Here is a 57,671-nt window from a genome sequence, read left to right on the forward strand (position 1 = left end):
TCTCATACTGAGCCACCATAAACAAGTAAATGAATATCAAAGCCAGCGCAAACGCATAAATGGCTTGGTTGCCCGCAAGCACTTCCTGATAAGCCATACCTGTCCATTCATACGTGTACCCTTGCGGAAGAACTTCAGCAGCAACGCGTTCCATTGCTGCAATCGCATCACCACTAGAGTAACCCGGAGCTGGTTGGCCTTGAATGATAGCACTGCGGTACATGTTGTAACGCCACGCCACATCAGGCTCAAACACTTGCTCGTAGCTCACTAGCGTACTTAACGGGACCATATCACCGTTCGAAGAACGAACATGGAAACGCTCTAGATCTTCCATGCTGCTACGGTGCTGGCTATCAGCTTGCATGGTTACGCGGAAGTTCTTACCAAACATGGTGAAGTCATTCACATAAAGCGAACCTAAGTTGCCTTGCAAGGTTTGGAAAATAGACGACAGCGAAATACCTAATTGCTGCGCTTTCTCACGATCGATATCAACGTAGTAGTGCGGAACATTCGCGCGGAACGTGCTAAACGTGTAGGCAATTTCAGGCGCTTGGTTAGCCGCTTGGATCATTTCTCCCATGACCATCGACAAGTCGGTACGACTTCGCCCTAGCGTGTCTTCAAGCACAAACTCAAAACCAGACGCAGCGCCCATACCTGGAACCGCCGGTGGTCCCATCGCAAAAACAACCGCTTGAGGTAACTCTGTCGCCGCTCGCCCGTTAATACGTGCCGCGATAGCATTAGCAGAGTGCTCTCCTTGCAGCGAGTTACGAGTATCCCAGTCATGCAATTTGATAAATACAGAAGCACCGTTTGATGCTGCTGCGCCTGTCATAAACGAGTAACCGTTCGCAACCGTCACACCATCCACACCAGGCTCTTCACCGATCATTTTCATTAAATCATTGGTGACTTCTTCAGTACGTGATAAAGAGGCTGAATCTGGTAGCTGTACGTTAACCAGCAAAATGCCTTTATCTTCTTGAGGAACAAACGCTGTAGAGGTGGTTTTCGCAAAGAAAGTGACCGCTGCGATAGCAACTATAAAGAACGTCACGAGCAGTAAAGACTTCTTCACCAAGAAACCAGCGATCTGGCCATAACGCGTAGTGATGCGCTCTAAGCCTCTGTTGAAAGCCTGGAACCAGTTAGCGGTATTGCCCCCACCCTGCTTCAATACCAGAGAACAAAGTGCTGGAGACAGCGTCAATGCATTGATGGATGAAATCACAACCGAAATACAGATGGTCAAAGCGAACTGGCGATACATGATACCGGTGATACCTGGCAGCATGGCGACGGGTATGAATACCGCAAGTAGAACCAAGGTCGACGTGATGATTGGTCCCGTTACTTCTTTCATCGCTAGCAACGTCGCTTTACGCGGTGAAATGCTTGGGTCTTTCGCCATGGTAGTATCGACGTTTTCGATAACCAGAATCGCATCGTCCACCACGATACCAATCGCAAGGATCAAGCCAAACAAAGTAACCGTATTAATGGTGAAGCCCGTTGCCTGCATGATGGCAAACGTACCAATCAGAGAAACGGGGATCGCGACAACAGGAATCAACGTTGCACGCGCACTACCCAAGAACAAGTAAGTTACAGCAATCACCAATAGAATCGCTTCAATCAGTGTTTTTACTACCCCTTTGATCGATTCAGATACGAACACGGTTGTATCGTAGCTGGTCTCGTATTCCATTCCCTCTGGGAAGTTTTTGCTCAAGCCTTCAAGGAGCTCCATGACGGCCTGACCACTTTCTAACGCATTCGCATCCGATTGAAGAGACAACGCAACGATTGACGCGTCCTGGCCACGGAACTTACCGTTACCATCGTAGAACTTTTTGCCTAGTTCAACGCGAGCAACATCTTTCAGATAAACCGTAGAGCCATTGGGATTAGCTCGAAGGACTACGTTCTCAAACTCACTCACGCTTTCCAAGCGACCTTTGGTCACAAGGTTAAACTGAACTTCTTGCGGATTGTTGTATGGTGCTGCACCTACACGCCCTGCCGCAACTTGAACGTTCTGTTCAGCCAAAGCGGCGTATACGTCTGACGTGGTTAGCTTAAGGTTGGCCATTTTTTCAGGATCTAACCAAACACGCATTGCGTATTCGCCACCACCAATCACGTTAACTTCACTGATACCTTTCGCACGAGCCAACTGATCTTTTACATTCAAGTTAATGTAGTTAATCAAGAACTGATCATCGTATTTGCCATCAGGTGAATAGAAGTTAAGTACCATCAGCAAGTCAGGTGAACGCTTTTTCACCGTCACACCAACCATGCGAACTTCTTGAGGCAGTTTTGACTCAATCTGTGACACGCGGTTTTGCACGTTAACTTGCGCCATATCTGGATCGGTGCCAACATCGAACGTGACGTTTAGGCTGTAAGAGCCATCGTTCGCGCTCTTTGAAGACATGTATATCATATCCTCAACGCCGTTGACTGAGGTCTCTATGGGGTCCGCAATGGCCTGCTCGACAACTTCCGCACTCGCGCCAGTGTAGTAAGCCGAAACGCTTACTGATGGCGGGCTTATCTGTGGATACTCAGCCACTGGCAAAATCGCCAGTGAGATCGCGCCGGCTAGCGTTAATATGATCGAAATAACCAGCGCGAATTTAGGTCTCTGAATAAAGAAACGACTTAACATAGTGCCCCCTACTGCTTATCTTCAGCAGGTGCTTGAAGGCGCACTTCTACACCATTACGCACACGTTGTAGGCCTTGTGTAATAACCGTATCTTCCTGATCGAGCCCTTCTCGAATGATAATGCCTTGTTCAACCTGAGGGCCAAGCTCGACGTTACGACGCTCTGCCACACTTCCCTCAGCCATCACCATCACAAAGTCACCTTCTAAGTCAGTCTGTACGGCACGTCGTGGGATAACAATAACGTCTTTCGTGTTCTTATCTCTCAAGTTCACTTTGATGTGTTGACCCGGAAGTAACTTCTGCTCTGGGTTTGGCACTAGCGCGCGCATAGCAATCGTACCCGTTTTGGTGTCAATACGATTACCTAAGAAATCAAGCTTACCAAGATGCTCAAAAAACTGTCCATTTTCCAGTTCAAGCTGAACTTCAACGCGGTTTGATTCAGCCGAGCCATCACCTTTTACTTGATCCATACCCATAGCTAAACGCTCACGCTCACTCACACTAAATGAGGTATGAACTGGATCTAAACTCACCAGAGTTGTCAGCACGCCAGATGACGGAGAAACCAGATCACCCGTACTCACTTTGGTATCACTAATACGTCCGCTAAAAGGTGCTCGGATTTGAGTATAGGAAAGGTTAACTTCAGCAAGTTTAAGTTGAGCATTTTCCGCTTCTAGCTCTGCTCTCGCACCAAGAAGTGCCGCAGTTAAAGCATCAAACTCAGATTGAGAGATACTACCGCGAGGCAACAAGTTTTTACCTCGAGTATGATCTAATTCGGCTTTTTTTAGCGCCGCTTTAGCTTGTGCAAGTGCGGCTTTAGCACTCGCGACTTGGGCTTCAAAAGAAGATGGCTCGATAGAGTAAAGGAGCTGCCCTTTTTCTACCATTTGCCCCTCTTCAAAGTGACGAGCTTTTAAGTAGCCAGAAATCTGCGCGGTAATATTGGTATCTTCTACTGCTTCAATGCGACCGATATAAGACTTGCTCGGTTGGTAGTCGATAACCGTGACATCCTGAGTCACTACGAGAGGCGCTTGACCTTTCGTTTGGGCATTATTAGCTTCCCCGCATCCAGCGAGGATTGCTGTAGCCGCCATTAGTGCGACAAGTGGTTTCTTTTGCATGTATTTACCGTCTTTATAGAACAGGATATTGTTGAATTCCTATCAACCTTACTCCTTGCTGCCACTGAAAACTTCACTGAAAAGCGTCCAAGGTGTTTCTAAATGTAAACATGAGAAACAAAAGGAAAATAAAGTAATTTAGTTAACAGTGGTATTCAATGAGCAATATACATACAACTCAATCATAACTATTTAATATACGCCTTAGGAGATCGCGAATTTTAGCGTGTGCTTGGAAACACTAACGGGAGTATTGTATTCGGGCGTAAAGTGAGATTCAGTGCTCAAGATAAGAACGTTTTGTGGCTAAAAAGGTAAAAAGTGACGCCTTCATACTCAAGACCCCGATTTTGACTATTTTTTTAATATAAATGGGTTATCATTCAATTAATTCAACGCCTTCGACAGAGAGGATGACTATGATTTCTAAATGGGCGAAACGCTTTTACCAGATGGCAGAACTAGTGGCGTCTTGGAGTAAGGACCCATCAACACAAGTCGGTGCCGTTATTACTAAACAGAATCGCATTGTATCTGTTGGATTTAATGGCTATCCGCATGGTGTTTCTGACAGTGTCGACACCGATGAGCGCGAGTTGAAATACCTTAAAACACTGCACGCGGAAGAGAACGCAATTTTGTTCTCAAAACGTGACTTAGACGGATGTGATATTTGGGTAACGCATTTTCCTTGCCCTAACTGCGCGGCAAAGATCATTCAAACAGGGATCTCACACGTACACTGCCCTGAGCAGTCTGAAGACTTTTTATCTCGCTGGGGAGATAAAATCCAAGTCAGTCAAGATATGTTCGATCAAGCGGGTGTGAAAGTCGACTGGTTACCGCTAGAAGACATTGAAATTGAAGACAAAGACGTGCGCTAGTATCCCATCTTAATAGTTAAATAGCCCAGAGAGATCTGGGCTATTTTGTTATTAAATCTGCAAGAGGTCTCGACGTAGTCTTTTAACTGTGTTTTTTCGCTGTGAGCTCAGCAATTTTGACAATAACGAGTACTGATTTTTCCATCATTTCAACAGAAATAAACTCATGAATTCCGTGGAAGTTAAAACCACCGGTGAAGATATTCGGGCACGGCAAACCCATAAAAGATAAACGAGCACCATCTGTACCACCACGAATAGGTTTTATAATCGGTTCCACATCACACGCTTCCATCGCTTGCTTTGCCAGCTCAATGATATGAGGGTAAGGCTCAACCATTTCTCTCATATTGTAATAGCTGTCTTTTATTTTTAGCTCTACAGAACCATGGCGTAAACCCGTGTTCATTTCATCGACGAGTTTCTGCATAAAGGCTTTTCGATCCTCAAGTCTTTGACGGTCAAAGTCTCTAATAATGTAACCTAGCTCGCTTCGTGCAACGCCCATTTCTGCCGATTTTAGATGGAAGAACCCTTCGTAACCTTCGGTTGTTTCCGGAGTTTGATCTTGGGGCATTTGAACTTGAAATTTCGCAGCCAAGTTCATCGCATTGACCATTTTGCCTTTTGCAGTACCTGGATGAACGCTAACACCATGAAAAATTACATCAGCGTTTGCTGCATTAAAGTTTTCGTATTCCAACTCACCTTGCGGGCCACCATCTATAGTGTATGCCCATTTCGCGCCAAATTTTTTAACATTAAACAAATCTGCACCACGACCGATTTCTTCATCCGGAGTAAAGCCGATACAAATGTCGCCGTGTGGAATGTCTGGGTTTTCCAGTAGCAGAGCTACCGCGGAAAGAATCTCTGCGATACCAGCTTTGTTATCCGCGCCAAGTAATGTAGTGCCATCGGTAGTAATAAGATTGTGGCCATGTAGGTGATGTAAATCTGGGTATTGCACGGGAGATAACACTTCGTCCCCCAACCCTAATGCAATATCGCCGCCCTGGTAATCTTCGATGAATTGCGGCTTTACGTTTTTGCCAGATGCATCCGGCGCGGTATCCATATGGGCAATGAAGCCGATAGGAGGAACCTCATAATCAACATTGGCTGGCAGTTTAGCCATCAAGTAGCCATTTTTATCCAAAGTCACGTCACTTAAACCAAGCTCGATCATCTCTTTTTTAAGTAACTCAGCAAACACAAGCTGACCAGGTGAACTTGGGCAAAGCGTCACATGTGGATTGGATTGGGTATCAAACGTGGCGTATCGAAGAAATCTTTCAACTAAATGTTTCATATTTATTCTCATTGTTTTGTACGATGAGGCCTTATCACGCATTAATAAGCTGACGTTGCCTCATCAAACCTCACGCTATGTTACGCTCTTAGCTCAATAAGAATTTGCTTTGAATCATTTTTTGATAAGAAAGGCTTTTGCGCTTTGCTTTCGCTCATTGAAGCATGAATTTAATCTAAAAGTTCCTCAGCCAGTACTCGCCACTCTTTAACCTTTTCACGAAAATGACGCCATTGCTTATCGGTCATCGAACGAGAAACATCTAATGTCAGTTGATCAACCAATGCAAAGTTAGAGTCAATATTCAGAGAAAGCTGTTCACTATAATAACTCTCTGGCTCGAACAAGAGTCGCATAAATATATCTTGATAAGTCACAACATTAGATTTGTTGTCGAACAAGTATTCGAGCTCTTGATATACCGTGGCTCGATAATCTCTCCATAAAGGGCTGTTTAAAATAACTTGCTGAGAAAATCTTTGAGCTAATTGACGCTGATTTCCTGATAGATTCCCTAGCCATTCTTCCATCCACTCTTCAGTGTTATCCAGAATAATTTCACGCACTTCGTCTTCTGTCTTATCGGCATATTTTGCGTTTCGCTCTTGATAATGTTCTTGTACATTACTCAAAAACTCGCGTTCTTGCTCTTTCGTTAACTGCAAACTTAACGCAAAAAGATCTGGTGCTGCTTTGCTTACCACTCTATCGTAATGCGCTCGCGTTCTATCTCGATTTTGTTGTAAGTAATTTAAGGTGATATCGCTCGCTTTTAATCTCTCAAGGTCTTTTAAATGTTCGATATATAATGGTAACTCCTCTTTCTTGTGCCAGTCTGCCAACAATAATAAACGCTCTTCCACTAGGACTTTTTGTTCCCCTTGCAACGAGACATAGTCCTCTAAGTAATCGAGCACGAACCAATCGATATTGCTGTATAAAAACTTTTTCGCACAACCGGCAAGCAGAAATACGAAACAAAATAGAAGGCCATAACGAAGCGCCTTATTAGATACACCCTTTAATTTAGTCACTTATTCGTATTCCCTTTTATGTTGATTAAGTTCTATACTCAACCTGTATCACTTAGTATTGCGGCAAACTTACACCAGTGTGACAAATATTGATTGCCACCTTAATAATATATAGAGTTTGAAATTAACTTTTTGATCACAGCTATCCGCAAAAAAGTGAGTTAGAGCGCAATTATCGGCTAAAAAACGTACCGAACGACGCTCCCTATAACGGCATATAATTTGCATGGATGTTTTTTGGATGGTTTATGGAGGCGAAGTATGGCAGCCGCTGAGCAACTTGATACCAGTGTAGAATATGAGATTCGATATTTTGAACAGGGGAAAATGCACTGCATGAGAGTCATTGCTGAAAGCAAAAAAGTGGCTTATCAGTACTATTTGGAGTGTGGTAAGCACAACAGTGACTTGTACTCTATTCGCCCAGACAAGTAAAAAAACCGCCTAAAAGGCGGTTTTTTTATTCGTCAGAATCCATATAACTATTTGATTTTATTTATTATTATAGATTAAAATCCAACAATGTTATTTGATGTCGCCAAAGCGCTCAAGATAAAGGACGGTTGCTGCAGTACGAGAAGGAACTTGAAGCTTTTTAAGTAAACTCTTCATATGTACTTTAACCGTAGACTCAGAGATAAAAAGACGATCGGCAATTTGCTTGTTGCGGAAACCTCTTGCCACCTCTCTTAAGATCTGCGATTCACGATCGGTCAGTGTATCAAACACGTCCTCTTGCTCTGAACGTTCACTCAAATACTTAGAAACTTCTTGGCTGTATGCCTTGTCCCCTTGGTGCGCTTGTTTTAGCAACTCAACCAACTCATCAGGCTCAGTGTCTTTCAATAAATAGCCATCGGCACCACTTCGAACTATTGCTTCTATATCTGCTGGGCTATCTGAAACGGTTAGAATGACAATTCTGGCTTCACAGCCATCTGCACGCAGTGCTTGCAAAGTATCAAGGCCAGACATGCCTTTCATATTAAGATCAAGAAGTACAAGATCCAGTTCTAGCTCATGCGCTTTCGCTACTGCATCCGCGCCATTACTTGCTTCTGCAATGACCTCAAACTCAGGCTCAAAGCTTAAAAGCTGGTGGATACCTCTTCGCATGAGTGGATGATCATCCACCAGCATTACTTTACACACTGTCACTGTTTACTTCCTTACTATGTTGGAATTCTAATTTTACGGTACAACCTTTGTTTATCGATGCTTCGATGTGCAGATCGGCATGCAGTCTAGCGGCCCGCTCTTGCATGATACTCATACCGTAATGATTTAATTTTTCGTCTTGATGTTCAAAGCCTATTCCATCGTCGCTAACGGTTACTGTGACTTTTCCATCATTATCGAGACATTGAATGTGAATATTATCTGCTTGCGCATGTTTGATTGCATTAATTGCCGCTTCTCTTATCAACTGTAGTAAATGAACCTGCTGATGTGCATCCAGTTCAGTTGATGAAAGTCTATTTTTTAGCGTAATGTCCGCAGCAGTTTGTTCACTGAGCGTTTCAACCATGTCTTGCAATGCTTGGCCAAAACTGCCCTCTTTAATCGTAAGACGAAACGTCGTCAGTAACTCGCGTAACTGCGTATACGCGGCAGATAAGCCCGTATCTAGCTCAGCAATAACTTGATTAGCCTGCGCGATCGCCTTTTCGTCAGGCAAGTTCTTTACGCTTCTCTTTAACAAAGCGACCTGAATTTTTAAGTAAGAGAGTGCTTGAGCCAATGAATCATGCAACTCCCGAGCAATAGTGGCTCGCTCTTCCATCAGCAGAATTTGTTCTGCTTGGCGCTGCGCCCGATTGTAATACACGGCGCGTGATAAAATCTGCACGAAGTTGTCAATAAGAGCCTCGTTCGGACAAGGTAACCCTGCTTTCCAATATAAATAGCCCAAGTGCTCATCATCTAGCATCAGGGCTTTACCGTGGCAATCTTCATCACAATCTTGGCAGCATTCTTCTCCTTCCATCAATATCCAGCTCGGTTCTCCTAGCTGCTCGATTTCAAGTTTGACCGCTTTAATGCCCTCAAGACTGACGATATGCTGCAAAATCGCCTGGAAATTGTCTTGATTAATACGCGACGCCGTGAGTTCTTTTGACGAGTCGTACAGCACTTCTAAAGACTGGTTGGCATGCTGCAATTTACGTGTTTTCTCATCAACCGCTTGTTCTAATCCTCGGTACAACTTACCAAGGTCTGTCGCCATCCGGTTAAAGGTTCGAGTCAGTATTCCCATTTCATTATCGCTGGATACATTGAGCGATATATTGAATGAGCGATTTTTAATTTGCTCGCTAGCAAAAACTAAGGCACGCAGAGGCCGAACAACTTCGAGGCGCACAAAATGAACGACAAACATACTGACACAAAGAATGCCACCCAACCCTAACCCGCCGATCCAGGCTAAGTTAATCAGTTTTTGCTCCGAAAAGCTTTGTAGCTTAAATACAAACTCATCGATTTGTTCAACAAAACCGGCCACTAGGAGTTGATATTCTGCCGGGTTGTCTCCTCTAAGCACCGCCTTGAGTTCATGCCATCTGATAATAAGACGGTAGTAATCGTGAGTGATGTCTTCTGGCACAGACCAATGCTGAAGCGCTTTCATTGAAGGTGAATATATCGAATGTTCAAATGCGTCAATATGTGAAGAATAGTCAACAGATTTAACCTGAATATCATTCGCCAGACGGTAGCTTTGCATTCGCATCGAGCCAGCAACATTGACGGCTTCAGCATCGTTCAAACTGGACGCTAACGTAAAAATCGCAAAACCAGTCGTAGCGACTGAGAGCAGCAAAATAAGAAGCATCGCGGACGCAATCGTGCGCGTCACCGACTTTTTCACATTTTTAAACAATCTGAGTTCCTCGCCCATTAACAATCCTATTTTTACGTGCAATGAACCCATTACCTTTCAACTTTATCAATATGTGATCACCTGCGACGGAATTTATTGATCCAAAACAATATTGCATACCATTTACCCCCTAAGAGGTATTTATACAAATATGTCAAAAACTACAATTTCGTTAGTTTAAATGACAGTTTATTAATGAAAATTGTGGACTATGCTTAGTTTGGGTTCCAAGTTTCGAGGTGACTAAGTGGTAGACCTTTCCAGAAGAAGACTCTTTGCAAGAAAAGCGCACCCCGACAACGCCGTACGTTTGCCTTGGTTAACTAAACCGCAACAGTTTACGGACGATTGCACTCGCTGCGGTAAATGCATTGAGGCCTGTGAAACAAAGATTATAACCAAAAGTGATGGCGGATTCCCCTCGGTCGATTTTTCCATCGATGAATGCACATTTTGCTATCAATGTGCAAACGCCTGTCCTGAGCCCCTTTTCTTGCCAGAAACAGAACAACCTTGGCAAGCAAAAGCAAGTATCAACGATAACTGCTTAGCAAAACAAAATGTCGAATGCCGAAGTTGTGGGGATATGTGCGACCCGATGGCAATTCAGTTCAAATTAGAACTGGGGAAAGTAGCACAACCCAATTTAGACCTTGATGAGTGTAACGGCTGCGGCGCCTGTGTTTCAGTGTGCCCGACTTCATCCATCAATGTGAGCAATACAACAGCCTAAGCCGAATGTCGTCGGCCAAAGGCAATAAAAATAAATGAGAGAGCTATATGTCACTAAATGAAGTGCATATTTCAAGTTTGGTAGTACATGTGCTGCCGGAACATTTGGACGAAATCAAACAAAAGATAGAAGCACACGAAAATGCGGAAATCTATGGTGACAGTCCTGAAGGCAAGATTATCGTCGTACTTGAAACTGAGAACCAAGGTTTCATCACAGACACTATCGATGCCATTAACAATTTACCGAACGTCTTAAGCACGGTATTGGTTTATCACCAAATCGAAACTGGGCTTGAAGAAACGGATGAAGAAGACACTGGAACACAACATTCCCAAATCGAGGGTGAAGTATGAAAATGACAAGACGTGCGTTTGTGAAAGCAAACGCGGCTGCATCAGCTGCTGCTGTCGCAGGTGTGACACTACCAGCATCTGCAGCCAACCTGATTGCAAGCTCTGATCAAACCAAAATCACATGGGACAAAGCACCTTGTCGTTTCTGTGGTACAGGCTGTTCTGTTCTTGTTGGCACTCAAAACGGCAAAGTGGTAGCAACACAGGGTGACCCAGAAGCACCAGTAAACAAAGGTCTGAACTGCATCAAAGGTTACTTCCTTTCTAAGATCATGTACGGTCAAGACCGTCTAACTCAACCGATGCTACGAATGAAAGATGGCAAATTCCACAAAGATGGTGAATTTACACCTATCTCTTGGGATGACGCTTTCGACATCATGGCTGAGAAATGGAAAGCTTCCCTCGAGAAAAAAGGCCCAACAAGCGTAGGTATGTTTGGCTCAGGCCAATGGACAGTAATGGAAGGCTACGCTGCATCAAAGTTAATGAAAGCAGGCTTCCGATCAAACAACATTGATCCAAACGCTCGCCACTGTATGGCTTCTGCCGTTGTAGGTTTCATGCGCGCATTCGGTATCGATGAGCCAATGGGTTGTTACGATGACTTTGAGAACGCAGACGCTTTCGTTCTTTGGGGCTCAAACATGGCAGAGATGCACCCGGTTCTATGGACTCGCATTACTGACCGCCGCCTAAGCCACCCTCACGTTAAAGTGAACGTGCTTTCTACTTACTACCATCGTTCATTTGAGTTGGCAGACCACGGCTACATTTTCAATCCTCAGTCTGACCTTGCAATTGCTAACTTCATCGCAAACTACATCATCGAAAACGATGCAGTAAACTGGGACTTCGTGAACAAACACACGAACTTCACTCAAGCAGACACTGACATCGGCTACGGTCTACGTGACGATGATCCGCTACAAAAAGCAGCGAAGAACCCGAACTCTGGCAAACTCACTTCTATCTCATTCGAAGAGTACAAGAAATCAGTAGCGCCATACACAGTAGAGAAAGCATCTGAAATCTCTGGTGTTGAGAAAGAGAAGCTTATCGAGCTTGCGAAGCAATACGCGGATCCAAACACGAAAGTGATGTCTCTATGGACGATGGGTATGAACCAGCATACTCGTGGTGTATGGATGAATAACTTGGTTTACAACATCCACCTACTAACCGGTAAGATCTCGACTCCGGGGAACAGCCCATTCTCACTAACGGGCCAACCATCAGCATGTGGTACCGCTCGTGAGGTTGGTACGTTTGCTCACCGCCTACCAGCGGATATGGTGGTTGCTAACCCTAAACACCGTAAGATTGCAGAAGACATCTGGAAACTGCCAGAAGGTACGATTCCACCAAAACCTGGCTTCCACGCCGTATTGCAAGACCGTATGCTGAATGACGGCGTTCTGAACTGTTACTGGGTTCAATGTAACAACAACATGCAAGCCGGTCCAAACATCAACACAGAACGTCTTCCAGGTTACCGCAACCCAGAAAACTTCATCGTTGTGTCTGACCCATACCCGACAGCAACAGCACAAGCAGCAGACCTTATTCTTCCTACCGCAATGTGGATTGAAAAAGAAGGTGCTTACGGTAACGCAGAGCGTCGTACTCAAGCTTGGTACCAACAAGTGGGCACGGTCGGTCAAGCAAAATCCGACCTTTGGCAGCTAATGGAGTTCTCGAAACGCTTCAAAATGGAAGAAGTGTGGCCTGAAGAGCTTCTAGCGAAAGCGCCTCAATACCGTGGTAAAACAATGTACGACGTACTTTACCGTAATGGTAACGTCGACAAATTCCCTATCGAAGAAGCTCGTGAACTGAATGACGATGCTCACCACTTCGGTTTCTATGTTCAAAAAGGTCTGTTTGAGGAATACGCAACATTTGGCCGTGGTCACGGTCATGATTTGGCTCCATACGACCGCTACCACCAAGTGCGTGGTCTACGTTGGCCTGTTGTTGATGGTAAGGAAACACAGTGGCGCTTTAAAGAAGGTTCAGACCCATACGCGAAAGAAGGTTCTGGTTGGGACTTCTACGGCAATGCTGACGGCAAAGCGAAGATCATTTCCGCGCCATACGAAGCGCCACCAGAAGTACCGAACGATGAATTTGATATGTGGTTATGTACTGGTCGTGTTCTTGAGCATTGGCACACAGGCACCATGACTCGTCGTGTACCTGAATTATACAAAGCAGTACCAGACGCAGTGTGTTACATGCACCCAGAAGACGCAAAAGCACGCAATGTTCGTCGTGGTGAAGAAGTACTCATGGCAAACAAACGCGGTGAAGTACGCGTTCGTGTTGAAACTCGCGGTCGTAACCGTCCGCCAAAAGGCTTGGTATTCGTACCGTTCTTTGATGCACGTATTTTGATTAACAAGCTTATCCTAGATGCGACTGATCCACTGTCTAAACAGACAGACTTTAAGAAGTGCCCAGTCAAAATCACTAAGATTGCTTAACCTTCAGATACTGAATGCTACGGCCGTCATTATGGCGGCCTAATAAAGAATTTAAGCCATAAAGGCGGAGATGAAATGATGAAAAAATTACTTGTCGCAGTTTTATCTGTAGGTGCGTTAGTGACAGGCATTGCGCAAGCTGAGTTGGATAATCCAGGTGGTATTGGTGGTCTAGAATCTTTACGTGGAATGTCTCAATTGGAAGATACGCGTCCAGCAGACGAGTTCAAAGACTTCCCTAAAGATCAAATCGTTGAAGACAGCTATGTTTATCAACCACCGTTGATCCCACACAGCATTCGTCACTACGAAATTTCGTTAAATGCTAACAAGTGTCTTGCATGTCATAGCTGGAAAAATGCAAAAGAGTCAGGTGCGACTAAAATTAGCGTAACGCACTATGTAAACAGAGAAGATGCGGTACTGGCAGATATGTCTCCTCGTCGTTACTTCTGTTTGCAATGTCACGTTCCACAAACGGATGCAAAACCACTAGTGGAAAACGAGTTTAAGGCAGTCGATTCGCTTCAGTAATTGAAACGCGAGTACTAAGAGGTTACTTATGAAAATACTTAAAGCGTTTTGGAAGAGACTGTCGAGCCCGAGTAAAGCTGCCGCTGGTGTGGTTTTATTTCTAGGCTTCGCTGGTGGCCTTCTATTTTGGGGCGCATTCAACACAGGTATGGAAGCAACCAACACAGAAGAATTCTGTTCTGGCTGTCACGCGCCGATCGTTGCTGAAATTCAAGAAACAATTCACTACTCCAACCGATCTGGTGTTCGTGCGATTTGTTCAGACTGTCACGTTCCTCATGAATGGACGGATAAGATCGTTCGTAAAGTACAGGCATCTAAAGAGCTATTTGCACACTTCGTAACGAAGACGATCGATACGCCAGAGAAGTTCCAAGAGCGTCGTGGACACCTCGCAGAGCGAGAGTGGGCACGTATGAAAAAGAATGACTCTCTTGAATGTCGTAACTGTCATGAGTTTGATTTCATGGATTACTCTCAGCAAGGATCACGTGCGGCAGAACAACACTCCACCGCTCTCGCTTCAGGCGAGAAAACATGTGTAGACTGTCACAAAGGTATTGCGCACAAACTACCAGACATGAGCGGCGTTGAAGGCTGGCACTAAGGAGACTTACCATGAGTACATTAGAATCTGTAATTTGGCATATCCTTGGCTACAGTGCTATGCCAGTGATTATTCTTTCCGGCTTTGTGGCGGTAGCAGCAATCTCTCTCTGGCTGCTGTCATTTGGTAAGGATAAAGAGGTGTAACGTAACGCATCTCTACTCGTCAACTAGCCTATTTGTTGACACTGAGCGCCGAGCAAATGCTCGGCGCTTTTTATTTATTAATCAATGGTACTTGCCAACAATAAACAAGCAGTCATACATAAAAAAAGCGACCATAAAGGCCGCTAAGATTTACTGCTATAGGGAGTCGTTTAAGATTCTTTTACTGGCAGAACCTGTTTGACGTATTGTCCTGGCGCCTCATCAATAACCGGATGGTTTTCTGAGCCAATAGGGAAAGGCTCAACTTGCTCTTTAGGGTTGAATTGGAGTAACCACTCGTTCCAGTGTGTCCACCACGATCCCTCTTTGTGTTCCGCGTTATTCAACCACTCATCAGCAGAGTCATCCAAATTATCGTTCAACCAATAACCATACTTATTTTTAGCTGGAGGGTTCACGATGCCCGCAATATGACCAGATTCACCGAGGACAAACGTTTTGTTACCACCCGTGTTCAGCGCACCACGGTAAGTTCCCTGCCATAACGCAATGTGGTCTTCTTTCGTTGACACAAAATAGCTAGGAATTTTGATCTTATTTAGATCAATCCATACTCCACCAATTTTGACGCCTTTATCTTGCACCAGCTTGTTCTCTAAATAGAGCTCGCGAAGCAAGAAATTGTGAGATGCAGCGCTGACGTTGGTGCTATCGCTATTCCAGTACAACAAGTCGAAATCAACCGGACTGTTACCCTTCAAGTAATTGTCGACGTAGTAGTTCCAGTACAAGCTGTTTTCACGCAGTAAACTAAACGTCACGCTTAAGGAACGGCCGTCCATATACCCTTTTGCGTTATTTTGCGCTTCAATTGCACTAACAATGGTGTCATTGATATACGCGCCGACTTCACCTGGTTGAGAGAAGTCGAGCAACGTGGTGAAGAAAGTGGCAGACTTAATGCGCTTCTTCATACGTTTTGCAGCGTAGTAGGCAACCGTGCTTGCTAAAACAGTACCACCGATACAATAACCAGCAGCATTGATTTGCTCTTGTCCTGTTATATCTTCAATTGCAGCGACGGCTTTCACTACGCCTTCTGTCACGTAGTCACCAAACTCTATGTGCGCTTGTGCCTTGCCTGGATTGCGCCAAGACATCATAAATACACTATGCCCCTGCTCTAACAACCATCGAACCATTGAGTTCTTTGCTGTTAAATCAAGGATGTAGTATTTATTGATGAAAGGTGGGACGATGAGCAGCGGCGTCGCATTCACTTTCTCTGTTAGAGGTCGATATTGAATCAACTCAAACAATTCGTTTTGAAAAACCACATTGCCCTGTGTCGTCGCAACGTCATCTCCCACGCGGAATGCATTGTTATTCGTCATACGAATTTTTAAAATGTCTGCGCTCGACTCAACGTCTTCTTTCAACTGCTCTAAGCCTGCCAGTAAGTTTTGACCGTTTTGCTCAAGTGTCAGCTTCAAAAGCTCTGGGTTAGTGGCGATGAAGTTGGAAGGAGAAAGGGCGTTAATGGCTTGGCGAGAGAAAAAAATAATACGTTCTTTCGTCTTTTCATCTAAGCCTTCCAAAGACTCGATGGTGTCCAGATAGGTCTTACTAAATAAAAGGTAGGATTGTTTGATGAAGCTATACATGGCTTCATTTTGCCACGCTTCGTTTGAGAAACGCTTATCCCCTTTTTCAGCTTCGACGATTTGTGCTTGGTTCCCTGCCAATGCAACATTCTGCCAAATTTGCAGCTGCTGTTCCCACCACTGTGCTTGCAGCTTTAAAATCGCAGCAGGCTGATTCGCAGCTTGTTCGAACAGTTTGGCAGTATCCTCAAAGTTCACTTCTTGCATGGCCTTGTTTAAAGGAGAGTTCACGACTGCCTTGTTCACTTCGAAATCATGCCACCACTGATGATTGGTTTCCTGAAGCTTCACAAGATAGTCCGAAAAGAAGTGTTGAAACATAGTCTTACTCCTATATTCGGAAAAAACAACGCCGCCCAAATCTAGGGGCGGCGAGAATCGGACAAATTACGCTGGAGTAACAGTCTTTAGATTTTCCGAAGTCATTTTCTCAACGTCTTCTTTGAACTCTTTTGCAATCGCTTGAAGCTTGTTGCTGTCATCCATCATTTGTTGAGAAAGTTTAGTAAGTACGCTTAGTTGCTGACTGTTGAAAGCAGTCAATGACGTTACGTCTTTGATTTCTGTCGCTGCTTTCATCTGGTTTAGACCCACTTCACTGTATGTGCGAATGGCGTTCAATTGAAGCTCGGTCAACACTTCTACGTTTTTTGTCACTAGCTTGTTGAACTTCAAGTAAGGTTCTAGATTTTTTTCAGTTTGATCGCTAAATGTTTTGAAGAAATCTGTGTACATGGTTTGTCTCCTAGAGAAAGAATTAAAAATGTCCGTTTAAATAATTACTTAACTGTCTTTACAACCACAGCCGTGCCCATGCCGCCGCCCACACAAAGTGAAGCAACGCCATATTGACCATTTTGCTTATGAAGCTCGTGAACCAGCGTGACTAAGATTCGGTTTCCAGATGCACCAAGCGGGTGTCCTAGCGCGATAGCACCGCCGTTAAAGTTCGCTTTATCTTGAATCGCGTTAACTGGAACTTGGTTTGTTTCCGCCAACTGATGAATCACGCCAAGTGCTTGCGCTGCAAATGCTTCGTTTAACTCGTAAACGTCGATGTCATTTACTGTGAGTTCCGCTTTTTCGAGTGCTTTATTGACCGACTCAACAGGACCTAGGCCCATGATCTTCGGATCAAGACCCGATTGCGCATAGCTTACGATCTCAGCAAGCGGCGTTAATCCATGCGCTTTAACTGCGCTTTCAGACGCCACGATAATCGCACTCGCGCCATCGTTAATGCCTGATGCATTACCCGCAGTCACAGTGCCTTCGCGGTCAAAAGCAGGACGTAGCTTGCTTAAGGCTTCCATTGTCGCGTTCGCTTTTGGGTATTCATCCGTATCAAACATCACGGTTTCACGGCGTTGCTTTACTTCCACTGGCACAATTTCGTCTTGAAATTTGCCAGCTTCGATAGCGGCTACCGCTTTCTGTTGGCTAGACAGCGCGTATTCGTCTTGCTGCTGGCGAGTTAAGCCGATTTGTTTTGCTACGTTTTCTGCCGTCACACCCATGTGATATTGGTTGTAAACATCGGTTAAACCGTCCGCTACGAGCAGATCTTTCAGTTCCAGATTGCCCATTTTGTTGCCATCACGAATGCTGCTTGGTGCAGCAAATGGAATCTGAGACATGACTTCAACACCCGCTGCAACAACGATCTCAGCATCGCCACTACGGATATGGGACACGGCATCCATGACCGTTTTCATGCCACTACCGCAAACCATGTTTACGCCATATGCAGGAACAGATTCAGGAATCCCCGCAAACAGTGCCGCTTGGCGGCCAACACCCATTCCTTGACCTGCACCAACAACGTTGCCGACAATCACTTCGTCAACCTTGTCGCCAGGCAACTTTGCCGCTTCCAACGCGCCTTTAATCGCTACTGCTGCCAGATCGCCAGCAGAAGTATTTTTCAGGCTGCCACCAAAAGCACCAATTGGAGTACGCTTCGCCGCTACGATAAATACTTTTTCCATCATCTTCTCTCCTTAGTGCATGTATAGGCCGCCGTTCACCGACAAAGTCTCTCCGGTGATGTAGGCGCCCGCATCGCTGACCAAGAAGCTCACTGATGCTGCAATTTCTTCTGGTGTCGCAAGACGTTTCATTGGAATTTGGTTCGTGATGGATTCCAGCACTTCTGGCTTCATTTGCTCAACCATTGGCGTACCCGTGTAACCCGGAGCGATAACATTAACTGTCACACCCGAGCGAGCACCTTCGTATGCTAAGGCTTTAGAGAAACCGATCATCCCAGCTTTCGCCGCCGAGTAGTTTGCTTGACCAAACTGCCCTTTAAGACCATTGACTGAAGAGATATTGATGACACGACCACCGCCTTTTTCGCACATTGCAGCAAAGAGGGGTTGCGTAACGTTGAATAAACTATTGAGGTTGGTATTGATGACATCATTCCAAGCTTGCGCAGTCATCTTTTTAAACACGCCATCACGTGTGATTCCTGCGTTGTTGACAACAACATCAATGGTTCCTTCCTCCCCAAGCAATTGCGCCAATTTCTCTGCACACTCTGTCGTGTTTGTTACATCCAACTCAAAAAGGCGAACCTGATCTTTGGTAAACCCTTTGCTGTTGAACCACTCCAGCGCACATTCGTAGTTACCTGTGAAATAAGTAGCGATTACACGGTAACCGTCATTGACTAATTGAGAGGAAATAGCAGAACCAATTCCGCCTTTTGATCCAGTGATCAAAGCGACTTTCTTCATTGAAGACTCCATTCTTAACGGCATTTAAAAAGCAAACTTAATACACTGATGAAATAGTTCACCAACTGACGTGTTTATTTATTCTTTTGACAACCAATCCCGTGCTGCCTTTATTTTAAGTTAACCTAGAAATATTACATTTCAAATAAAAAACTCACCCAATTGCATAAGATTGATTTAGATCTCATTACCCGTGAAATGTTATAAAATGGTTAATTTTACATAAGTCATTGTTTTAAATCACACTTCCACAAAAGCCACACCAACAGAAATAGAAACATAATTATTAAATATCATGTACTTACATACAGAATGGTAGACGTTACATTATGTCATGATTTAAGATCTGAATTTTAAGCCTATATGATTACAACAAACTTGAGATTAGAATAATAATTCAATTATCAGTAAAAATAATTATCAAACATATCATTTAATTACTGTATTTAATGATAATTTAGTTATCAATTCGATTATTTTAATACAGTGATGATTAATACCGATAAAATATAATAAATTAAATATATTTAATCTAAAAATGATATAAGAGCTTGTCTCATACTGGTGCAATACGCACTATTATGACGCATAGATTAAAATATAATTTCATTTTAAATTTATATATTCGAAGAACATCAACTAGCTACTAGTGAAAGTAATCGTTCGCTTTGTAGTAGCATCCTTTTCCACTTTGCACTATCTTTGTGGCTTCTCTTTAATCACTAAATCATCAACAGATATGAATCTTGCATTGCTCAGTATGTTCATCCCTACTTTCTTTTTTGTCTCAATCACACCTGGTATGTGCATGACTCTCGCCCTAACGTTAGGTATGACTATCGGTTATCGTCGCACGTTATGGATGATGATAGGGGAACTTCTCGGTGTCGCGCTGGTGTCAGTCTCTGCGGTGTTAGGTATCGCTGCGATTATGCTCAATTATCCTTGGATGTTTATCGCGTTAAAGTTCATTGGTGGCGGTTATTTACTCTATCTTGGTGTTGAAATGTGGCGATCGCGAGGGAAACTTGCGATTAATGTCGACAACTTAGAAACACCAAAGAGTGACAATATCGCACTTATCATGCAAGGCTTCGTTACCGCAATCGCAAACCCAAAAGGCTGGGCATTTATGATTTCTCTTTTACCGCCTTTTATAGACCAAAACGCAGCGCTTGCACCGCAACTGATCATACTTGTCTCCATTATTTTACTGTTTGAGTTCATTTGCATGTCTCTGTACGCTACTGGTGGTAAAGGGTTGAAACACGTATTAGGTCAGTCTAAGAATGTACGTCTAATGAACCGTATCGCAGGCACTTTAATGATGGGAGTTGGTGTCTGGTTGCTACTAAGCTAAGGCAAACTGGAAACAATGAAAAATATTCTGAATAAAATCGCTCAAGTCATGGGTGAAGTATTGGACTTTCAAGCCCGAGTTTGGGTTGTGAACGTCTATACCGGTGAGCATAAAGGCGAGTCTTATGTCGTTAATGAAGATGCTTTCTCTGTACCTCTTCAGTGGATGAAGAAGAAAGGCTACCAAGAGTCAATGTTGAATAAAGTCGAAGCAATGAAGCGCTCACAAGTCTTAGAGTTCGATTTGGGACTTGTGAAACATCGCTTGATGCGCGTGAAATAAGCACAAAAAAGCGCCACTCAAGATGAGTGGCGCAAGCACTTTTACCTTAAAAATAATGCTACGGCGCAGCGTCGATCTCAACTGGAAGATAATGTTTCGGCTCCAGTTTCAACCACTCCGGCAGAACAGTACCAATCGAAATCGAAGACCATGTACCCGACAGAACGCCAATAAACATGGCGGTTGAGAAACCAGCCAAAGGCGCTCCTCCCATAATCCATAATGCACCAACAGTGATCAATGTCGTACCAGATGTCACCATGGTGCGTGAAAACGTCGCGATAACAGCTTGATCATTGATGTCTTCTGTTTTCCAACTCTGTTTCGCAATCAACAGCTCACGGATTCGGTCTGCAATGATGATCGAGTCATTCAATGAGTAACCTAAAATTGCTAACACCGCTGCAAAAACGGTTAAGTTGAACTCCATTTGAGTAATTGCAAAGAAACCAAGCACTAAGATCACATCATGGGCCAAAGCAAACAGTGAACCACTGGCCAAACGCCACTCAAAACGGAAACACAAGTAACCGAGAATACTCAACACACAAATCAACAATGCTAAGCCACCTTGTTCAAACAAGTCTTGGCCAACTTGAGCGCCAACTATACTGTTGCTGACAACATCAACTTGGTGAGAGATTGGCTTCAACACCTCTTCTACACTTGGCAACGTTTGTCCATCTTCCGGCGCAGAGTAACGAATCACCCAACGGCCATCTTCACCAGAGCGCGTCACTGACGCAGATTCACCAAGCTTTGGTTGCAGAACGTCAAGCAGATCATGGTTAGTTAGCTGCTTATCTACCTTTACTTCTGTCACCATACCGCCAGTGAAGTCCAAACCTAGGTTCAACCCTTTAAAGCCTAGAGCGACGATCGCGATCACCGTTAAAATGATGGAAACTAGCGTAGTAAAATAGCGAATTTTACGAATATTTTGTTTTAGCATTTCGACCATGATTAAACCCTCACATCACGACGGGCATCGCGGCCCCAAATTAAATTGATCATTGCTCGAGAGGCAAATACGCCTGTAAACATACTGGTTAACAAACCTAATCCGAGTGTTAAGGCAAAGCCTTGGATTGGGCCATTACCGATGGCGTACAAAATCACGGCGGTGATCATGGTAGTAATGTTGGCATCAAGGATGGTCGAGAATGCGCTGTCAAAGCCAAGATCAATCGCTTGAGCGAAGCTGCGGCCTTCACGCATTTTGTCCTTAATACGTTCAAAGATAATAACGTTGGTGTCTACTGCCATACCGACGGTTAACACTAAACCGGCAATACCCGGAAGCGTTAGAACCGCTCCTGGTAACAAGGCGATTAAGCCAAGCAAACAAAGCATGTTGGCGCAAAGCGCCACGTTCGCTACCCAACCTAAGCGGCGGTACCAAAGTGCCATAAAGGTCAGTGTTAGTCCCATACCTAAAGCCAGTGCTGCAAAACCGTTTTCAATGTTTTCTGCCCCCAGAGAAGCACCGATTGTTCGCTCTTCCACAATAGTAACCGGCGCGGTCAGTGACCCCGCGCGAAGCAATAGCGCCAACTGCTGCGCATCGTCCATGCTACCTGCCCCAGTAATACGGAACTGGCTACCAAGCTGAGATTGAATAGTCGCGACGCTGATAACGCGCTCACTACGCTCAGTTACACCGCGATCGTTTGTTTTGTATTCACGGTAAACGGTCGCCATTGGCTTGCCGATGTGAGTTGCTGAGAAGTCACTCATTTTCTTACCACCAGCGTGGTCAAGAGAAATATTGACTTCTGACATGCCCATTTTGTCGACACCAGCACGAGCGTTCACGATGTGCTCGCCCGTTAGAACTGGTCGTTTTGACAAAATCACAGTACGACCATCATTATCTTGAAGAACAAGATCTTGGCTGCTGTGTGCTTGGCTCGCATCTTTCACTTCATAAAACGCCAAGCTTGCTGTTGCACCAATAACGTTTTTCGCTTGAGCAGGATCTTGTACACCAGGGAGTTCAATTCGAATGCTCTCTTTACCTTGGCGTTGCACTAGTGCTTCTGTGATACCAAGTTCTTCAATACGACCACGCATGATCTTCAGGTTTTGTTGAAGAGTCGACGATTGAAATTCTTGGATATTTTGTTCACTCGGTTCAAGCACAAAGCCACGAGATGAACTTTTTGAAATCCAGCCCGGGTAGTTTTGACGCAAGAACTTGTTCACTTCCGACAATGCTTGCTCGCTGTCACTGTTTACCGTAATTCGGTTGCCGCTCTCTGCTCGAACTTGCACACCACGAACACGTTGATCACGTAGGTTCGCTTTGATTTCATCAATCAACGCATCACGTTGTTCTTCAAACGCTTTATTCACATCAACATTCAACAAGAACTGAACGCCACCACGAAGGTCAAGACCGAGCTTAATTGGGCTAAAGCCCATCTCATTCAACCATTCTGGCGCAACCGATACGTATGAGAAAGTGATGCTGTCGTCTTTATTTAGCTCTTTGTTTAACAACGCACGAGCTTTACTTTGCGCATCTTCACCATCGAATACAATGGTTGTTTTGCCGTCTTTTTCGATGATTTTGTCGGCTGAAATATGGTTGGTTTTTAGCAGTTGATTCAGATGAACAACCGACATTTCACTGTTGTTTTGCTCCGAAAACGTCAACTGGATAGAAGGCTGTTCGCCAAACCAAGTTGGTATAGCACTTAGGGTTAAAATAATGACCGTCGTGATTAATACTACATATTTCCAAGCTGAGTAGTGATTCATCAGCTTTCTGTTCTTTTGCTGCTTTGGTGTTTTTTTCATGTAAACATCATCCCTTCACGATGAAGTGAAGCTTTTAATAACAAGGCTTAACACACGACAGATGCTCCCAGAATAAATTCAGGGTATGAAATGCTCAGAACGCTCACGTCCTGTCGAATACAATCGTCGTGTTAAGAGTGCACAATGGTGCAAATAAATGGTGTTTAGGCAGAAAACTGACTATTGAGTGCGACGTACATGGCATTGGTCTCTTTCCAACCAGAAATGCGATGATCGCTTGTGAAATGATAAAATGTGGACTGGTTGTGACGCCAGTTAATGTCCATCAAGCTGTATGCGTAACCCGCATCAGCGTAAAACGGAGTCGTGAGATCGCCGACAAAATCTACGTGCTCGTCATCAAGCCCTTCCCGTAAGTAAGACGTCCAGCGCTGAGAGTTAAACAAAGCAACGGAATCGAGACTTGCATGGCCTTCAGATACTGGAGATTGAGAGCTTTCTTCTGAGACTTCAGAAAAATCGACGGAAGAGTTTGGCGATACACTTGCGGCTACAAAAGGTTGTAGCTTAGAAAAGTGCGGTACGTGAGCCTTGTGGTCGATTTGCGCAGCAGATACATGCACTGGTAGCAATACCATTGCAAATAGCAGCAAAATCAACTTTCTAAGGTAAATCCAAGACATAGGAACTCACTAAAAACACAAAGAGCCAAGTTAGGTCACTTGACTCGTTGATAGTATTCCTATTGATTATGGTTCACAACTAAAAAGTTATAAATCTCTGATTTCAGGTTTGCATCGTTATTGCATTTATCAAAACGTCTTTAGAGAACTAGTGTAATTGGTCGTGAGTTATCGATAAAAAATATCGCCCTTATCAACATCTAAGTAGATCTTGTTCTCTTGCTCCAAACCGCCACAATAGATGAAGTAAACGTTGCGCTTTTTGAACGTCACAGAACGAACCCAGCCTCCGAGCTCCTCAAAATCACTCGGATCACAGGTTTCATCGTCTAACAATTGCTGTGTTTTCTTACGGAAAATATCCAAGTGAACTTTTAAATCATCCGACTTCTGTAGGTATTCATCCAATATCTCTAAGCGCTCTTGCTCTTTAATAACTGGCTCTGCATCCGATAACCCTTCAGCATTCAACCATTCGGCTTTTTCTTCACCACCCTCTTCATAGACAAGATAGCCGGAGATTCGGTACCACCCATCTACTTTTTCTAACACCGATACTTTTTCTCCCTTATAGAGCGTATCGACAACTAAAGCATTAAGGTCAGGCTTGTTGTAAACATTGACACGACGCTCAATGACGTAGTACTCGGTAACTTCCGGGGGAGCGGCTTCTAAATCCAGAATCGGTTTGGATGTTTCTTTTTGCAGTGAAGATTGCTCGACTTGCGTAGCCTTTGGTGCTTCAGGTTCATCTTTCTGCATAACGAAGAAATAGTATCCAGCCCCCGCTCCGCCGAGCAACAGCATGACAATCAATGCGACGAGAATTTTCTTCATGCCCTTTTCCTTTTCATTCTTTATTCTTATCCCACCAGCAGCACGTATGTCGTAGAAATTTGGGTATATACTCAAAAGAGCAGGTCAACTAACGCGAGCAATAATGATCAACAGACTCAATTGGATACTACTATTTCTTCTGTTCCCGATAACGGGGCACGCCAATATTCAATGTAACCCATCGTCGTGGAATGACAATCTTACCCAATTCAATCGTTTAGAGTCCAATTACAATCAGCATGTTGAGGTATTCAATACACTTTTAACGGAACATAAACAGCGTCAGTTATTGTCCGACACCTTTTCACTGCATGAGCTCGTGCTACTTTGGCGTGCCAAGTCGAACCAAAATGTGTTCAAAGCGCAATTAAAAGCATCGATTCAATACAAAGAAGAGCTCACAACTAAAGCGAATCAACTGCTTAAATTGAGCACACAATCCCAATGGTCAGCTAATGGGTGGGAGATCCTGGCCCAAAAGTGCCGCGAGTCAAACAAAACCGTCAATCAAATAACTGCGGAATGGTATAACACCAACGCTTTGGAACTTGCTGAAGATTACAAGCGCCTCTCTTCACAATATCAAACTCTGTCACAAGTCTATGATAAAGAAGCTCGAGCGCTTCAATACGCTCAAGATGTTTCGAAGTAAAAACAGAGCCAGTTTTGAATAGACGATGTTGGTTTTTCACTCCAATATTGGACGTTATTCGTGCTTTTTTCTTTCCTTAGTCGTGAATGATATCAAATGTAAATAATGGGATTGTTCTCTTTGACAAACTTGACTAAACCATGACCAAGACAATCAATTTATAGAGACATACGTCACATTAATGCTTTACTTATGGACATTTTTTGGTTAGTTTAGCCATTAATAAAATTTAATAAAAAGTCACATTTGGCTGGAGATGATGCTACAAACATGGTTATCAATCGATTAAGTAACAGGGAATGTCCTAATGCTACCAAAGCCAAGTTTTTGTCAGTAGTTAGGCACGTAAAAGAGTTCGGTTCAATCAGTGATTTGGATCTGTGTAAAATCTTCGGAGAAACAATATGGAGTGATGGGAGGGAATACCATTCAGCCGCGTTCTCATTCAAGGTTGATAGATACACAGGTAACTGTGAAATCTCACAATACAAAAACCAATAAGGCTTAAGAATTTATTAAGCGGAGTCAGGAAACGGACTCCGCTTTTTTGATCATGGCAATCGTAAAGTCGTGCTCGGAGTATCCCTCAATCAATCGTGTATTCGGACACAGCAACCGACAATAGCGAAAGACACCTTCTTTATTGTGCGACGCTAACATTTTCATGCTGGGTAGTTTGGATTCATCCAACAAGTTAAACACACAACCTTTCTCTGTCGCTCGGTACATTTTATCAATCATTTCAATGGTATGATTTGGGTTGGTGGATTGATAGTTCAATGATCCGGAAGCAAAAACAAAGTCGCAACGAGGCAATACCAACGTTGAAAAGTCGCCACATATAAACTTACTTTGCGTACGAAAATCTCGTTTTCTGGCTTCAGAGATAAACTGTTTTTGCTGATCAATGCCAATATAGCTTTGAGGAAGCCCCCCCGTAAGTTCGATAAACGCTAACAAGTCTCCGTAGCCGCACCCAATATCTAAAATACTTGAACCGTCTAACGTTAACCCTCGGCACAACGCCTCAAAACGGCTGATCTGACTATACTTATCTGCCCATCCCAGAGTTCGGGCTCTGTCTTTACCAAACTGTCTATATCGCTTTCGATGATAGTGGGCAATCTTAAGTCTATCGAAAAATTTCATCTTTCTTATGCATAAATCGGCAAACTGCCATTTCCTTTCACTTGTCTAATCGCCAGGTGGGTATGAATATCTTTCACATTTTCTAATCGCTGTAACTTTCTAGTAAATGTTTCATAACCAGCGAGATCTTTACTGACCACCTCTAACAGGTAATCATAGGCCCCTGATACGACATGGCATGAGATCACTTCATCCATCTCAACAACGGCATGTTCAAACTCATCAATCGAAGAAGCTTGGTGGTTATTTAAACTCACTTCAACAAATACAGTCATCGCGATGCCTACAGTGTCTCTGGACACAATAGCTCGATAACCACTTATTACACCTTCCTGCTCCAAACGCTTAATGCGTCTTGCACAAGGTGATGCCGATAGCCCTACTTGGTCAGCAAGTTCTGCCGTTGTCAGAGTGGCATCCTTCTGCATTAGGTTGATAAGTTGCCTGTCAATTTTATCCATTTATTCTTCCGTGCCTTTAATCACCAACAATTAACACTTATACGCAATTTATCACCAACATCAAGCCTAATTACGTCAAACTTTGCCTCCCTTTGGCAAGAGTTTTATTCAACAATTAACACATCATTTACAAATGGACATGTCGATAATGATCTTGGGATACGCAGCTATATTAACGACCTTACTGCTTTGGTCTGGTTTCTTTATTTCTTTAAAAGGGGGCGCAATTTCTGCCTTGCAGCCAGCCGATATCGCGTTAGTTCGCTTTCTAATCCCAAGTATAATTTTATTACCATTTGTGATTAAGCATAAACAGTCGCTGCGCGTAGTGCCTAAACGCTACCTGGTTGGTGTTGTGGTTGGAAGCGGCCTTCCCTATCTTCTGGTCGTCGGAACGGCTATGCATTTCGCTCCCGTGGCGCACGGCAGTGCATTAGTACCTGGCACTTTGCCATTGTTTGTTTCTGCTATCGCGGTACTTTGTTATCAACAGTCGCTGAGTGCTCACCGCTTAATCGGGCTTTCTACGGTGTTGTTAGGGATTTTCGTATTCCTTCTTTCTAATAGCGGCGCAGAGTACAACTGGTCTCAATTACAAGGGCATATCCTGTTTCTAACTGGCAGCATCATGTGGGCTGCTTTCACCATCAGCGCTCGTGTCGCCAATCTTAATGCACACGTCTGTGCAGGATTCGTTGCAATCGCGTCTTTGGCTCTGCTCATCATCGCCGTTGGTTTCGGGTGGGTAGACAGTTATTTGGTGGTAACACCGTTCAGCCAGTGGCCATGGGAGGAGTTATTTGGCCACGCGATGCTACAAGGTGTTGGCGCAGGTTTAATCGCTTCTTTCACTTTCATTTATGCAATTAGGATCATCGGTGCCGAAGCCAGCGCTGCTTTTGGTTCATTAACTCCAGTCGTCGCGACACTTCTTGCCGTTCCAATTTTTGGTGAACAACCAGATTCTCTCACTTGGTTAGCGCTGATGTTGGTCACATGCGGCAGTATTGTGGCAAGCCAAATCTTTATGAAAGATGGAATGAACCAAACTTATCGCCCATCACTTCACAGATAGCGATGATTTTACAAAAACTTATGCCTTACTATCTTGAATAACAAAATGGCGTTTTGATAGCCTCAGCTTAACTAAAAAATTAAAACGCCAATGTGATGCCAGCCACTCATACTAAAGATGAACTGCATAGGTTTCTCAAACCGGGAATGAAGCTTTCTACTAATTTCGAATTTGGGCCTAAGGATCAATATACGTATTCCACCACCTATCTGGGGATGAAAGAAAATGCTTATTTGATTCTTGATATACCAATGCGTTTGCTTGAAGAGCAAGTGATGAGAAAACTCCCCAACGCCGATGTCATCGTGCGTGGTGTATCAGATACGGAGTTAGGCCATGTCATTGCGTTTAAGTCTAGCGTGCTGACGACGACCGTTCGACCATCCCCCCTTTTGTTTATCCGCATTCCAGGAACATTTGCAACCAAACCAGTTCGGGAACATGAGCGTTACAAGTTGCAAATGGACTGTAACGTTATTCATGCAGGGAATGTCTACGACGGTAGCCTTATCGATTTCTCTCTAGCAGGTGTTGGTATATCAACCTTGATGGAGCCCGAATTCAACGTGGGTGAGAGTGTTACCATCGAATGCCCGTTAAGCCACTATATCGGAGAAGAAAATCGATGTGTCATTGCCAACATTAAGAAATTGGTGAAGGGATGGGTAGTTGGAATTAAGTTTGCCAGTCCCATTGCGATGACTCACGAACTAAAAACAGAGTTACTGGAGCAATCCTTTCTAACCAGTAACGTCTGAACTTACTGCTCGCTAAAGCGCGTCGCCTCAAAGCTGTTGAGTATTCTGTGAACCGTATAGGTCACAAGCAGCGTCGCAACAATAGCAAACAAAATACTGCTCACGCGATACAGCGCACTGAACATTAAGTCACCATCCGGAGTAAGATATTGGCCGAACAAAATGCCTAATGTGGTTAAACCGCCAAATCCGGCTCCCGAACCGCTAGACTCTTTCACGTGCATATAACTGAACATCATCGCACCAATCCAAAGCAATGGGACGATAAACAATAAGGTATCCGACCAATCGTATAATACAAGTTGTCCGACAACACCAAAGGTCACCCCCATCAAGGTCCCCATTGCTCTTTTTCGCGCATACCCTAAAGCACCGTTCCAATGCATAGGAAACAATAAAAGTAAGGTTGTCGCCTGAGCAGACATAGAGTCACTCAGGTCAAATAGCTGGAATACAAGGAAAGACATTGTAGCGATACTCGCCCCCATAAGGGCTTCATGACGCATTCGATGACTCTGTTTAGGCTGCGACGGTTTCGCTGGTGGCTGACGAGGTTCCGCATCGGGAATCAAAAATGTCACCACATAAGCAACGATCACTGAAATAACATTCGCTTGCAGGTTGCTAAATATTAGGTCATTTAAGTCCGTGGTTGGATAACTAGCAAAATGCAGCATGATGCTTAAGCTAAGTACGCTGTTCGCTCCAAATAAGAACAAGCTCCCTTTTGACATACAGGCGAATTTATATAGGAACAACCCGAATGCAATGATTGTCATCATGCCTGGGTGCCCACCAAATAACCCACCAAGCACACCAACTTCTAATCCACACACAACCGCTGAAAAAATCAGTTGTCGTGCGGCATGTAGACTCATGACTGGCACCATTCCAAGTAACAACATCGGGGTTACAGTAAAGAATACGCCATAGTTCCAACCAAATACTTTACATAAAGTGAAACCAATAGTCGCACCAGTTGCAATGCGCAAACACTGACGGAAGTCGTTTTCCGACATGGGGTGGTCCCATAACTTCATATCGCCTCCTCGTTAATAAATATAATGAAGAAGACTCAAGAATTGGATCTGGCATCTCGCTAACCAGCCAGATAATGCGTTTTCTGGCAGCAACTGCACGGTTGCTCGAGCCCCTGCTGGAAATGCACGCTGCTGAGGCTCATCGATAGCTAAATGTAAACGTAAGCGCTGCGCGTCTCTCACCCAACGGTTTGAGTCAGTTGGTGTTGCTAAGCGACCATCCGCATCGAATTGACCCGAGCTGACCCCGGCATCCACACTCGTAATACGAGCTTCAAATACATCACCAGGCAAGCTATCAAAAGCCACTAACGCACGGCTGTTCTGATTAAAGTGTCGTAAACTCTTTTCACGAAAGTCGGCAATGATATCCACGTCATCGGAGACTAAAGCGACAAGAGGTGTACCAGCTGCCGCATAGGCCCCCGTCTCCAGCTGCAAGTTAGCGACAACGCCATCATGTTCCGCCGAGACTTGAGTGTAAGACAGATTAAGTTCCGCTTGTTTTAGCTGGTTTTGCGCTACGCGGATATTCACATTCGTCGCGCCTAAATCACCGCGGTTTACTTCCAACTCTTTTAAACGAGCACGTGCGGCCAGTAAGTTCGCTTTAGCTGCCGTTGCACTGCTCTGTGCGTCATCGCGCTGCTGTTGCGAAGTACCATTACGGTGAAACAGAGTATTAAGACGTTTTGCTTCGCGAACTTTTTGTTCCGCCACGATTTTGCTCGCTTCAACGTCTGCTTTTGCCGCAGCAATAGAAGCATCAAGTTGTTCGTTGTTTTGAATCACACGCTCAAGGTTAAGTTGAGCCTTTTCTACGGCGAGCTGATAAGGCTGGGGATCAATCTGAAATAGTAGATCGCCTTGGCTTATTTCTTGGTTGTTGGCAACATAAAGATGCGTAATCTGCCCACTCACACGGGGGGCCACTTTAGTTACCACACGCGTTGCCATTGCCTGAGGCGTCAACGGCATGGCGAGATCTGCAACTAGAAAATAGGCAAAGACAAGGACAAACGCGACGCAAGAATATTTGATCCAACGTGCGAATTTTTGATCTGGAGTCATAGGCGTTTACTTCTCTTTTTATTCGGTTTTCTGACTTATTCGCTAAGTGAATCAAGCGCATTGTGAGCAATCTGATCAAGAATCAATGAAAGCTGCTGAAGTTCCTGGTCGTTGATGTCCGTTAGGAGCTTGCTTCGAACTTGAAGAATCCGAGCCTCCATTTGCTTTAGTAGGGTTTTCCCCTCTTCTGTGAGGCTAACAATACGTGCTCGCTTATCGTGTTCACAGCAATGGCGAACGATCAGAGATTGCTCTTCTAATAATTTTAATGTTCGCATCAACGACGCTAACTCGATCTCAAGCGCTTCAGCCAAATGCTTCTGACTGATGTTGTCACCCATTCGATAAAGCTTCCATAACGCAGTCCAACGCGGATACGTTAGGTTTAAAGGCTCTAACTCGCGATCTGCAACCATTTTCCACAAACGAGCAACACGAGATAATTTCTCAGCCAGAGAAAGGTCTCGCAAACTGTTGATGTCTTGAATCATAAGATCTACTCAATTACTTAGCGTGCTAAGTAATATAAAATAGTTAGCACGCTAAGTAAATATCTTTTTGTGATTGAAATCACGTTGGGTGCGTCAGTGAAGGGGCAGAAATCTAAGTAACACAACACGATGTTTGAATTTGAAATGCAGCGATGTACACAACAAACGTCGAGACCAATAAAGTCTGATTTGTATAAGAGTAAAAGGGTCAGATACAAAAAAGCACAACCCACAGTCATGGTGTTGTGCTTTTCAGATAATGAATAATTGGATTATCCCGTAGTGAGCCAATTCCTTATGTTCGCTCAACTAAGAACCGCTGTTTAAAATCCACAAATGCTTCATGGAGCGCATTTTCTTTAATCGGCTTGAGAAGCACGTAGTTCGCACCCGATTCCATAAAGGCGTCACTGGTTTCTTTCGCGGTGTCAGCAGTACACGCATAAATTGGCGTGCCTAGTTTCAGCTTTTGTCGGATCTCTTTGGTCGTTTCAATTCCACCAAGATGCGGAAGTTGGTTGTCCATCAGTATCAAATCGTAAGTATGATCTTTTAAGAATTCCATTGCTTCTAACCCATCTTTCGCCCAATCAACCTGCATTTTGTACTTGTTACAAAACGCTTTTAGAATGAATGCGTTAGTATGGTTATCCTCTACCAACAACACTTTGAGACTCTCTGCAAATAGTTCACCTGGCTTAACTCGCAAACTCGAATCAAGAGGGGTGAGTACTCGCTCACGATCTTTCACTGGCATTGTAATGACAAAAGTCGTTCCTAAACCTTTCTGACTGCGGACTTGAACATCACCTTCCAGCATGTCGACAAGGCTCTTCACAATGGTCAGCCCTAAGCCACTACCACCGTATTCTCGAGTCGTTGTTGCTTCTTCTTGAACAAAAGGTTCGAACATTTGGTCGAGTTTGTCAGACTCGATGCCGATACCTGTATCCGTAATTTCCACGACCAGCACGCTATTGTCAGCGCCATAGAACTGCTCCAGTTCCGCATGCAAGCGCACGCTACCCGAGGGCGTAAACTTCACAGAATTACTGACTAGGTTGAATAAAATTTGGTTCAGACGAACTTGGTCAGTAAAGATTTCAACATTGGGATCTATTTTGTTTTCAATGACAAGGTTGACGCCTTTACTTTCACAAATAGGACGATAAATGTTTTCTAACGTTCGAATTGTATCAGTGAAAGAAAACGGGTGCTTTTGGATATTAAACTTACCCTGCTCAATCTTCGAAAAGTCCAAAATATCATTCAAAACAGCAAGTAAGTGCTCACCACTATGTCGAAGTACGTCAATTTGGTTATTCTGCTCTTCTGTTTCCACAGAGTCTTTTAGCAATTGAGCAACCCCTAAAATTCCATTGATTGGCGTTCGGATCTCATGGCTCATTTTAGCCAGAAAGTCGGCACGGGCTTGAGCAGATTTTTCTGCTTCTTTGCGCGCCAAGTTACTCTGTTTTTCCGCCTCAATAAGCGTGGTTATATCCTGACCTTGAACAATAATACCGCTAATATCTCCATCAACTCGAATCGGCGATAAGTTCCAGCGATATACTTTGTCTCCAATTGGCACATTAACGCCTGTCAACGTAGCTCCCTGAGCCGCCATGCGAAGGTGTGGCATCAACTTTTCTTTGAAACCTTTGAACACTGGGTGCATGGTTTCAACATCGTTTTCCATGACTAACTCTTTGCGTGCTGCCGGATTGATTTGGACAAGCACACCCGATTCAGACCACACCATAATAGGTGATAACGCAAAGTTAAACAGGTCGCGGAAAGACCGCTTTTGTGCTTCAAGCTCTTCAAAAGTGTTTTCTAGTGTCGAACCAATATGATCGAATTCCTCAATATCTGACCCCTCAAAACGCTCAAATCCTTTTTCTTCACGAGCCGAGCGGGTATATGCCATCAGGGATCCTAACTCTTCAACTACTCGATTCTCGATCCATTCTTTAGTCATTAGCGCAATCATGACCATACCGATAACTGAGGCTAGCATTGCTAGCAGGTGTTGGATTTGCAATGTCACCACGCTCTGATTGTCTTGCACAGTAAGCAAGCACAAGTCAGTCTCGGCGGCATTTACCTCAATAGGGGTTTTGATGATCAATAATTGGTCAAGCTTGTGCTGGGACTCTCGTCGTTTGAGTACGTCAAATATTTGATAAGCCTCATCTCCTACTAATGAGCTTGCCAATGGTGTGTTGTTAGCGACCAACACAACATTGTCGACGTTGCCTTCATTTTTTAGCCTTTCCATCAACCCAAAGTTATTATCTAAAACAACAACATTGTAAGAGTACCCCATCACTTCACCGGTTTTAGGTTGTAAAACGGGTACGCGACGAAGTAACAGATGGCGAGTTCCCATCGGGGTCTGTGAGGGTAGATAATACCAGTTGTTGCTAAAGGTCACTTGACTGGCAAGTCGGCTAAGTATCAGGTTGTTGATGCCATAGAAATGCGCGTTGCCATCGTCCCAAATAATACCTTGATGATCGGTTAGGAAACGAAACTCCGGTGTATGGGAAGGATCACTCTGGTCAATACTCATGAAAAAGTAATTGAGTGCCTCTTCATCACGTTCTGTATAAAAATCCAATACAACATCACTTTTCGAATTGCTGTTGTGATGAATCTGAATCGCTGCAAAATGGCTATCAAAAATGTTCAGGATCAGGGCAGAGGTCTGCTGCTTGGTTCGGTCGACTTCCTGCCAAATAATCTGCTTCGAGAAGTAATAACTCTGAACAAAGATGCCTAGAATGATCGGAGCAAGTACGAGAATAATTATTTTGGTAATAAGCGTCGACAGTGAGCGACGCTTTCTTGTTTTTGATGTAGTTGTCATCAATTATCTGAGTATCTAAATGCACGTTTTCTTAATGCTTCAATTCTTTCTGGAGAGTCCGATTTGGTAACGACTTCAAAATCACCAGAGTAAACGGTGGGAACTGGCTTTCCTTCTAAATCCCACTTAATGGCCTCAGCCATTGCAATACCTGTATCATCGTTCATACGCATAACGGTAACGTCTAACTCCCCTTTAGAAAGCGCCTCTAACTCTGCTGAACCGCCGCCCCAACCATTGATCATGACATCATCACGACCTAACTCTTTAAGAGCGTCAACAGCACCTAATGCTACATCGGTAGAACACGCGTAAATGAAGTCAACGTCCGGATACTTCTCCAAACTGGCTTTTGCAGCTTCATACCCAGATTGCTTTGTTGCTTTGGTGTAGTAAGCAGATTGTAGTTCAAATTGATTATCGCGGTTCACTTGGTTGATAAAAGTGTTGCCTCTGATGTCACTAATGTAGCCCTCTGAGAAGTAGAGAACACTATAGTGGCTATGTTTAGGGAAACGCTTGCCAAACTCAACGGCCAATTCACGACTTCCTTCTGCGTGGTCGAAACCAACATAAAGAAACGGCTGATGATGTTCCCAATCCCTAACAGGTGTGGTGATATTTTGTAAAATTAACTTGGTTTTCTTTGAATCTAAGACATGCTCAACAAACTTACGATGTCTTGTGGTATCTAGAGTAAAGATCAAGTAATCGGAGTTGCTTTTCAGCGCCTCCATTAAAGACAAACTTTGCTGCTTTATATCTGCATTAGGACGAGTAAACACTTGATTTAGTTGATAGTCGATATCAAGCTTATCTAGGCGTTTTTCAAACGCATCGATGTTTCGAATCCAATAATCAGAGATCTGCTGCCCTGGATAAACAACAGAAATTTTCAGTGGACGCTTTTTGTCTTTTGCTACGGGTACAGGGGTTTCTCTTACCACTTCAGCCAACGCACTAGTTAACTGCTTCTGTTGTGGAAACTGGTCTAAAAACTCTTGATATGCCCAATACCCATTAAGAACTTGGGTGGCCTGCACATTCGGCGCAAAAGCGGCCATTGAAATCAGGGAGAATACTAACGCTTTTTTCATCTACTGCTCTTTTAGCTTTTTTATGAGCCTAATTCAGCTCTATTCATTACCTAGCCGAGTCATCCTATACTCTTGTAATCTACCTTCCTCTTAGTGCCTGTTTCAATAGTAAATTGGTTCTTGGTCTGAGTGGATGCAAATAAAGTACATTGAGTCGCTTCCTTTGTCTCGATAACGTAGAGACATTTCGCGCTTTTCATATTCAGGCCCTTTAAACAGAACACCAGCCCATTATGCGTCAGTTTATTCCTACATGGTACTCCAAAAACAAAAAGAAACCGCCAATGTGACATAGGCGGTTTCCGTGTATCTTTGCGTAGCAAGGGCTTATCAGAGTGCCACTATCTCTAACATCATTTGTTGATGTTCGTCGACGACAATATTTGCTTTTGACATAACGAGCAGCTCTTTTTTCGCTTTAGTTAGTTGCTTAATATAGTACTCTGCTCGCATGGCAAGCGTCTTTGACTCAAAATCCGATGACCATTCCAATACCAAAGGGCCTTTTCCCTTCAAAGCTTTCGCTCCTTTTCCGGTTTGGTGCTGATTGAATCTTCGTTCAACATCATTGGTAACACCACAATACAACGCGTTGCGGTTATTTCGTATCAGGTAGACACTCCAACGCTGCGTTGTATTTTCCATCATGAAAGCAGTGACTCAACCTTAGCTTTTAATTCATCCAGCTCTTCTTTCAGCTGAGCGACTTCGAGCTCTAGCTGACTTACTCGATCGGAGCTCGAGCTTGCAGCAGACACAGGCGCTGCAAGTTCGGACGCATCAACATCACCACAGAACAAATGCATATAACGCGACTCCCGCTTACCAGCCTCACGTGGTAATTTGACCACTAATGGTCCTTTCTCTTCGCTTGCTAAATGCTCAAGGACCGTTTCCACTTCTTTTACATCATGAAATGTCGCGAGACGATTAGTACGAGTACGAATTTCCCCAGGTGTTTGAGCACCGCGCAAAAGCATACAGCATACAATGCCCTTCTCCTGCTCTGTCAGCTTTAAATCACCAAATTCCGTATTACAGAAACGGTGTTGATACTTGCTGACGCGGCTGTTGAACGCACTTTCGTCACTGACGAGCCTGCGCTCAATAAGAGCATCAACGGCATCGAGAACGTCTGACTCAGAGAGTGACATCACGGGATCACGGTTGCTTTTTTGATTACACGCGTTGGTTAATGCGTTTAGGCTGAGGGGGTAAAGATCTGGGGTAGTGACTTCTTTTTCGATCAAGCAACCAATAACTCGTGCTTCAATTGCCGTTAGCTCAACTTTCATAATGCATTTCCTTATTATTTTTGCATTTGACTTTGTACCTAAATCGCTTCGAAATCATACTCCATAAATTCACACAGCAGTGCAAGAAGCGTTAGCGGTTCAGGTGTTGGTGTCAGGCTAAAGCATAGCGTAAGACCTGACACCCCTTACGAATAGGGTCAGGTATCAATGCTCCGAGAGAATCGGCACTCTCGTCAAATTGCCATCTTGGTCGACCATCATTATTTTTGAACGATTAAGCTCAACTTCGATGATTTCGAGTTGCTCACGGGCGTTGATATACGCCGTTTTTAACTTTTCAGCCACAGAGCGAGTGACTTGCTCATTATCTTGACTATTTACTTGCTCCGCAGTGTTACCAGAGTCCATATCAAGTTCATCATTTTGCATTCAATGGTGTTGATAATATAGTGAAGGCCACGTTATGACAATTAATCGATGGATTCTACGATGTTGGCCAAAACTCGAAGAAAGCAGCACGATTATATGGACACAGCGCAATTGGTTGAGAAATGTTCAACTCTGCATTGCTATTGATCTAAAGACTGTTATGCCACTGGATGTTGTGCTTTAATCGAGGAAGATATTCATAAAATTAGGAAAGAGAACTATGAGTAGCGTATTTGAAATCGTTAACCAAGCTCGTCGTAAAAACAAACTAAAACGTGAGCTTCTTGATAACGAGAAGAAAGTTCGTGATAACCGTAAACGTGTTGATCTTCTAGAAAACCTTCTAGACTACATCAAACCAGAAATGACTCACGATGAAATCGTCGCAATCATCAAAAATATGAAAGCAGACTATGAAGATCGTGTTGATGACCACATCATTAAAAGCGCTGAGATCTCTAAAGCACGTCGTGACATCAGCCGTCGCATTCGTGAGCTGACTGAAGAAGACAAGCAAACTAGCGGCAAAAAATAAACGCGTGAGCTAGATTTTCGAACCCCGAGCAAGAATATCTTCCTCGGGGTTTATTTTTGTCTCTAAACTAACCGCCGTGTACAATCAATCTAACTCTTATTCCTAACGCATTCAGCTTTCTATGTCTTCAACTACGACAAGTACACAACCAACGCTTGCAAAACAATTATTTACGATGACCTGGCCAATGCTTTTTGGCGTTCTGTCTTTAATGAGCTTTCAGCTTGTGGATAGCGCGTTTATCGGTCAGCTCGGCGTTTTACCGTTAGCCGCTCAAGGTTTCACTCTGCCTTTGCAAATGGTCATTATCGGCATTCAAGTCGGTCTAGGGATCGCAACGACAGCGGTCATTTCTAAAGCTCTTGGGGCGAATGAAAGCCAGTATGCCAAACAACTTGGCGGATTAGTATTGATGATCGGCTCAATTGGTGTCGCTATTTTTGGCGGGCTAATTTGGCTTTTGCGCTACCCCATTTTAGCTCTATTAAGCGCTCCAGAATCTGTTATGCCGATAATCGACAGTTACTGGCCTTGGTGGTTATTAAGCTCATGGACTGGTGCGGTTTTGTATTTTTATTACAGTATCTGCCGAGCTAATGGCAATACAATGTTACCTGGCACAATGATGATGATAACCAGCGGCGTGAACCTTGTACTCGATCCGCTATTTATTTTCACGTTTGACTTGGGTATTAACGGAGCGGCAATAGCAACCATCGTCGCTTTTGGGTTTGGTATTTTAGTCGTCGCTCCTCGCGTGAAGAAGAACCACTGGGCAACGACACAATGGCAAGATCTTAACGTAGCCAAAAGTGTTGCATCTATCGGTAACATTATGGGCCCCGCGATGATTAGCCAACTGCTGCCACCGTTGTCTTCCATGCTAGCAACAAAATTATTGGCGAGCTTTGGAACCGCAGCAGTCGCCGCTTGGGCGCTTGGTTCACGCTATGAGTTCTTTGCTATCGTTTCGGTCTTGGCGCTGACAATGTCTATGCCTCCAATGGTTGGACGCTTACTTGGAGCAAAGAACTATGAAGATATCCAAAGGCTCGTCAGTATTGCCGTAAAATTCATTCTAGGTTTCCAACTTTTGATTGCTGCCATTACATTTGCCGTCGCAAACCCACTCGCATTATTGATGACAAGTGATGTGCAAGTGGAGCAAGTCTTGGAAATGCATTTACTGATAGTGCCGATCAGTTTGGGTTCATTAGGGGTTTGTATGCTAATGGTTTCTCTTTGTAATGCATTAGGCAAATCTTACACCGCGCTCACTATTTCAGCGCTGCGCTTGTTTGTCTTTTTCCTACCGTGCTTGTGGGTTGGCGCTCAAATGGATGGAATCCGAGGTTTACTCTTAGGCGCTTGTATCGGCAACCTGTTAGCTGGTGTTTCCGCATACCTAACCTATCGCCAAACCATACGCAAACTCGCAGGCGCTCAAGCCAACGCACAACAATGAATAATCAGAACTAAGCCCCTGAAGTGGGGCTTTATCGTTTTGACGCCTTGTCTAAGTTGAAATGTTAGCTAGGCGAGTTTTAATTCACTAAAGAGCTCAAATAACTGGTTCGATTTATACGGCTTAGGTAAATAAGCATCCATGCCTGCCGCAAAACAGTTGTGGATGTCTTCTTCCAAAACACTCGCAGTGAGTGCGATAATCATCGTTTTTTCACGTCCTGCTTTCTTTTCCCAACGACGAATTTCTTTCGTCGCGGTCAGTCCATCCATCACGGGCATCATGCAGTCCATTAAAATTGCATCGAATTCTTCTCCCTTTGTGATGGCTTCTAACGCTTCTTGGCCGTTGCTTGTTATCAAATAGTCATAACCTGCTTTATCCAGAAAAAAACTCGCTATTTTCTGGTTCATCAAATTATCCTCCGCAATTAAGATCCTCCGATGAGAGCGCGACGCTCGATATTCAGAGCTGACAACATTATTGGTGACATTGTCACTTGATATAGTCTTTTCAACCTTAGCTAAATCATCAATGACATGCTTAAATCGATTGCCAAGGAAAGGTAATGTGAGTACGGCATGTACTTTTTCTGCATTTTCGTAGGGAGTGGATAAATGATGCTGGCAAATAATCACACGGCGAAGATCGTAATTAAATGATAGATTATCCAAGACTTCATCGGTATTAGCGTCGTTACTGTGGCACAGAAATATGACATCAAAGTCATCATTTATCGCTTGCACTTCATTCACATTATTAACGCCAAAGAGATTGATTTTCGCTAAGCGACACTCTTTTAATATTTGGTCGGCGTAGTCGTAATTTGAGCAGATCAAAAGCCCTTTATTAATCACCTCCGAACGCCAGCCAAACACCGGAATTGCTTCAACCTCAATCGAGAATTCAAAGCATGTGCCCACTCCTTTTGTAGATGTTGCTACGAGCTTGCCCCCCATCATCGACACAAGCTGACAACAAATTGCCAAACCCAACCCTGTACCGCCAAATTGCCTCGACACTCCTTCATCTTCCTGAGTAAAGGGTTCAAAAATCGTGGTTAACTTATCTTGATCAATGCCTATTCCGGTATCTTCTACTTTAAACGTCAGCACTCCACGTTCTTTCTCAAGTAACTCTTCATAACTAACATCAACGCATACATGCCCACTTTCGGTAAACTTAACCGCATTCGATACCAGATTCGTAACTACCTGTTTGACACGATGATCATCGACCATCACGCGAATGGGGATATTTTCAGCTAAATTAATACCTAACTTTAGCTGTTTAGATGTTGCTTTGGATTGGAATAAAATCATCGACTGATACACGACTTCTCGGATATCCGCTTCTATTAGTGACAGCTCCAATCGTCCAGACTCGATTTTAGAGAGATCCAATATATCGTTAAGTAAAGTAAGCAGTGTTTGAGATGAGGAGTCAATGTCATCAACAACTTCTTGTTGATGCGAAGACAACTCACTTTGAGAGAGTATTTCTGTCATGCCCATGATCCCGTTAAGGGGCGTGCGTATTTCATGTGACATGTTGGCAAGAAACACAGATTTTGCACGATTAGCCGATACTGCTGACTCTTTTGCATGCAGTATTTCTTCAGTTTGTCTCTGCATTTCTTCAACCACTCGATTCACTTGCTGAGCAAAAATGGTCAGTTCATCACTTCCATCAACTTTGACTTTTGTTTGCTTCTCTTTGGAGTTGATCAACGCGTTTAAAGTATGAATGATCGCATCGAGTTTGCTGTTAACTCGGAACCAAGTACTAAATCCGAGCCAACAAAGCAGGATAACCACTAAGGCGACGCCAAAACTGATCATCGCTATATTGGCCTTTTGTTCATGAACCTGCGTGAGAAGCGACTGCTCAGTTTGTTTGGTGAACCCATCAATGAGCACTTGTAAGCGCTGCACACGAAAATCGAGTTCTTTTAAATACGCGGCGTAGTCACTTTGTGACATGTCTCCTGACATTAATTGTCCGCGAGACGCCAAGTTTCTCTGATATCTCGGCGAAGTAAACAAGCCAAGCAATTTATCCACTTGCTCGTATGACCCACCTAAGTTTAAAAACGCATCCAAATTTTGCTGCTGTCTGTCAATCGCCTGATAAAACATACTTTGACTTAGCCGACTCTTAGGGTCTTGGACTAAACGGTTCGTCAGCCAAGCTTCTTTCTGTGTCCAAAAAGAGAGCTGAGCAAGGTAGGCAATAAAATTTTGCATGCGAATGCCATCGTCACTGCCATACCATTGATGATTTTGCAACAAAGAGCGCGACATATTTTGGAGCTGTTGAAATGCCCAATCACCCAGGTCGTCCATCTCACTCAATCTACCTGACAATACCCCCAGCATGGCTTCTTTCAGTTCATCAGCATACTCAGCAGTATTAGGGTTACTCACAAACTTTTGATGCAAAGAAGAAATAACTTCACCTTGTTCTTCAATATTAATGGCTGCAGAGACTTGAAGATCAGGCTGTCGGCGTACTTTCTCTATGGAGTAAATAAAGTGGGAGGCCTTGGATATCAATTGGAAACCTTGAATATTGCTAACCGTTTGATTGAGACGGCTCACGCGCAACGCATTATCAGAAAACTGCTGAACTGCAAACACCACTATTACCACAGCGGGTAATAGTGCGAGGAGTGCTAAGCGTGTTTTTATTGATAATCTCAACATCCATCAGCCTAATGGTTGATTTCATCCGTTTATTTAATATTAGACTAGTTTCTTGCATTGAAAGGCATATACGACATTGTTACTTTCAAACAACATTCACCTACCTAGATTATGGTTATTGTGAGTGTTTTATCATCGGCTAATGAAGTGGCAATTGTGATTCAAGTCATATTTTTTGATCTTAAAGTTGGATGCAAACAATAAAGTTTCACTCACAACTAAGAGTCGCATCACTTTTCAGGAAATCATCTATTGTATGTTTACCTATTGAGTTGCCTTATCGAGTTAAATCACACAAAAATGCAAAATATCAATTTTTGTCAACAAAAATAATTTGAAAGCAAACGTTATCATCGCAAAAAAAGTAAGTTACTTTCTAAATGTCAATACGTGAAAACCACTGCTTTAGTCACATTAATCCACCACTAACGTCCCCTTAAGTAGTGTTTTACACTGGATTTAATTTTCCTAGCAGAATAAGGACTCCGACCTTAGAATCCGCACACATAACTATTACAACCCGATTACATAACCCACCACACTCTTGCACGCTGCCGAAGAGGCAACAGCAGAGAGTATGGTTAGCCCCCAAAACGTGAAAGGTCTAATACAACAATGAGTCCAGAGAAATATCTCCAAGACTGGCAAACTAGCCAAACGATTGCTGAATCTATTTCCCCTCTAATTGGTAAGCTATATCGTCAAAAAGGAATCGAAGTGGTTCTGTTTGGTAAAACGCTTATTAATGCTACTACTATAGACATTCTCAAAACTCATCGCGTTGCAAGACGTTATACCGGTAACCCACTTTCGCTTGAGCACACGATGCCTATTATTCAAGCGCTTTGTGAAATGAGCATTTCTTCATGCCGTGTCGATGTTGGCCAATTGGCAACTATGTACTGGAATGAACATGACGATACAAGCTCTCTAAACGATTTCCTTATCACTGCACTTGATGGCGCTCGCGACGCAGATTCTTCATTGAAAGCGCGTGATGTGGTTCTTTACGGGTTCGGTCGCATTGGTCGACTACTTACTCGCCTTCTCATTGAGAAAAGTGGTCCAGGTTACCCACTAAGACTACGTGCGATTGTGGTTCGTGGCGGTAAAAAAGGCGATTTGGAGAAGCGTGCTAGCTTGTTGCGTCGTGACTCAGTTCACGGTCAGTTCAACGGTAGCATTGTTATCGATGAAGAGCGTAAAGCACTGATCGTTAACGGCAACTACATCCAAATCATCTACGCAAATAACCCAAGCGAAGTGGATTACTCAGCTTTCGGTATCAATAACGCGCTAGTTGTTGATAACACAGGTGTTTGGCGTGATTCTGAAGGCCTGAGCCAACACTTAGCGTGTAAAGGCGCAGAGAAAGTACTGCTAACAGCACCAGGTAAAGGTGACATCAAAAACGTTGTATTCGGTGTAAATGAGTCGGTAATTAAAGAAGATGACACCATCATCTCTGCGGCAAGCTGTACAACAAATGCAATCACGCCAGTCCTTAAGGCTCTGAACGATAAATATGGTGTTCTTTCTGGCCATATTGAAACCGTGCACTCATACACAAACGACCAAAATTTGATCGACAACTTCCACTCTGGTGACCGTCGCGGACGTAGTGCTTCACTAAACATGGTTCTGACTTCAACAGGTGCGGCAAAAGCAGTTGCTAAAGCATTGCCAGAGCTTGCAGGCAAGCTAACAGGCAACGCGATTCGCGTACCGACACCAAACGTATCTATGGCAGTCGCTAATCTAAACTTAGGTGAAGACGTAGACCGTGATTCACTGAACGATTACTTGCGTGAAATGGCGTTGAACTCTGAGCTTTCGGCACAGATTGACTACACCGATTCAACAGAAATTGTATCAACTGACTTAGTTGGTTCTCGTCATGCAGGCGTCGTAGATGGTCAAGCGACTATCGCACAAGACAAGCGTTGTGTACTTTACATCTGGTACGACAACGAATTCGGTTACAGCTGCCAAGTTGTGCACTGTATGGAACAAATGATGGGTGTTCGTTACCAAACATTCCCTCGATAGGTGAACTTTGCTCCACAACGTTAACCACATAGCGTAGCGGACAATATCTCATATTTGTTCTAAATAATAAGCGCCATGCGCATTACTAATATTTTTCCCCGTTTATACGCCTGATCACCCTCAGGCGTTTTTTCGTTTCATTCATTTGACACTCTCCGGACAAAGTGAACGTCAGCATTCATGTTTTGTTCATGTTCACAGCATTAATCTGAGCACATAAATTACAGAGAGGTCATGATTATGAATCGGATTATTGTAACTGCACTAGCACTGATTACCGGCTTTTTTACATTAGTATTTAGCTTGATTATTGCGATTCCGTTGACCATCGCAGCATTAATTACCGGCAAGCGTATTGAAAAGCGCGTCAAGAAAATGCAGAGAGAAATGCACGAAGAATATGAGTTTAATACAGGTAAAGCAGATGCGATTGAAGGTGAATTTGAAGAGGTTCGCCGGTAAGTAAATAAGATTTAGATGAGTTTCTCTCCCCCGACAGCTCCTGAGAAACTTCTTGCTTTCACCCTGTCCTTAAAATGGCAGGGTGCTTTTTTGAAAAGCACAATATTGAATAAGCACCTAGCGGTTTATTGCTTTATCTTTTTGTTGTAGGAGGCTGTGTAACCAGCCTCCCATAAATCACCATCGACACCAGAGTATGGGTTGGATTCTTTCGGAGCGCCGCTTAGGCAAGCATCTTTGCCTTCCTTCTTAATTTCATCGATGTGATTTAAAACAAAGTCAAAGTGTTTAGGATCAGCCTTTTGTAGTAACCCGTACAAAAGGCCAAAGCCAAGCATCGTAAATACAAACAGTTCAAAAAACACCCAAATGCTCTTTGTTGAAAAGAATATCCAAGCAACGCTGCAAACACTGGTCAAAATTACTACTGGAGCTAAATCTACTATTCTTTGCATATTGCTCTCACCTTCTAAACGGTCATGGAGTCTCTACCCCTTTCATAGGGTAAGTAAGAGGAAAGTCCGTTTTTATCCAATAAAGCACTCTCGACTTAATATGCGACACTGTTAGTATTAACGTTAAGTGGCTATCGTTCTCATTATAACAATGCGTTGGAAAGTAGCTTTCACAGCAAATGAGAATATGAACCAAAGTGACACTATTGATAATATTAATTTTAGCAACGTTTAGCGTCAGAATTACGTAAATTGTGTAAGGGTTACTGAGAGTAGACAAAAAAGCAGCCACACGGGCTGCTTTTAGTATTTCTGTCTTGCGAGCTTGTCTATACCGTTACGACCACTCTAAGAGCCAGCAGCATGAGTACTACCCCTGACAAACGATCAATCAACACTGCCTTAGAGCGAATTCTGTCAACGACTTTAGAGCTCGATAGCACTAGGGTAATAAAGGTGTACCAAAGCCCATCCACAACAAACGGCGTGGCAACAATGATCATCTGATTACTCAAATCATTACCGAGCGCGACAAACTGACTGAATAATGCGATAAAAAACAAAGCAATTTTGGGACTTAAAATCGAGATAAAAAAGCCTTCTCGCGCAGACTGGATTACCGTTGTTTCCTCACCTGACTCCAACTTCGCAGCCACACCACCTTTTGAACGCAAAGCATTAAACCCTAAATACGCAAGATATGCCGCACCCACAAGGCTAATCGTCTTGAACAGCATCGGGCTTTGCTGCAAAACAACAGCGAGCCCAATCAAGGTAATAAACGCATATATACCAATGCCAAACGCATGAGCCCAAGCCGTAGCTAATCCATTGATACGTCCACCAGCCAACGAGTGCTTAGCGACAATAGCTAAGCTGGGACCTGGTGACATAGCCCCTAATAAACACACGGTAAAAAGTGATAACCAAACTGTTAGTGTCATAAGAATCTCCCCTCTTTGAAGCTCACTCTATCAACGGAAGAGGTATAATTAGAAATCAAAGTTATTCATACTAATCATGACTTCAAGTCATAGCTAAACGGTGTACGTATTAGCGAATGGAATATTCAGAGATTTGCATTACTGAGCGAATCTCTTCTCGCACCCATTTATGCGCAGGATCCGTGTCGTATTTGGGGTGCCACATTAACCAATATTGATGAATAGGTGTTTCGAGTGGTAATGCTTTATGGGTTAAGTCCCAATGTTTAGCGAGGTTAACGGCAATATGTTCAGGAGCTACCATCAGGTGCTCACTTGCAACTAAGCGATTGATCGCAGCAGAGAAGAATGGAACCTTAAAGGTAACGTGGCGGGTGTGCCCTAGCTCTTTCAATGCTAAATCAGTGTAGGAATCTTTGTCTCCGCCGCCAGTCACTTTGATGTGTGAATATGAAATCAAGTCTTCAATACTGATCTGGTCCTGCTTTGCTAACGGATGAGAAGATTTCATCAAACAAACTGATGAATCCTCACCAATTTTAACGCTCGACACACTCTGTGGTTTTTCTGGATACATAGAAGACGCGATATGGATGCCCGTCTCATGAAGTTTATCAAGAAAGTTGGGTTGCCACAGTCGGTACGCCATATCTAACTGTGGCGCTTGTTCACCCAAGTGAGAGGCAATATCGGGCAATACGTATTGCGCCACGTAGTCACTAGAAGCAATAACAAGCTCACCTTGCCACTGCCGCGGCTCAAAAGGTTGGTCATCGAGTAAATGGTCAAACTCAGCCAGTAATGCATCAAGCTTTGATTTTAACGCTATTGCTCGTGGCGTTGGTATCAGTTGATTACCTTGACGAATAAGCAGTGGGTCACCACACAGATCGCGCAATTGTGCAAGCTGTCGACTGACGGCAGACTGCGTAATGTGCAAACGGTCTGCGGTCCGGCTGACATGACACTCCTCTAAAAGTACATGCAAGGATCTAAGTAGATTCAAATTAATGTTGTTTAACATATTCGCTCAGAAGAGTTTTCAACATGGCATCCATTCATGGTCACTTCACAAACAGGTTCCCAGTCGTGTTAAAGAATTCAGCTAAGACGGTATGAGTCATCAGGTTTCGAAGCTCTGGATATCGTTGAATTTGATCTCTGATTTCGTTCAAGCGAGCCATCGTAGGCACTTCGACAAAAACCATCATGTCCGTCTCACCGCTGATCGCATGACACCATTTTACGCCATCAATTTTGTATAACTCGTCCGCGTATGATTCGCAATAATACGTAGAGGTTGATTTATCGAACTTTAAGGCAAAATAGGCGCAAATCGAATCCCCACCCGAAGGTGCAATTTCAGCGTGATACCCTAGAATCACTTTGTCATGCTCTAGCTTACGAATACGGGCCGTTACCGCAGAACGAGAAAGGTTTACTTTATCCGCAATTTCAGTCACCGACAGCCGAGCGTTGTGCCTGAGCAGATCCACAATCTTATGATCAAACTTGTCCATACCGTTACCAAGCTTTCCTTATTTTTCTCATTCTATACCGATTCTAACTGCATAAGAAACCAACATTTTGTTGGAATTATTTAAAACAACCGTCATATTGACGGTTTAGTAAATCATTTTGTTATTAACATTTTGGATATGCTATTTGGCGGGCATGAGATGAGTGCTGTTATCCATTTCAACAGAAAATAGATAACACATTGAAATCAAATTCCCAACTTAAGTGCTCAGCACATAAATAGCATCGCTTAAACACATAAAACGAAATAACCAGAAGCCACAAGCTTTTTCGTAATAAGCCTCATAACATTGGATGAATCAATTCGCATGGAAGAGCTCAAAAAAGACATTTCACTCACATCAGGTATCGCACAGTTATCCACCACATTAATGGGAACTGGGCTGTTTATGATCCCGGCTATCGCAGCAGGTATAGCTGGCCATTTTTCACTATGGGCTTGGATTTTATTGTTCATCGCGATTTGTCCTATTGCGCTGACTTTTGCTCAACTGGGTAAACGATACCCCAACGCGGGCGGAACAGCCTTTTTTGTACGCAAAGCCTTTAACGCCAAACTGGAAAGTAGTGTCGCTTGGCTATTTGTTAGTGTCATTCCGGTAGGGGTTCCGGCCGCGATTGCACTCGCCGCAGGCTTCCTACAACAAATATTGCCAGAGCCTATTAGCAACAATCTGTTTGCACAAGTTCTCACGGTAGTACTTCTTGTGTTCGTCAACTTGATGGGCACAAAATCATCAGGTCATTTACAAACTCTTATTGCTTTGAGTGTCTTCGCACTTGTTGGCGCATTTTTATGGAAAGGCGACGTTAACAGCGCCGATCTTGTGATGCCCGCCATCACACAAGAGTCAATTTGGCCTATTACCGCAGCGTTAGGCGTGATGTTCTGGTGTTTTGTTGGCATAGAGGCTTTTGCCCATATGGGGGAAGAGTTCAAAAACCCTCAAAGAGATTTCCCTATTGCCATTGTGGTCGGTTGTTTTGTAGCAGGGGCTACCTATTGGGCATGCTCTGTCGTTATTTTAAAATTTGGCGCGTATGGTAACGCTCAATTTGATAACGCATCCATCCCCTGGCTTAGTGCCCAACTACTAGGCGATGGAGCCAAATGGATAATCAGCTTGATAGGTTTCTCCGCTTGTTTCGCGAGCGTTAACTTATACACACAGAGCCTAGCGCGAATGGTCTGGGCTCAAGCTCGTGAACATCGTCCTTCTAGTCCACTAGCCAAGATTTCGCGTCGTGGTGTCCCTTTCTCAGCCACCATATTAGTTGGCGGTATATTATTGATATCTTGTGTGATAGGAACCCTATCACAGCTCGATCTGGAGTTTTTCCTAAAACTCGCAAACAGTGTATTCGTTCTGGTTTACATGTTGGCGATGTTAGCCGCTTTCAAATTGCTTCGAGGATTTGGTAAAACACTTGCGGGACTGTCCCTACTGCTTTGTACCGGTGTTTTTATATGTTTAGGCTGGTCAATGTTTTATGCACTTGGCATTTTTACTCTACTTTTACTGCCTTGGAAACAGTGGCGACATAAGCGACAAACACGTGTAGTTGAATAGTCATCGCTTCCCATTTCGAAATATGTGAGCTAAACGTTGGATACTAGCGTCTATGTTCTCTAACGCGATATTGCCGTAACCAAGCACGGCACCATGCCAGTGACGTGCTTGAAAATCTGGGTGTTCATAATAGCTCAAAGGTCGCAAGATGATCCCTTCATGCTCTGCTAGTTTTATAAAACGCTGCTCATCCATACCGTCTTGCCATTTCAACGTAACATGAAGCCCCGCCGCTTGGCTAACGACGCAAACACGGTCGCCAAAATGCTGTTGAATGGATACATGCATCTGTTCATGCTTAGTTTTGTACAGTCGACGCATTTTTCGAATATGACGTAATAACCCACCTTCAGTAATAAAGTCTGCCAATGCTTCTTGTGTATGCGTCGGCGAATCACCACTTAACGCATCCTTAACCACTAAGCATTGCTCTACTAAACGTTCAGGAACTACAAGGTAGCCAAGCCGCAATCCGTTAAACATCACTTTACTGAAGGAACCCACATACAACACACGATCATCTCGACCCATTTGAGCTGCTAGCCCCTGTAAGCTGGTATAGGGACGATGAGCAAACTGAAATTCGCTGTCATAATCATCCTCGATGATCCAACTTGATTGTTCGACCGCCCAGTTGATGATCTTTCCTCTTTGCTCGGTATTGAGTGTGGTACCCATCGGATATTGATTACTTGGTGTAATATACAGCGCATCGGCATCGCTTGAGGTCACCGCTTCCACATCAAAACCTAATTTCTCTGTTACGAACAAAGGCTCAAATTGATAGTTTTGGAACTGAATCAACTTCCGCATTTGCGCGTAACCTGGTTGCTCCATCAGAACCTTATCACCTTGTTTGAGCACTACCATCGTCGCAATCGACAACGCTTGCTGCGCCCCAGAGGTAATAATAATGCGCTCTGGAGAACAATTCACTGAACGGCTTGATGCGAGGTAGTCAGCTAAAGCACAGCGCAATGCCCAACTACCCTGAATATCTTGATTCCCCAACAAGCAAGTACGAGACATATGGCGAGTGAGTAACTTTTGCCATTGCGCCATCGGAAATGCGTCCAAATCCGGCACACCCGGTGCAAATGCGCGGTTGATATCAAAGTGAGCTTTCGGTGATGAGTCTCTCTGAACTGAACTAGGTTCAGGCAAGTACTGCTCTGGCAGTTCTACGGCAACATAAAAGCCAGAACCTTTTTGGCTGTTCAAGTACCCTTCCGCCACTAACTGTTCGTAGGCAGAAATCACGGTATTCCTACTTAGATTAAGCTCTTGTGAAAGCTTCCGCGTAGAAGGCAGCTTCCCATTCTTCACCCACAGTCCTTGAACAATTTTCTTGCGAATAGCCAAAAACAACGCTTGCTGACGCGTTCCTTCACTGTCTTTTAAATGCAGGTCACCGATATCAATCAAAGACAAACTGGATCCATCCATTAGTTAAAACTGGCTCTCTTTAAGCTACCAGTTAAACGCTACATTGCAATCAAAGAATGAGGATCAATCGCTCGTAATCGTGAGCAAACAAGGAGAGAAAATGCTATCCAACACCAATAGAACGCAAATTAAGAAAGGCGCACATAAAGCCGTCTCTGATGTTAGCAAACTGCACGCCATCATAGATGACAGCCTAATCGCTCATATTGCGATAACCAACGAGTCAGGCCCTGTGGTCATCCCTATGCTGGCATGGCGTGTCGATGATTACGTGTATATCCATGGTGCCAACAACAGTCGACTGTTACGCTCACTCAAACAAGGAGTGCAAACGTGCTTAACCTTTACTTTGTTTGATGGTTGGGTATTGGCTCGAAGTGCGTTTCACCACAGTGCGCATTATCGCAGTGCTGTGGTCTTTGGCCAGTTTGAGGTGGTGGAAGATAACCAAGAGAAAGACAGGTTGCTGAATCACTTTATTGAACAGATCGCTCCGGGGAGAACAGAACAAGTCCGTTTGAGTAATGAAAAAGAACTCAAAGCCACCATGCTGCTGCGTATTCCACTCACAGAAGCATCGGTGAAAATCAGCAATTTTGGCGTCAACGACGATGCGGAAGACATGGACATCCCTGTTTGGGCAGGTGTCCTACCCTACCAAACCGTCGTAGGTCCGCTGCAAGCTTGTGACGATTTGTATGAAGGTATCGCAGAGCCAGACTACCGCAGTGCCTACTCTAACCGTTGGCAGGAATAAGCACCGTAAAACGTGCGCCGCCTAAGTAACTCTCGCCGACAGAAAGCTCCCACCCCAGTTGCCGCGCTGCACTGGTAGCGATGGCAAGCCCTAAACCAAAGCCTTTCATGTCGGCGTTGCGGCTTTTGTCTAAGCGCGAAAATGGCATAAATACTTCTTCTCGCATCGCCTCAGGGATGCCCGGACCATCGTCCTCAATATCGATGCTCCAGCAATCCGCTACCGTTCGAATCGTCACCTCAACGCAGGACTCACCATAACGCTTGGCGTTTTGCAGTAAATTATCGAGGACAAGGTTACCCAAAGTAGGCTGAAAGTGAATCAATTGGTTCGCGAGTTTATTTTCTGCTCTCAACATGGCGGACTCTAAGCCTAGGTAATTCATGCGGCTTTTACACCAAAGTGGCAGTTCCATGGTTTCAACAGAATCGATCCATGAGTGGTTTTTCACACTCAAGCGAGACAGCATGACAATGTCGGACGTTAAATCCGTCACGACATCAACGTATCGTTCAATATCGTCATGTAACTCTGCCTGCATTTCACCACTCGTGCGTCGAGCTAAATCCGTCGCTAGCTGAATACGACTCAGCGGAGTGCGCACTTCATGAGGAATAGCTTGAGTAAAGATGTGTGTTTGGCGCACTCGTCTCTCAATCTCTTCAGACATGCAGTTGAAGCCTTGGGCGAGCTCTTTCACGGGTTGCGAAAATTGCTTTAGCTCGACTCGCGTATTCAACTCACCAGAACCAAATTGTTGTTGCGCAGCCGTTAGTTGCCGAATTTGGCGGTCAAGACGTCGTACAGGTATGTAAACCATAATGCCTAAACTGCATACAACAACCAAAAGTAGAGTAAGTATAAATACAATCTCAGAATCTTCATTCCAATCAACGTGTGGGCTAAAGAAATCCGTTTTTTCTTTGAAAACTAAACTCTTCGAAGTGTTAGGCAAAGGGAATACCGCAGCATAGGTACTGCCATCAATAAGATAAACAGGTATCCCTTGCATACGGTACAGCAGATTACAATCTCGACAAGGCGGTGATCCGTCCCAGTTTTCAACCAATGTTAAATCAAAGATAAAGAAATCTTGCTTGCCGTTTTCGGTTAACTTCTTGTAGAGAGAATCCGGAGTGCCTCGTTGCTCAATGTATTGATCGACAAAATAAGCACCGTCACTCAAAAAAACACCGACTTCTGTTTTGCGCATGTACTCTTCCCCCATAAAGAGAAACAAAGCAACAGTCAGCGCAAGGCCAGTTACTAACCCCACATATAGACGAGTAAACAGGGAAAACATGCGTCATTTACCTGTCAGCATGTAGCCGTGGTGACGTATGGTTTTAATGGTAGCCGTATGGATATGAGCCTTAGAGAATTTCTTCCTTAGTGAGGATATACGCATATCAATCGAACGATCAGTAATACAGTATTCAATGCCTCGGGCAAGACGGCAACATGATTCACGAGATACTGGCTTATCGACATTCAGCATCAGGAGCTCTAAAATTTCAAACTCAGAACTCGTTAAACCAATATCTTTTTGCAAATAAAATGCTTGGGAGCGACGAAGACAAAGACTAATGCCATATCGGCTCAGCTTTTCTTCTTCAACGATATCAACTTGACGACAATAGCGACGCAACGCTGCTTCAATACGGGCGAGAAGGATATTGCCTTTTATCGGTTTGGTAAGGTAATCATCAGCACCAAACTTAAATAAGCTCACCTCGCTCATTTCATCATCGGTCGCAGTCAAAACAATGATAATACCATGATAAAACTTACGCGCCTCTTGACATATTTCTGCGCCATTTTTTCCTGGTAACATCAAATCTAACAGCACTAGGTCCGGCTTGAGCCCCTTAATCGTTTCTAATGCATTTTGACCGTTATCGATGACAGTTACCGTATATCCTTCGGCTTCGAGGTACATTTTGGTTAATCGAGCAATCTCTGAGTCGTCTTCTACCAGTAAGATTGTATTACCCACCATGAATCATTTACTCCACCAATATGATGGAGGGAGTATATCGCTCGTCCTATACTGCGCAACCTACTTAAATGATAATTTTAATAAAACGCAGGCTTACATACGCTTACAAACCATACATATACGATAATCCTAATCATTCTATACCCCTAAAGCCATGCAATAACCTGAGGTTTTATTCATTATCAGAATATAGCTTCACATAGAAAATAAAATTCGGAATAAAAATCCACTATATTTTCAAATGTATCGAATAATAGGTCTTACCAAAAAACAATACCAACATATATGACTTAGTTTGCTTATATAGACAGGACTTTATGTTGCTTCTAAGTTTCTTGCTCTAATAAAGTCTACGAGTAACATGAAATGAGATATTCCAAATTAACACCTTTAGCCATATTTTGCGCGATAAGTCTAACTGCTTGTGGCGGCAGTGAATCTAATTCGAAACCATCGACAACGACACCTCCAACACCACCAGTGCCAACATTGAGCACTGTCACAATCCCAACTGTCGTTTCTACAGAGTTTCCGGCCAAGTTAAAAGTGGCTGCTGATGCGGGCTTCACCCACTATGTGAAAATCTCCCTTTCCGAAGCAAACAACAACGATACATTTCACATTGTGGCCGTTGATGACGGTGCGAATAATGAAAAAATCTTTCGTGCAGCCAAAATCATCCAACACCTTCTAACAAACCAACCAGACTCTAAGTACGGTGCTGACAAGTCTCTTATCGCTAAGACATTAGCCGAGCGTGATGCCACATTAATGCTGACCGAAAACGACGAACAGAATGATGAGATGTTAACCAAAATCTTTATCAACGAACTGATTCGCCAAGACAAATTGAACGATGCAGTTACAAACTCGGGCTTAGCACACTCTTTTGATACGAGTTCTCTAGAAAAGTTTGTTGTAAGCATGATCGTACTTAACGAAGATGATATGGATACACTTGTCACATCTATCGCGTCAACATTAGTAACTAGTGAAGAAACACCAAACTGGCTAAGGAATAGCCAATCTTTAATGTATCGAGAACTGACAGTTGAAGGCGATTGCCATTACATGAGTAATTTTGCCGATTACTGCGCCAATCTTGGTAAAAAAGCCGAACGAGACGCCGCTTTTGAAGAAATTTTACACTTGGTCCAAGCGCAAGGTATTGCACCTAACACGGCGACTGCGGCACTGCAAAATGACATTCAAGCTCATGCGTTAAGCATCTATAACGATATTCAATCGGGCAAACCGACGGTGTGGCGCCCTACTCAGTATGACTGGGACGATTGGAAATCGGACGACTTCGATCCTGAAAGTGTGAAACAAACGGGCCCTTCATATTCTCACGAATATTTTGCTGCCGCTTTTGAAGCGTACATGGGCGTAGCAAAAGCAAACGGACATGGTTTAGATGGCTACCAAGCGTTAACGCGTGAAGAAATGCAAACCCAAGATCCACAAGCCGTTGATTGGATCAGTGGCTTATTCCACGGATACTTGCAATATACCGCGAATATCGACTCTGCGGGCGTCAAGCTCTACACCGAAAAGACAAATCCAGGCACAGTACCTACCTTCCGTATGGCTCCCAACAAAGACGGTTTGATAGAAGCGTACACCTACAAATCTCAGTGGCTAACAAAAGTGAAGATCATTGGCGACGACGCGATGAATGTGATCGGTAATGATCAAAACAATACTTTTGAAGGCAACAGCAAAGACAACAGCATTTATGGTGAAGGCGGTATCAACACCTATATCGTGCCACACAAACTGGCGGAATGTACTGTTATCAAAGCAAAGAGTGTTTCTGTTGAGTGCCCAAATACAGGCACTGACGAGTTGTACGACATTCAGAACATCCAATTCACCGACCAAACCCTAGATGTAACCAAGCTATAAACAATGAAAAACATGAAGAAACTTATTCTATTCGCTCCCTTGCTCCTTGTTGGTTGTGGTGGCCTAGCCGTCATGGATCGTACTGATGCCGTAAAAGCACAACCAGAAATGCTGATCAAAACCGACGGTGATTTTTGGGGATTCGGTGCAGATGGCCATTTTGATTTTGCTGGTAAGTACAAAGGCAAGTATTCACGCAGTGCTTCTAACTCAAGTTGGTTTAACCGTATCTCTTTCAAAGAAGGTTCAATGGGCGCAGAAGTGACTCGTATCGACAGCGGGGAAACTTGGCTTTTGAACTGCACCGGAGGCGGTATGTCGGTTAACTACATGGGCGTCGATTTTGGTGGGAATGATCCTTACACCTGTGACATTACTCAAGATGGTAAAAAAGTCGGTGAGTTTGCGATGGAGCCAAAATCGGCTCTCATCGACATCAGCTTTGAGAAAAAAGAGACAGGCATAGTGCGTATTGGTAGCACCCACTTTAATGTAGAAACTGTACATACTAGTCCTGACGCCATGATGGCGGTAGACATTCCATTGGGTTATAGCTTTAAGGAAGGCACACAAGAAATTGCCGCTGTGCAGACGAACGGTACCATTGCGGTACAGATGCTCCCTGAACTTAGCGAACAAAAAAAGGATGTAGTTGCCATCGGCGCTGTTGCAAGTGCACTAAGTTGGCGCCCTAAAAAATAGCCATTACATAAAACAACAACACACAAAAAACAAAGCCCTCTACTTTTTTGAGGGCTTTTATTGCTTGTACTCATAGAAATAAGTGGAGCACTACTTCTCTAATCTTCCCATATACTGCTTGGGCGTTAATCCACGATGTTTCTTAAACATACGATTGCAGCTCGCCACATTGGTGTAACCAAGGCGCGTGGCAATGTCATCAATACTCACGCGCTTACTCAACAAACCAGCTGCAATATTACTCAATACATAGCCAGAAACCGTCGAAAAATTGAGCCCTAATTTATGCAAACGACGTTGAAACTGCTGTTCAGATAAATCAAGCAGAGAAGACACGCGCTCTAACGTTGGCAATCCATAATGGCTGCTGTAATTCACCACTTCATAAATCACTTTCAACTCATCTTCTGGGTCGGGCATATTAAGCAAATCATCCAAATCGGAAAAACTCATCGCTAGACGGCTGTCTTCTCGATGGCTCACTTGGCGAGAAGCTAGTCGGTCATCTCCCGGGATCCATATCTCTGTTTTTGGCTGACTCCATTCCACCTCGCAGCCGAAATATTCCCGGTATCGCTCAGTATTTTTTCTCGAGCCTGAAACCTTGACACGTAAAGGCTGGTAATCTTTGCCAAGAAATTCGCGTAACACCTTAATCATAAATACCGCACAGCGGATACTATCGTGCACCTTTACTGACGTTTCTATAAACGGGTTGTGGTAAGTCCATTTGATGATTTTACCCGACTGTTCGCCAGCAAAAAACGCCCCTGATTGTAGGTTGCTCACACCATAATTCACTCGCCGAATGGTACTGGCTAAATCATTGCCGGAGAATAACCAGCGTCCCACTGGCCCTAGCTTTTGCAGTTCAATACCTCGGCTGAGACTCAACACCACATCCGGGTCACCACTGGCTTGTTCAACACAACGGTACCATTCCGCAACGGCTTTTAGCGGGATCAGTGTCATTGGGTTACGAAACACCGATGCTGGGATCCCTAACTCATCCGAGTCCAAATTGTATTTAGATAACGCGAGGTTATGCATGTTTAGAATGCCCATCGCGCGAATAAACCGAACCGTTTTCATAACCAATCACATCAAATTTAATCCTGTAGTGATTGAATCTGTCACAAAGAAAGCCGCAAATCAAATTCAGATCACAATACGCCAACAGTTTGATAGAGGAGTGTTTAATGAGTTTACTGAGTGTCCCGTTTGTCGGTACAGGCGCAGATACGGCGTTACATGTTGTCGCTGCTGTCGTTTTAATTGCGAGTGTCGCGGGCGCGTGTTACGGCTTTTGGAAAATCCATGAATTGCCTATCAATAAAGCACACAGCAAAGACCATCATCAGATAGGGCTCATCACTGCGCTGACCTGGATAGGGTTTGTCTGGCACTGGGTTTGGGTGCTAGCCGTGATCTTTGCATTCGTTGATATGGAAAAAGCCATCATCAATCTGCGTGATACATGGAAAAGTAAACCGCAAACAGAAACACAGCCAAAAGAGGAAGCATAATGTTAGAAGGTTTAGCGGTATGGGCACTCTTCATCTATCTGTTGCGTTTGGTTGGCATGCCTTGGAACAAAGCAACCAAATCGTTCGCTTATCTTGGCGGCTTGGGTTGGCTAATGTTCGTCTGGGTAGGTTTGATTAACTTCACCCCGATGGATTTATCCGGCGGTTCTGTCG

56 protein-coding genes (2 of these 56 cut by a window edge) are annotated in these 57,671 nt (G+C 43.9%); 23 read left to right on the forward strand and 33 right to left on the reverse strand.

All coding sequences use genetic code 11. The annotated features are described in order from the left end of the window. A protein-coding gene (vmeZ, locus tag R7F67_RS08085) for a multidrug efflux RND transporter permease subunit VmeZ (protein ID WP_086047498.1) crosses the window boundary here: on the reverse strand, positions 1-2,683 show its 5' portion. The gene continues 470 nt to the left of window position 1, outside the view; only the first 2,683 of its 3,153 coding nucleotides appear in the window; it begins with the start codon at positions 2,681-2,683; its stop codon lies beyond the left edge, outside the window. An 8-nt stretch (positions 2,684-2,691) separates the two neighbouring features. Beyond that, on the reverse strand, positions 2,692-3,819 hold the full coding sequence (gene vmeY / locus R7F67_RS08090) for a multidrug efflux RND transporter periplasmic adaptor subunit VmeY (RefSeq protein ID WP_042522670.1): 1,128 nt from the start codon (positions 3,817-3,819) through the stop codon (positions 2,692-2,694). 419 nt (positions 3,820-4,238) lie between these two features. On the opposite strand from vmeY, the gene R7F67_RS08095 reads away from it, so the two are divergent. Continuing rightward, the gene (locus tag R7F67_RS08095; protein WP_005373515.1) at positions 4,239-4,703 is read left to right on the forward strand and encodes a dCMP deaminase family protein; all 465 of its coding nucleotides are present in this window, start codon (positions 4,239-4,241) and stop codon (positions 4,701-4,703) included. A gap of 82 nt (positions 4,704-4,785) precedes the next feature. On the opposite strand, the gene pepT is transcribed toward R7F67_RS08095, so the two are convergent. Continuing rightward, positions 4,786-6,015 (reverse strand): peptidase T, encoded by a 1,230-nt coding sequence (pepT, locus tag R7F67_RS08100; RefSeq protein ID WP_258475555.1) that lies wholly within the window; start codon positions 6,013-6,015, stop codon positions 4,786-4,788. 170 nt (positions 6,016-6,185) lie between these two features. Continuing rightward, positions 6,186-7,049, reverse strand: coding sequence for a DUF6279 family lipoprotein (locus tag R7F67_RS08105; RefSeq protein ID WP_042522672.1), 864 nt, complete (start codon positions 7,047-7,049; stop codon positions 6,186-6,188). A 261-nt stretch (positions 7,050-7,310) separates the two neighbouring features. On the opposite strand from R7F67_RS08105, the gene R7F67_RS08110 reads away from it, so the two are divergent. Continuing rightward, complete coding sequence (locus R7F67_RS08110; RefSeq protein ID WP_005373524.1) at positions 7,311-7,484, forward strand: hypothetical protein; 174 nt, start codon at positions 7,311-7,313, stop codon at positions 7,482-7,484. 90 nt (positions 7,485-7,574) lie between these two features. On the opposite strand, the gene R7F67_RS08115 is transcribed toward R7F67_RS08110, so the two are convergent. Beyond that, positions 7,575-8,189, reverse strand: a complete 615-nt coding sequence (locus R7F67_RS08115; protein ID WP_031777156.1) for a response regulator — start codon at positions 8,187-8,189, stop codon at positions 7,575-7,577. A 4-nt stretch (positions 8,190-8,193) separates the two neighbouring features. Continuing rightward, positions 8,194-9,930: a nitrate/nitrite two-component system sensor histidine kinase NarQ gene (gene narQ, locus R7F67_RS08120; RefSeq protein ID WP_042522694.1), complete on the reverse strand. Its 1,737-nt coding sequence runs from the start codon at positions 9,928-9,930 to the stop codon at positions 8,194-8,196. A gap of 247 nt (positions 9,931-10,177) precedes the next feature. Here narQ and napF point away from each other — a divergent pair, with 247 nt between their 5' ends. The 6 genes from napF (at position 10,178) to R7F67_RS08150 (ending at position 14,792) form a co-directional block, all read left to right on the forward strand. Further along, positions 10,178-10,663: a ferredoxin-type protein NapF gene (napF, locus tag R7F67_RS08125; protein ID WP_005373529.1), complete on the forward strand. Its 486-nt coding sequence runs from the start codon at positions 10,178-10,180 to the stop codon at positions 10,661-10,663. A 47-nt stretch (positions 10,664-10,710) separates the two neighbouring features. Next, positions 10,711-11,019, forward strand: a complete 309-nt coding sequence (locus tag R7F67_RS08130; RefSeq protein WP_005373535.1) for a chaperone NapD — start codon at positions 10,711-10,713, stop codon at positions 11,017-11,019. Continuing rightward, on the forward strand, positions 11,016-13,505 hold the full coding sequence (napA, locus tag R7F67_RS08135; protein ID WP_005389060.1) for a periplasmic nitrate reductase subunit alpha: 2,490 nt from the start codon (positions 11,016-11,018) through the stop codon (positions 13,503-13,505). The genes R7F67_RS08130 and napA overlap by 4 nt, the downstream gene beginning before the upstream one ends. Before the next feature lie 78 nt (positions 13,506-13,583). Beyond that, on the forward strand, positions 13,584-14,039 hold the full coding sequence (locus R7F67_RS08140; protein ID WP_005389061.1) for a nitrate reductase cytochrome c-type subunit: 456 nt from the start codon (positions 13,584-13,586) through the stop codon (positions 14,037-14,039). 28 nt (positions 14,040-14,067) lie between these two features. Next, complete coding sequence (locus R7F67_RS08145; protein ID WP_005373542.1) at positions 14,068-14,646, forward strand: NapC/NirT family cytochrome c; 579 nt, start codon at positions 14,068-14,070, stop codon at positions 14,644-14,646. Positions 14,647-14,657: 11 nt separating this feature from the next. Further along, positions 14,658-14,792 carry a TIGR02808 family protein gene (locus R7F67_RS08150; protein WP_005373546.1) on the forward strand — a complete coding sequence of 45 codons (135 nt, stop codon included), beginning with the start codon at positions 14,658-14,660 and terminating at the stop codon, positions 14,790-14,792. 170 nt (positions 14,793-14,962) lie between these two features. Here R7F67_RS08150 and phaC read toward each other — a convergent pair whose 3' ends face one another. The 4 genes from phaC to R7F67_RS08170 all read right to left on the reverse strand — a co-directional run bounded on the left by phaC (position 14,963) and on the right by R7F67_RS08170 (position 19,158). Next, positions 14,963-16,738, reverse strand: coding sequence for a class I poly(R)-hydroxyalkanoic acid synthase (gene phaC / locus R7F67_RS08155; protein ID WP_017819891.1), 1,776 nt, complete (start codon positions 16,736-16,738; stop codon positions 14,963-14,965). A gap of 66 nt (positions 16,739-16,804) precedes the next feature. Continuing rightward, a complete protein-coding gene (locus R7F67_RS08160; RefSeq protein WP_005373550.1) occupies positions 16,805-17,152 on the reverse strand; it encodes a phasin family protein in 348 nt (115 codons plus the stop codon). A gap of 44 nt (positions 17,153-17,196) precedes the next feature. Continuing rightward, positions 17,197-18,405 carry an acetyl-CoA C-acetyltransferase gene (locus R7F67_RS08165; protein WP_031777157.1) on the reverse strand — a complete coding sequence of 403 codons (1,209 nt, stop codon included), beginning with the start codon at positions 18,403-18,405 and terminating at the stop codon, positions 17,197-17,199. A 12-nt stretch (positions 18,406-18,417) separates the two neighbouring features. Continuing rightward, positions 18,418-19,158 (reverse strand): SDR family oxidoreductase, encoded by a 741-nt coding sequence (locus R7F67_RS08170; protein WP_005373555.1) that lies wholly within the window; start codon positions 19,156-19,158, stop codon positions 18,418-18,420. Between the two features lie 739 nt (positions 19,159-19,897). On the opposite strand from R7F67_RS08170, the gene R7F67_RS08175 reads away from it, so the two are divergent. Further along, complete coding sequence (locus R7F67_RS08175) at positions 19,898-20,518, forward strand: LysE family translocator (RefSeq protein WP_258475559.1); 621 nt, start codon at positions 19,898-19,900, stop codon at positions 20,516-20,518. A gap of 15 nt (positions 20,519-20,533) precedes the next feature. Beyond that, a complete protein-coding gene (locus R7F67_RS08180; protein WP_172563731.1) occupies positions 20,534-20,800 on the forward strand; it encodes a hypothetical protein in 267 nt (88 codons plus the stop codon). A 58-nt stretch (positions 20,801-20,858) separates the two neighbouring features. Here R7F67_RS08180 and secF read toward each other — a convergent pair whose 3' ends face one another. From secF to R7F67_RS08200, 4 genes are all read right to left on the reverse strand, one after another. After that, positions 20,859-21,761 (reverse strand): protein translocase subunit SecF, encoded by a 903-nt coding sequence (gene secF, locus R7F67_RS08185; RefSeq protein ID WP_005373567.1) that lies wholly within the window; start codon positions 21,759-21,761, stop codon positions 20,859-20,861. Positions 21,762-21,763: 2 nt separating this feature from the next. Then, the gene (gene secD, locus R7F67_RS08190; RefSeq protein ID WP_154204239.1) at positions 21,764-23,602 is read right to left on the reverse strand and encodes a protein translocase subunit SecD; all 1,839 of its coding nucleotides are present in this window, start codon (positions 23,600-23,602) and stop codon (positions 21,764-21,766) included. 164 nt (positions 23,603-23,766) lie between these two features. Then, positions 23,767-24,246 carry a hypothetical protein gene (locus tag R7F67_RS08195; RefSeq protein WP_033906372.1) on the reverse strand — a complete coding sequence of 160 codons (480 nt, stop codon included), beginning with the start codon at positions 24,244-24,246 and terminating at the stop codon, positions 23,767-23,769. Positions 24,247-24,414: 168 nt separating this feature from the next. Then, complete coding sequence (locus tag R7F67_RS08200) at positions 24,415-25,083, reverse strand: SH3 domain-containing protein (RefSeq protein ID WP_225466127.1); 669 nt, start codon at positions 25,081-25,083, stop codon at positions 24,415-24,417. 103 nt (positions 25,084-25,186) lie between these two features. On the opposite strand from R7F67_RS08200, the gene R7F67_RS08205 reads away from it, so the two are divergent. Further along, a complete protein-coding gene (locus R7F67_RS08205) occupies positions 25,187-25,735 on the forward strand; it encodes an ATPase (protein WP_138940090.1) in 549 nt (182 codons plus the stop codon). A 525-nt stretch (positions 25,736-26,260) separates the two neighbouring features. Here the strand turns inward: R7F67_RS08205 and R7F67_RS08215 are convergent. After that, the gene (locus tag R7F67_RS08215) at positions 26,261-26,884 is read right to left on the reverse strand and encodes a class I SAM-dependent methyltransferase (protein ID WP_005373579.1); all 624 of its coding nucleotides are present in this window, start codon (positions 26,882-26,884) and stop codon (positions 26,261-26,263) included. Positions 26,885-26,889: 5 nt separating this feature from the next. Further along, on the reverse strand, positions 26,890-27,345 hold the full coding sequence (locus R7F67_RS08220; RefSeq protein WP_005373581.1) for an Lrp/AsnC family transcriptional regulator: 456 nt from the start codon (positions 27,343-27,345) through the stop codon (positions 26,890-26,892). A gap of 148 nt (positions 27,346-27,493) precedes the next feature. On the opposite strand from R7F67_RS08220, the gene R7F67_RS08225 reads away from it, so the two are divergent. Together R7F67_RS08225 and R7F67_RS08230 are read left to right on the forward strand one after the other, a co-directional pair. Continuing rightward, positions 27,494-28,420 carry a DMT family transporter gene (locus R7F67_RS08225; RefSeq protein WP_225466125.1) on the forward strand — a complete coding sequence of 309 codons (927 nt, stop codon included), beginning with the start codon at positions 27,494-27,496 and terminating at the stop codon, positions 28,418-28,420. A 95-nt stretch (positions 28,421-28,515) separates the two neighbouring features. Then, on the forward strand, positions 28,516-29,178 hold the full coding sequence (locus R7F67_RS08230) for a flagellar brake protein (RefSeq protein ID WP_318057146.1): 663 nt from the start codon (positions 28,516-28,518) through the stop codon (positions 29,176-29,178). A gap of 2 nt (positions 29,179-29,180) precedes the next feature. Here R7F67_RS08230 and R7F67_RS08235 read toward each other — a convergent pair whose 3' ends face one another. The 8 genes from R7F67_RS08235 to R7F67_RS08270 form a co-directional block, all read right to left on the reverse strand. Continuing rightward, entirely contained in the window at positions 29,181-30,218 is a 1,038-nt protein-coding gene (locus R7F67_RS08235; RefSeq protein ID WP_065275183.1) for a DUF2955 domain-containing protein, read from the reverse strand. Positions 30,219-30,230: 12 nt separating this feature from the next. After that, positions 30,231-31,289, reverse strand: coding sequence for an HlyD family secretion protein (locus R7F67_RS08240; RefSeq protein WP_005373588.1), 1,059 nt, complete (start codon positions 31,287-31,289; stop codon positions 30,231-30,233). 35 nt (positions 31,290-31,324) lie between these two features. After that, positions 31,325-31,780 (reverse strand): transcriptional regulator SlyA, encoded by a 456-nt coding sequence (slyA, locus tag R7F67_RS08245; RefSeq protein WP_017635177.1) that lies wholly within the window; start codon positions 31,778-31,780, stop codon positions 31,325-31,327. Positions 31,781-32,075: 295 nt separating this feature from the next. After that, on the reverse strand, positions 32,076-34,652 hold the full coding sequence (gene luxQ, locus R7F67_RS08250; RefSeq protein ID WP_017635176.1) for a quorum-sensing autoinducer 2 sensor kinase/phosphatase LuxQ: 2,577 nt from the start codon (positions 34,650-34,652) through the stop codon (positions 32,076-32,078). Beyond that, entirely contained in the window at positions 34,652-35,749 is a 1,098-nt protein-coding gene (locus R7F67_RS08255; RefSeq protein WP_005385634.1) for an autoinducer 2-binding periplasmic protein LuxP, read from the reverse strand. The genes luxQ and R7F67_RS08255 overlap by 1 nt, the downstream gene beginning before the upstream one ends. A 330-nt stretch (positions 35,750-36,079) precedes the next feature. Further along, complete coding sequence (locus R7F67_RS08260) at positions 36,080-36,397, reverse strand: GIY-YIG nuclease family protein (RefSeq protein ID WP_053304534.1); 318 nt, start codon at positions 36,395-36,397, stop codon at positions 36,080-36,082. Further along, on the reverse strand, positions 36,394-37,044 hold the full coding sequence (locus tag R7F67_RS08265; protein ID WP_005373594.1) for a YceH family protein: 651 nt from the start codon (positions 37,042-37,044) through the stop codon (positions 36,394-36,396). The genes R7F67_RS08260 and R7F67_RS08265 overlap by 4 nt, the downstream gene beginning before the upstream one ends. A 165-nt stretch (positions 37,045-37,209) precedes the next feature. Beyond that, positions 37,210-37,413: a hypothetical protein gene (locus tag R7F67_RS08270; protein WP_031777159.1), complete on the reverse strand. Its 204-nt coding sequence runs from the start codon at positions 37,411-37,413 to the stop codon at positions 37,210-37,212. 241 nt (positions 37,414-37,654) lie between these two features. Here R7F67_RS08270 and R7F67_RS08275 point away from each other — a divergent pair, with 241 nt between their 5' ends. Both R7F67_RS08275 and R7F67_RS08280 read left to right on the forward strand, forming a co-directional pair. Beyond that, a complete protein-coding gene (locus tag R7F67_RS08275; RefSeq protein ID WP_005373603.1) occupies positions 37,655-37,969 on the forward strand; it encodes a DUF496 family protein in 315 nt (104 codons plus the stop codon). 121 nt (positions 37,970-38,090) lie between these two features. Beyond that, the gene (locus R7F67_RS08280) at positions 38,091-39,434 is read left to right on the forward strand and encodes an MATE family efflux transporter (protein WP_017635172.1); all 1,344 of its coding nucleotides are present in this window, start codon (positions 38,091-38,093) and stop codon (positions 39,432-39,434) included. Between the two features lie 68 nt (positions 39,435-39,502). On the opposite strand, the gene R7F67_RS08285 is transcribed toward R7F67_RS08280, so the two are convergent. Continuing rightward, the gene (locus R7F67_RS08285; protein WP_318057147.1) at positions 39,503-42,139 is read right to left on the reverse strand and encodes an ATP-binding protein; all 2,637 of its coding nucleotides are present in this window, start codon (positions 42,137-42,139) and stop codon (positions 39,503-39,505) included. A 615-nt stretch (positions 42,140-42,754) separates the two neighbouring features. Here R7F67_RS08285 and R7F67_RS08290 point away from each other — a divergent pair. Both R7F67_RS08290 and R7F67_RS08295 read left to right on the forward strand, forming a co-directional pair. Continuing rightward, entirely contained in the window at positions 42,755-44,188 is a 1,434-nt protein-coding gene (locus R7F67_RS08290) for a glyceraldehyde-3-phosphate dehydrogenase (RefSeq protein WP_025767937.1), read from the forward strand. A 240-nt stretch (positions 44,189-44,428) separates the two neighbouring features. Continuing rightward, the gene (locus R7F67_RS08295; protein WP_005373607.1) at positions 44,429-44,650 is read left to right on the forward strand and encodes a hypothetical protein; all 222 of its coding nucleotides are present in this window, start codon (positions 44,429-44,431) and stop codon (positions 44,648-44,650) included. Between the two features lie 125 nt (positions 44,651-44,775). Here the strand turns inward: R7F67_RS08295 and R7F67_RS08300 are convergent, their stop codons facing one another. The 4 genes from R7F67_RS08300 to R7F67_RS08315 form a co-directional block, all read right to left on the reverse strand. Beyond that, on the reverse strand, positions 44,776-45,105 hold the full coding sequence (locus tag R7F67_RS08300) for a hypothetical protein (RefSeq protein ID WP_005373609.1): 330 nt from the start codon (positions 45,103-45,105) through the stop codon (positions 44,776-44,778). Positions 45,106-45,434: 329 nt separating this feature from the next. Further along, positions 45,435-46,049 carry a LysE family translocator gene (locus tag R7F67_RS08305; RefSeq protein ID WP_005373611.1) on the reverse strand — a complete coding sequence of 205 codons (615 nt, stop codon included), beginning with the start codon at positions 46,047-46,049 and terminating at the stop codon, positions 45,435-45,437. A 109-nt stretch (positions 46,050-46,158) separates the two neighbouring features. Beyond that, complete coding sequence (locus R7F67_RS08310; RefSeq protein WP_017819875.1) at positions 46,159-47,073, reverse strand: LysR family transcriptional regulator; 915 nt, start codon at positions 47,071-47,073, stop codon at positions 46,159-46,161. 40 nt (positions 47,074-47,113) lie between these two features. Next, positions 47,114-47,569, reverse strand: a complete 456-nt coding sequence (locus tag R7F67_RS08315; protein WP_005373615.1) for an Lrp/AsnC family transcriptional regulator — start codon at positions 47,567-47,569, stop codon at positions 47,114-47,116. A 327-nt stretch (positions 47,570-47,896) separates the two neighbouring features. Here R7F67_RS08315 and yjeH point away from each other — a divergent pair, with 327 nt between their 5' ends. Next, positions 47,897-49,159, forward strand: a complete 1,263-nt coding sequence (gene yjeH, locus R7F67_RS08320) for an L-methionine/branched-chain amino acid transporter (protein ID WP_017635168.1) — start codon at positions 47,897-47,899, stop codon at positions 49,157-49,159. Here the strand turns inward: yjeH and R7F67_RS08325 are convergent, their stop codons facing one another. Beyond that, complete coding sequence (locus R7F67_RS08325) at positions 49,160-50,605, reverse strand: PLP-dependent aminotransferase family protein (RefSeq protein WP_258509033.1); 1,446 nt, start codon at positions 50,603-50,605, stop codon at positions 49,160-49,162. It abuts the gene before it with no gap. A gap of 100 nt (positions 50,606-50,705) precedes the next feature. On the opposite strand from R7F67_RS08325, the gene R7F67_RS08330 reads away from it, so the two are divergent. Beyond that, positions 50,706-51,362, forward strand: coding sequence for a pyridoxamine 5'-phosphate oxidase family protein (locus R7F67_RS08330; RefSeq protein WP_318057148.1), 657 nt, complete (start codon positions 50,706-50,708; stop codon positions 51,360-51,362). On the opposite strand, the gene R7F67_RS08335 is transcribed toward R7F67_RS08330, so the two are convergent. Further along, positions 51,343-52,665, reverse strand: a complete 1,323-nt coding sequence (locus R7F67_RS08335) for an ATP-binding protein (RefSeq protein WP_047101179.1) — start codon at positions 52,663-52,665, stop codon at positions 51,343-51,345. The two genes, R7F67_RS08330 and R7F67_RS08335, sit on opposite strands and share 20 nt — an antisense overlap. Before the next feature lie 3 nt (positions 52,666-52,668). Beyond that, positions 52,669-53,361, reverse strand: coding sequence for a response regulator transcription factor (locus R7F67_RS08340; protein ID WP_005373624.1), 693 nt, complete (start codon positions 53,359-53,361; stop codon positions 52,669-52,671). A 366-nt stretch (positions 53,362-53,727) separates the two neighbouring features. Here R7F67_RS08340 and R7F67_RS08345 point away from each other — a divergent pair, with 366 nt between their 5' ends. Both R7F67_RS08345 and R7F67_RS08350 read left to right on the forward strand, forming a co-directional pair. Then, positions 53,728-55,269, forward strand: coding sequence for a hypothetical protein (locus R7F67_RS08345; RefSeq protein ID WP_033906362.1), 1,542 nt, complete (start codon positions 53,728-53,730; stop codon positions 55,267-55,269). 12 nt (positions 55,270-55,281) lie between these two features. Continuing rightward, the gene (locus R7F67_RS08350; protein WP_017635164.1) at positions 55,282-55,971 is read left to right on the forward strand and encodes a hypothetical protein; all 690 of its coding nucleotides are present in this window, start codon (positions 55,282-55,284) and stop codon (positions 55,969-55,971) included. 90 nt (positions 55,972-56,061) lie between these two features. On the opposite strand, the gene R7F67_RS08355 is transcribed toward R7F67_RS08350, so the two are convergent. Continuing rightward, a complete protein-coding gene (locus R7F67_RS08355) occupies positions 56,062-57,063 on the reverse strand; it encodes an AraC family transcriptional regulator (RefSeq protein WP_017635163.1) in 1,002 nt (333 codons plus the stop codon). Positions 57,064-57,170: 107 nt separating this feature from the next. Here R7F67_RS08355 and R7F67_RS08360 point away from each other — a divergent pair, with 107 nt between their 5' ends. Both R7F67_RS08360 and R7F67_RS08365 read left to right on the forward strand, forming a co-directional pair. Next, a complete protein-coding gene (locus R7F67_RS08360; protein ID WP_017635162.1) occupies positions 57,171-57,497 on the forward strand; it encodes an MFS transporter in 327 nt (108 codons plus the stop codon). Next, positions 57,497-57,671, forward strand: partial view of an HlyD family secretion protein gene (locus tag R7F67_RS08365; RefSeq protein ID WP_017635161.1) — the start only. Its footprint extends 1,049 nt past the window's final position; the window shows 175 of its 1,224 coding nt (coding positions 1-175); the start codon lies at positions 57,497-57,499; its stop codon lies beyond the right edge, outside the window. The genes R7F67_RS08360 and R7F67_RS08365 overlap by 1 nt, the downstream gene beginning before the upstream one ends.

Origin of the sequence: Vibrio sp. YT-17 (assembly GCF_033337375.1) — a bacterium.
GTDB classification, from domain to species: Bacteria; Pseudomonadota; Gammaproteobacteria; order Enterobacterales; family Vibrionaceae; genus Vibrio; species Vibrio alginolyticus.

Coding starts and splice junctions, on each gene's coding strand:
- vmeY (WP_042522670.1), bottom strand. CDS start 3,819: ATGCAAAAGAAACCACTTGTCGCACTAATGGCGGCTACAGCAATCCTC.
- R7F67_RS08095 (WP_005373515.1), top strand. CDS start 4,239: ATGATTTCTAAATGGGCGAAACGCTTTTACCAGATGGCAGAACTAGTG.
- pepT (WP_258475555.1), bottom strand. CDS start 6,015: ATGAAACATTTAGTTGAAAGATTTCTTCGATACGCCACGTTTGATACC.
- R7F67_RS08110 (WP_005373524.1), top strand. CDS start 7,311: ATGGCAGCCGCTGAGCAACTTGATACCAGTGTAGAATATGAGATTCGA.
- R7F67_RS08115 (WP_031777156.1), bottom strand. CDS start 8,189: ATGCTGGTGGATGATCATCCACTCATGCGAAGAGGTATCCACCAGCTT.
- R7F67_RS08130 (WP_005373535.1), top strand. CDS start 10,711: ATGTCACTAAATGAAGTGCATATTTCAAGTTTGGTAGTACATGTGCTG.
- napA (WP_005389060.1), top strand. CDS start 11,016: ATGAAAATGACAAGACGTGCGTTTGTGAAAGCAAACGCGGCTGCATCA.
- R7F67_RS08140 (WP_005389061.1), top strand. CDS start 13,584: ATGAAAAAATTACTTGTCGCAGTTTTATCTGTAGGTGCGTTAGTGACA.
- R7F67_RS08145 (WP_005373542.1), top strand. CDS start 14,068: ATGAAAATACTTAAAGCGTTTTGGAAGAGACTGTCGAGCCCGAGTAAA.
- R7F67_RS08150 (WP_005373546.1), top strand. CDS start 14,658: ATGAGTACATTAGAATCTGTAATTTGGCATATCCTTGGCTACAGTGCT.
- phaC (WP_017819891.1), bottom strand. CDS start 16,738: ATGTTTCAACACTTCTTTTCGGACTATCTTGTGAAGCTTCAGGAAACC.
- R7F67_RS08160 (WP_005373550.1), bottom strand. CDS start 17,152: ATGTACACAGATTTCTTCAAAACATTTAGCGATCAAACTGAAAAAAAT.
- R7F67_RS08165 (WP_031777157.1), bottom strand. CDS start 18,405: ATGGAAAAAGTATTTATCGTAGCGGCGAAGCGTACTCCAATTGGTGCT.
- R7F67_RS08170 (WP_005373555.1), bottom strand. CDS start 19,158: ATGAAGAAAGTCGCTTTGATCACTGGATCAAAAGGCGGAATTGGTTCT.
- R7F67_RS08175 (WP_258475559.1), top strand. CDS start 19,898: ATGAATCTTGCATTGCTCAGTATGTTCATCCCTACTTTCTTTTTTGTC.
- R7F67_RS08180 (WP_172563731.1), top strand. CDS start 20,534: ATGAAAAATATTCTGAATAAAATCGCTCAAGTCATGGGTGAAGTATTG.
- secF (WP_005373567.1), bottom strand. CDS start 21,761: ATGGTCGAAATGCTAAAACAAAATATTCGTAAAATTCGCTATTTTACT.
- secD (WP_154204239.1), bottom strand. CDS start 23,602: ATGAAAAAAACACCAAAGCAGCAAAAGAACAGAAAGCTGATGAATCAC.
- R7F67_RS08195 (WP_033906372.1), bottom strand. CDS start 24,246: ATGTCTTGGATTTACCTTAGAAAGTTGATTTTGCTGCTATTTGCAATG.
- R7F67_RS08200 (WP_225466127.1), bottom strand. CDS start 25,083: ATGAAGAAAATTCTCGTCGCATTGATTGTCATGCTGTTGCTCGGCGGA.
- R7F67_RS08205 (WP_138940090.1), top strand. CDS start 25,187: ATGATCAACAGACTCAATTGGATACTACTATTTCTTCTGTTCCCGATA.
- R7F67_RS08215 (WP_005373579.1), bottom strand. CDS start 26,884: ATGAAATTTTTCGATAGACTTAAGATTGCCCACTATCATCGAAAGCGA.
- R7F67_RS08220 (WP_005373581.1), bottom strand. CDS start 27,345: ATGGATAAAATTGACAGGCAACTTATCAACCTAATGCAGAAGGATGCC.
- R7F67_RS08225 (WP_225466125.1), top strand. CDS start 27,494: ATGATCTTGGGATACGCAGCTATATTAACGACCTTACTGCTTTGGTCT.
- R7F67_RS08230 (WP_318057146.1), top strand. CDS start 28,516: ATGCCAGCCACTCATACTAAAGATGAACTGCATAGGTTTCTCAAACCG.
- R7F67_RS08235 (WP_065275183.1), bottom strand. CDS start 30,218: ATGAAGTTATGGGACCACCCCATGTCGGAAAACGACTTCCGTCAGTGT.
- R7F67_RS08240 (WP_005373588.1), bottom strand. CDS start 31,289: ATGACTCCAGATCAAAAATTCGCACGTTGGATCAAATATTCTTGCGTC.
- slyA (WP_017635177.1), bottom strand. CDS start 31,780: ATGATTCAAGACATCAACAGTTTGCGAGACCTTTCTCTGGCTGAGAAA.
- luxQ (WP_017635176.1), bottom strand. CDS start 34,652: ATGACAACTACATCAAAAACAAGAAAGCGTCGCTCACTGTCGACGCTT.
- R7F67_RS08255 (WP_005385634.1), bottom strand. CDS start 35,749: ATGAAAAAAGCGTTAGTATTCTCCCTGATTTCAATGGCCGCTTTTGCG.
- R7F67_RS08260 (WP_053304534.1), bottom strand. CDS start 36,397: ATGATGGAAAATACAACGCAGCGTTGGAGTGTCTACCTGATACGAAAT.
- R7F67_RS08265 (WP_005373594.1), bottom strand. CDS start 37,044: ATGAAAGTTGAGCTAACGGCAATTGAAGCACGAGTTATTGGTTGCTTG.
- R7F67_RS08270 (WP_031777159.1), bottom strand. CDS start 37,413: ATGGACTCTGGTAACACTGCGGAGCAAGTAAATAGTCAAGATAATGAG.
- R7F67_RS08275 (WP_005373603.1), top strand. CDS start 37,655: ATGAGTAGCGTATTTGAAATCGTTAACCAAGCTCGTCGTAAAAACAAA.
- R7F67_RS08280 (WP_017635172.1), top strand. CDS start 38,091: ATGTCTTCAACTACGACAAGTACACAACCAACGCTTGCAAAACAATTA.
- R7F67_RS08285 (WP_318057147.1), bottom strand. CDS start 42,139: ATGTTGAGATTATCAATAAAAACACGCTTAGCACTCCTCGCACTATTA.
- R7F67_RS08290 (WP_025767937.1), top strand. CDS start 42,755: ATGAGTCCAGAGAAATATCTCCAAGACTGGCAAACTAGCCAAACGATT.
- R7F67_RS08295 (WP_005373607.1), top strand. CDS start 44,429: ATGAATCGGATTATTGTAACTGCACTAGCACTGATTACCGGCTTTTTT.
- R7F67_RS08300 (WP_005373609.1), bottom strand. CDS start 45,105: ATGCAAAGAATAGTAGATTTAGCTCCAGTAGTAATTTTGACCAGTGTT.
- R7F67_RS08305 (WP_005373611.1), bottom strand. CDS start 46,049: ATGACACTAACAGTTTGGTTATCACTTTTTACCGTGTGTTTATTAGGG.
- R7F67_RS08310 (WP_017819875.1), bottom strand. CDS start 47,073: ATGTTAAACAACATTAATTTGAATCTACTTAGATCCTTGCATGTACTT.
- R7F67_RS08315 (WP_005373615.1), bottom strand. CDS start 47,569: ATGGACAAGTTTGATCATAAGATTGTGGATCTGCTCAGGCACAACGCT.
- yjeH (WP_017635168.1), top strand. CDS start 47,897: ATGGAAGAGCTCAAAAAAGACATTTCACTCACATCAGGTATCGCACAG.
- R7F67_RS08325 (WP_258509033.1), bottom strand. CDS start 50,605: ATGGATGGATCCAGTTTGTCTTTGATTGATATCGGTGACCTGCATTTA.
- R7F67_RS08330 (WP_318057148.1), top strand. CDS start 50,706: ATGCTATCCAACACCAATAGAACGCAAATTAAGAAAGGCGCACATAAA.
- R7F67_RS08335 (WP_047101179.1), bottom strand. CDS start 52,665: ATGTTTTCCCTGTTTACTCGTCTATATGTGGGGTTAGTAACTGGCCTT.
- R7F67_RS08340 (WP_005373624.1), bottom strand. CDS start 53,361: ATGGTGGGTAATACAATCTTACTGGTAGAAGACGACTCAGAGATTGCT.
- R7F67_RS08345 (WP_033906362.1), top strand. CDS start 53,728: ATGAGATATTCCAAATTAACACCTTTAGCCATATTTTGCGCGATAAGT.
- R7F67_RS08350 (WP_017635164.1), top strand. CDS start 55,282: ATGAAGAAACTTATTCTATTCGCTCCCTTGCTCCTTGTTGGTTGTGGT.
- R7F67_RS08355 (WP_017635163.1), bottom strand. CDS start 57,063: ATGAAAACGGTTCGGTTTATTCGCGCGATGGGCATTCTAAACATGCAT.
- R7F67_RS08360 (WP_017635162.1), top strand. CDS start 57,171: ATGAGTTTACTGAGTGTCCCGTTTGTCGGTACAGGCGCAGATACGGCG.